This window comes from Thalassotalea euphylliae, from assembly GCF_003390335.1.
GTDB classification, from domain to species: domain Bacteria; phylum Pseudomonadota; class Gammaproteobacteria; order Enterobacterales; family Alteromonadaceae; genus Thalassotalea_F; species Thalassotalea_F euphylliae_B.
Genome location: NZ_QUOU01000001.1, coordinates 4,612,856 through 4,670,526, shown reverse-complemented (window position 1 = coordinate 4,670,526; position 57,671 = coordinate 4,612,856). Strand labels below are relative to the sequence as shown.

Genomic DNA, 57,671 nt, shown 5'->3' with positions numbered 1-57,671 from the left:
GAAGAAACGGTAATGGCATTTAACAGCATATAAAAGTGAACTGGTTTAATTGAGCCGGACACTTTAATAAAGGACAATGTTCCAATATTGAGGTGTTAAATGACAAAACGAAAAAACAAAACCTATACAACCGAATTTAAACAAGAAGCTGTAGCTTTAGTGACTGAGCAAGGCTATACGGTCTCACAAGCCGCAGCCTCTTTGGGAATTACAACTAAACTCATTTATAACTGGAAAGCTAAACTTGAACAACAACAAGCTGGCAATGCGTTAAGTGAAGGTGAACGAGCAGAGCTAAAACGACTGAGAAAAGAAGTTAAAGAACTCAAAGTGGAGAAAGAGATCTTAAAAAAGGCAAGCGCCTTCTTTGCGAAAGAAATGAAGTAAAGTACGAGTTCGTCAAAGCCAATAGTCAGGCTCATGACGTCCGCAAGATGTGTGCTGTGATGCAAGTCAGTCGCTCTGCTTACTATGCATGGCTCAAACGGCCAGCCAAGTTAATTACGGCAGAAGAGCTTCATTTATATCGGCGAGCTAAAGCGCTGTTTAAACGCAGTCGTGAAAGCTTGGGCTATCGCGAGCTACATAAAAACTTACGCAAAGAAGGCTTTGAAATTGGTAAGCACAGAACTCGAAAGCTCATGGAAGCGTTGAACCTGAAAGTAAAGCAGCGAGTTGCCTACAAGGTAACAACGAAGCGTAAGCATGCTGATGCAGTTGCAGATAATTTGCTTAATCAGAACTTTAATCCGTTGGGGCCAAATCAGATTTGGGCTGGTGATGTGACTTATTTAAAAACAGGCGAAGGTTGGATGTATCTTGCTGTTGTGATGGATTTATATTCTCGACGCATTGTTGGTTGGCATATAGATAAACGTATGACGACTGACTTAGTGATGAAAGCCATGATTAGGGCTTATAACCTGAGAAAACCAGCTAAAGGCTTAGTATTCCACTCTGACCGAGGCTCTCAATACACCAGTAAGCGTTACCGTCAGCTGCTCGAACAATTTGGTATTCGAGCGAGTATGGGTGATGTGGGAGCCTGTTGGGATAACGCAGTAGTGGAGAGGTTCTTTGGCAGTTTGAAACATGATTGGTTACTTAAAGTGGCTCAACCTACGCGTGAGCATATGAAAAATGATGTTGTCGATTATATGAAGTATTACAACTTAGAAAGACTGCATTCAGCTAATGGTGATCTGTCACCAGTAGAGTATGAAAATTCTTTTAGAAAAGTGTCCGGCTGGAGTTGACCAGAACAGATGCAAGAGCTACTCACAGGCCGCACACGTTTACCATATTAATAAACAGGATGTTTTAAATGCAAAATAATAGCAATAATCACAGTGCTGGCTCTATGGTGGCAATTGAGAACTTATTCTCTGAGTTTCAGTATGCGCTATCACAATCTAGTGACGAAAATGTCACCGATTTTATGGCGCAATTACAACAGTTGGTGCAAGGTAATAACGCACTTATATTAAAATCAATTACTGAGTTATTACCGCTTCACTTTTTTGTTGATGATTATCAGCGCGGTTATAAATGGACACCTCAGCAAGTTGAAGATTTGCTCAATGATATTGATGAATTTACTGTTACTCAAAGTGACTTCTATTGCTTGCAGCCTGTAGTTGTGAAATATCAAGCACCACAATCAAATAATGAAAAATCATGTTGGGAGCTGATTGACGGACAGCAAAGAATAACAACCAGTTATATGATTTTATCCTTCCTGCAACACAGTCAATTCACCATTGATTACCGTACACGAAAAAGTAGTGGTGAGTTTTTAGCGCATTATTTGCCGGGCACACTACAAAGTGAGTCATGGCAGAATTATATAGAAAGTTATGACTCAGAACTCAATGAGCAACAATCAAGCTCAGGACTTTCTCGCTGTGATTTAGATAATGTTGATAATTATCATTTTTATACAGCATATCGCACCATTGCTAAGTGGTTTGAAAATAAAAGCGAGCAACAAAAACAATGTTGGCTTAATAAGTTTTTAAATCATACCAAAGTTATTTGGTATGCAGCACTGGATATGGATGCAGCGCAAAATAAACAAAAGTCGATTGATATTTTTATGCGTTTAAACAGTGGCAAGATCCCGCTGACTAACGCAGAGCTTATTAAAGCACTGTTTTTGCATTACGCTAATGCCGAAGAACTTACTGAGGTGGGTAGGTTAAAACAGTCACAAATGGCGCAGCAATGGGATGCTATTGAGCATGTATTACAAAACCAAGATTTTTGGGCTTTTTTGCAACCCTACAACAAGGAAAATAAGCACGCCAACCATATTGAGTTTCTGTTTGACCTACTTACCAATAAGCCAACTCATAAAGCCAATACCCTCGAAAGCCAAGATGTATTCTTCTCGTTTAACCATTATTACCGCGAATTAAAACAGGCAGGAAATAAAGCTGAATTTATTGAGCATCAATGGCACCAACTAAGACAAGGGTTTTATCGCTTACAGGAATGGTTTGAAAATGATGAGCTTTATCATTTAACAGGATTTTTAATCACTCGCAGTATTTGTAACATTCAAACGTTATGGCAAATGTCTGAAGGGGTGACGAAATCTGAGTTTGTAAAACTACTTAAAGCACGTATTGCAAAAGAGCTTGTTAAATATTTCACTGACGAGAGTAAAAAGCAAACCTTTAGCGCGTTGCAATATGGTGGCAATCGTCAGCATATTATTTCGGTGCTAATTCTATTTAATATTGCAGCCCACAGAAAACAAGGTACAAGACTTTCTTTTAATACATATGCCAATACACAGTGGGATATAGAGCATATTCACGCACAAAACTCGCAACAACTTGATGAATCTAAAGAGCAGGATGTTTGGTACTCATCACAGCAAGCACTTATTGAAAGTGAAGATATTCCAAAGGACAGCAAAGCTCAGTTGCTCGACTCACTTACTCAATGGAATAGCCTAAGAAAAATAACTTCTGACGATGAAGAAAATATGTTAGCGCTTAAAGCGTCACTACAAGAATATACAAAGCAGCTTGGTGATGTTGTAGGAGTTCTTAAAGAAGAAGAAATGGATGGTCTTGATAACTTGTGTTTACTTTCTGCCAAAGTAAACAGAGGTATAGGTAATGCCATTTTTGCGCAAAAAAGGAAACTCATTTTACAGTATGAAAAAGGAATTAATGGTAAACAAGCGCAATGTTTTATCCCGATTGCGACAAAAAATGTATTTTCTAAATTTTATAGCGAAAATGTGTCTCATATGCACCAGTGGTCAACTGAAGACCGAAAAGCTTATCGTAAAGAGTTAATTGCATGCTTTAACTTTTATAGTGTCATGGAGGGACTAGCATGAGTATGAAAAAGACATTTTGGCAATTACTTGACGAGCATGCCATTAGCATACCGATTATTCAACGAGATTATGCGCAGGGTAGAGACGATAGCAAGGCAAACCAAATAAGAACTGAGTTTATTGCTGATCTTTTTACCATGATCAACGACCCGGAAAAAAGTCAAGATCTCGATTTTATTTATGGCTCAGTTAAAGATGACCACCTGATTTTGCTAGATGGTCAGCAACGTATTACCACGTTATTTTTGCTCCATTGGTATATTGCAATTGGCACGGGCAACCTTGCTACTGTAAAAAGTAAATTGGCTAAATTTAAATATGAAAATCGAGTCACCTCTAAAGAGTTTACCCATTCATTACTGCGTTTCAGTGATGATATTGTAATTCAAGAAATAGAGGGGAGCTTGTCTGAAATGCTTTTTGATGCGAGCTGGTTTTTCTCGGTATGGAAGGACGATCCAACGGTTAAGGCAATGCTAGTGATGCTAGATGAGATCCATCGGGTATTTAAAGCTGCACTTTCGCCTGACTTATGGAATATGTTGATTTGTAGTGAAAAGCCACCAGTTACCTTCCATTTTCTAAACATGGATAACTTTGCACTAACAGACGAACTTTATATAAAAATGAACGCCAGAGGGCAGGCTTTGACAGAGTTTGAAAACCTAAAGGCATGGTTGCAAGGTTATGTTAACCGCTCTGAAGAGATCTGTTTAGCTGAAGATTTTTGGTTGAAGCTCGATAAATCATGGACAGACGTTTTTTGGAAAATGCGGCCTAAAGGCAGTACTGAGGTTGATGATACTTACTTACGCTTTTTTAAAACCATTGCCCTAACTCAATTTGTCTCTACCATTGAAAATGCAAGTAAGAAGAATGAAAAAGAATATGAAAGTGTTGTAAGCCAATTGCGCGACAATTCTTACTTTGGTCATTCGCAGTATGAGACATTAAAGTGTTTTTCAAATACCTGCTTAAATAATGCTTACCAATTCCTTGATTTTATTCACGACATACAATTTAACTTTGACTGTGAAACTTTTATTAAAGATAAAGTGCTAAAAACCTTTAATGACGGTATCAATAAAAACGGTTATTTGGAAAAAGTTCGTTTTGCTTCGCTTTATAATTTTATTTGTATTAACCCTTGTTTTAAAAACATCAATTCGCTCTCTCATGAGGATGTGAAGAACTTAGTGTATTGGTTAGAGGTTACAGAACGACTTATAAACAACACAGCTTACGACTCTGCCGCAGATTATGTTAATGCAGTAAATTCGCTTTCTAGTTTGGCTAACAAGCTCTATTCAAATGTTTTCACTAATTTAGCTAAGCTTGAAAGCAAAGATATCCAATTCTTTAATGAGCTACAAAGAAGTGAAGAAATACTTAAAGCTCAACTTATTATCAATGATGAACAATGGCTAAAAGCATTTAAACCCTACCACGAGCACAGTTATTTTTATGGTCAAATTGGGTTCTTACTTGATTCATGCAAACATGAAAGTGAAAGTTCGTTTTGTATAGATACATTTAAACGTAATGCCAGCAAAGCAGCCGTATTATTTTCAAGTGATGTACTTGGAAGAAAAGACTACCTAGTTCATAGGTCATTATTAACTTTTGGCGACTATCTTGTTAAGCAGTGGCGAAATAAAAGTTTTTGTAGAAACGTTCAAAGCAATGCTCGTGATCGCAATGAAAACTGGCGCAGTGTATTTAATGATAAATCTCATAGACAAAAGCTCTTATTCCAACTTTTGAATGCACTGGATGAAGGGCATGAAATAATAGGAATGGAACACCTTATTGCAAATTCAAAAGTGATTGGTTGGCGTAAATGTATTATTGATGAGCCAGAGATGCTTAACGAATGTAGCAAAATGTGTGCTCGCTTTGGTTATGGTGAAAGTGGCGAAATATATTTACTGTGTGGTCAAAAAATGTCTGGCTATCATTATGGCTTATATAGCTATTATGTCTTCTTAAAATTAAAAAGGTTAGTTAAAGAAAATGCACCTGAGCTATCAAGTTTATTGAAGCTGGATTATGAGTATCATTGGGTCTATAGCGATAATGATGTACCTAGTGTGCATTTCAAAAACTGGAAAGGTCTTGATCTTTATTTTTGTTTCAACAAGACATTTACCTATGAATTATGGCAAGACGATAAGGAAGTGACTTTTGAAGATGATGCATCAACAAAAGCGCTAAGCAAGTTTGCATATGAAATTACTGGACTAAAGGAAGTGTCAGAATGAGTAATGTCGGTCAATTAGAGAGAAAAACCCAAAACCGCGTAGTTAAGTTTTTTAAAGAACAACTTGATTACGACTACCTAGGTAATTGGGAATACCGAGAAGGTAACAGCAATATTGAAAAAGACCTGCTCACTAAATGGCTAAAAGGTCGTGGAATTTCTGATGCACTGATTACCCGTACATTACGCCAACTGGATACTGCCGCAGCCCTAGGTGAAGGTAAAAAGCTTTTTGATGCAAACAAAGATGTTTATCGCCTTCTTCGCTATGGCGTAAAAGAAAAAGAAGGTGCGGGTGAACAAAACCAAACAGTTTGGCTAATAGACTGGAAAAAACCAGAAGCTAATGACTTTGCCATTGCTGAAGAAGTCACTGTAAAAGGTGAATTGAAAAAACGCCCTGATATTGTGATTTACGTTAATGGCATCGCACTTGGGGTCATTGAACTAAAACGCTCTTCAGTATCAGTCAGCGAAGGTATTCGCCAAAACTTAGATAATCAAAAGAAAGCGTTTATTCGTAATTTCTTTACCACCATGCAGCTCGTTATGGCGGGTAATGACACCCAAGGTGTTCGTTATGGCACGATTGAGACATCTGAAAAATACTACCTTGAATGGAAAGAATATAGCGGTAAAGAAAACCCCAATCCTCTTCCAGCAAAAGGCATTACAACAGAGAACTTACTCGATATTCATATCGCACAATTGTGCGATAAAAAGCGATTCATGCAACTCATTCATGACTTTATCGTGTTTGACGCTGGCGTGAAGAAAACATGCCGACACAACCAATACTTCGGCATCCAAGCGGCACAGAAACACGTTCAAATGCACGATGATGGCATTATCTGGCACACGCAAGGTTCAGGCAAAAGCTTAACGATGGTTTGGCTTGCCAAATGGATACGTGAAAATGTAACAGATTCACGGGTGCTAATTGTTACTGACCGAACCGAATTAGACGAACAAATAGAAAAAGTTTTCTCTGGTGTTGATGAAGAGATCTATCGCACTAAAAGCGGACGGGACTTGGTTGCCACGCTTAATCAACCTAACCCTTGGCTATTCTGTTCACTAGTACATAAGTTTGGTCGAAATGGCGAAGCAGTTACCGAAGAAGATGATGATGAAGCAACAAAAGACTACCTTGAAGCATTAACCAAAAACCTACCAAGTGACTTTGCAGCAAAAGGTAACTTGTTTGTGTTTGTTGATGAGTGTCACCGAACACAATCAGGCAAGTTACACGAGGCGATGAAAGCTATTTTACCTGAAGCCATGTTTATAGGTTTTACAGGTACGCCACTGATGAAAAAGGACAAGAAAAAGTCCTTGGAAGTATTCGGCCCATATATTCACACTTACAAATTTGATGAAGCCGTAAGTGATGGTGTGGTGCTAGATCTTCGTTATGAAGCAAGAGATATTGATCAGCATTTAACGTCAGAGAAAAAAGTAGACCAGTGGTTTGAAGCTAAGACTAAAGGGCTTTCTAACCTTGCTAAAATGCAGCTAAAACAAAAATGGGGCACCATGCAAAAGGTGCTCTCCAGCAAATCTCGTTTAGAGCAAATTGTTAGCGACATTTTAATGGATATGGAAATCAAACCTGCGCTGATGTCTGGTAGAGGTAACGCCATGCTTGTGTGCGCTAGCGTCCATCAAGCATGTGTTATTTATGATTTATTTAGTAAGACCGACCTTGCAGGAAAGTGTGCAGTAGTAACCAGTTATCAGCCAGTCGCAGGCGCTATAAAAGGCGAAGAATCTGGTGAAGGCTTAACTGAAAAGCTGTTTAAGTATGACACCTATCGCAAAATGTTAGCTGAGTACTTTGAGCAAAGCGAAGAAGAAGCAGCCAAGCGTGTAGAAGAGTTCGAAAAAGCCGTTAAGAAACGCTTTATCGAAGAGCCGGGGCAAATGCGTCTACTGATCGTTGTAGATAAGCTGCTCACTGGCTTCGATGCCCCTTCTGCCACTTACCTCTATATCGATAAAAAAATGGCCGATCACAACCTATTCCAAGCCATCTGCCGTGTAAACCGATTGGATGGTGAAGATAAAGACTACGGTTACATCATCGACTACAAAGACTTGTTCCGTTCACTTGATAAAGCCATTAAAGATTACACAGCCGAAGCGTTTGATGGCTACGATGCTGACGATGTTAAAGGGCTTTTAAAAGATCGCTTACAAGAATCTCGTGCTGACTTAGATAATGCGTTAGAAGCGGTACGAGCGTTATGTGAGCCAGTGAAAGCACCTAGAGATACTAAAGATTTTATCCATTATTTTTGTGGTGAGTCTGGTGTTGAATCTAAAGATGAAAATGAGCGCACTGAAAAAGAAGCACTACGTTTAACTCTATATCAATCAGTCGCTAAACTGATTCGTGCATACACTAACCTTGCAAATGAAATGGAGCAAGCTGGTTACACCTTTGAAGAAGCTGAAAATATTAAGAAAGAAGTCGCATACTTCGAAAAGGTTCGTGACGAAGTAAAACTTGCCAGTGGCGACTTACTCGAAATGAAACGTTTTGAGCCAGCCATGCGTCATCTATTGGATATGTATATTCGAGCTGATGACAGCGAATTATTGATGGACTTTGAAGAGTTGGGCTTAATTGATCTCGTGGTAAACAACAACGGTAAAGGTTTAGAGGATTTACCTGAAGGCTTGCGGGACAACGAAGACGCAATGGCAGAAGCCATTGAAAATAACGTCAGAAAAACTATTGTTGATGAAAATCCAGTAAACCCAAAATACTTTGACAGTATGGCAACCTTGCTCGATGAAATCATTAATCAGCGAAGAGAACAGGCTATTAGCTATCAAGAGTATCTAGAGCAAATTAGAGCACTAGCAAAAAAAGTGGTAAATCCAACTGAAAATAGCAATCAAAGCTACCCCACTTCTGTTGATACGCCAGCCAAACAAGCAATTTATGATAACTTCGGTAACGATGAAGTACTTACAACTAAAATTGATACTGCTGTTCGCTACACTAAAAAAGCAGATTGGCTTGGAGATAGATTTAAAGAGCGTGAGATAGCTAACGCAGTGCGAGAAGAAGCGGCAGGTTATGAGGTCAATATTGTAGATGTGATGGAGCTAATTAAAGCTCAGAAGGAATACCATTAGTGCGCCATACCAAAAGCAATGCTCACAGTGTTGAAGTAGTTCGCATTGGTGACATTGATGTTGAGCTAAATCGCAGAGCTATTAAAAACATTCACTTAAGCGTACTACCGCCAAATGGCAAAGTACGCTTGTCTATCCCCAACGATACGAGTGAACAAAAGATTAGGCTGGCGATCGTAAACAAACTTGCATGGATTAAGAAACAGCAAGCTGACTTTGCAGGACAAGAGCGTCAATCAATACGAGAAATGGTTAATGGTGAATGCCACTACCTATGGGGTAAAAAATACCGCTTAAAGCTTGTTGAGGCGCAAGGGAAATACGCGGTTACCGCAAAAGGCAACGGTAATTTAGTGTTAGCAGTTGCAGAAAATACGTCAACCGACAATAAGCTCAAACTGCTTAACCGTTTCTATCGAGATGAAATGCAGCGCTCACTTGAGAAGTTATTACCTCAATGGGAAAAAAAACTAGGTGTAAACGCTAACTCTCTCAATATCAAAAAGATGAAAACCAAATGGGGAAGCTGCAATATTCAAGCGAAGCGTATATGGCTTAACCTCGAACTTGCTAAGAAGCCACCAGAGTGTATGGAGTTCATCGTTGCCCACGAGCTAGTTCACTTGCTAGAACGCCACCATAATGAGCGATTCAGATCTTTCATGGACAAGTACATGCCTAACTGGCGTGAACGCAGAGACTTGCTTAATAGCCTGCCTCTGGCCTATGAGGATTGGAGTTATTAATAAGCTCTTAAATGAGACAAACTGATCAACAATCTCATTTTTTATTAGATTGTCTCTTTTACTATTAGAATGTCTCATTTTTTAATAGCAGAATACAATTAAACCGCCTGCCCACAAGCTACACCAGAGCTCCACGCGAATTGGAAGTTGTAGCCCCCAAGCCAACCCGTTACGTCAATCACTTCGCCAATAAAAAACAAGCCTTTGGCGTTTTTCGCCTCAAAGGTTTTTGAGCTGAGTTCATCAGTTTCGACGCCGCCTAAGGTGACTTCTGCGGTGCGGTAACCTTCGGTGCCGTTAGGTTTAATTTGCCAGTGGTGTAGGTATTGTTGCAAGTAAGTAACTTCTTCATTGCTGAGTTGGCTGATCACTTTGTCGGTCAGCTCTTTGTTGTTGACCATAGCTTCTACTAAGCGTTTGGGTAACACAGTGGTTAGCAAATTTTTCAGTGATTTTTGTGGGCTGTTTTGACGCCAATCTTTGACGAGCTCTGCAATTGGACTGTCTGGCAGTAGATCAATAGTTACTGCCTGCCCTGCTCGCCAAAATGACGAAATTTGCAGTATTGCGGGGCCGGATAAGCCGCGATGCGTAAACAAAATATTCTCACGAAATTGGGTGCCATCATCAGCGGTGACAACTGTTGGCAAACTAATGCCTGACAAACCGTCAAAACGTTGTTTGTCGTGATCGTGCAAGGTAAATGGCACCAGTGCTGCCATGGTTGGCAAAACGTCTAAATCGAATTGCTCTGCGATTTTATAGCCGATAGGTGTTGCTCCTAATTTCGGCATGGTTAAGCCACCTGAAGCGATAACCAAAGAGTGGCACTGGTAAGTTTCACCTGAGGTGACAACTTGGTAGCCTTGTTCACTTTCTTCGCTTTCTCTAGATAAGGCGGTTACTGACAGCACTTCGCTGCGTAGCGCGATATTTACCCCTGCCCAGTCACACTCGGTCATCAAAATATCAACGATATCTTGCGCGCTATCATCACAAAATAGCTGGCCTAAAGTTTTATGGTGATAAGCAAGCCCATGGCGATCTACCAACTCAATAAAGTCTTGCGCGCTGTAGCGGCTTAGTGCTGATTTAACGAAGTGTGGGTTCTGGCACAGGTAGTTTTCGGGACGCGCATTTTCGTTGGTAAAATTACAGCGGCCACCACCACTGATCAGAATTTTACGACCGGGCTTTTTCCCCATATCCACGACAGTAACAGATTTTCCGCGATAACCAGCGGTGGCGGCGCACATAAGGCCGGCGGCACCGGCGCCAATAATTAAAACGTCTGTAGTGACAACTGACATGAAAAAGGCTCTATTGAAAATAAAGCCGCTATTATAGTGAGATTACAAAAAAGGGGCTATCAAGCCCCTGTTATTTTTTGTGATGTATTTGCTTAAAGCGAGTGTGCTTAGGCGTTGGCATCCGTCATTACACTACCATTGCCGCCAGATTTAGCCATTTCCGCTAAGTCTTTATCAACAAAGAATAGTGCGTGGCCATCGTGACCAACTAGATTGATTTTATCGAGCACGCTTTTGAATAAGGTTTCTTCTTCGTGCTGCTCAGCAACGTACCATTGCAAGAAGTTAAAGGTTGAGTAATCTTGCGAGGTAAAAGCCTTATGCGCCAAGCTGTTAATTTGCTCTGTAATATGGCATTCGTGCTTGTATGTTTGTTCAAACACATCAGCTAATGAACTGAACTCGTACGGCGGCGCTTCAATAGCGCCTAAAATTGGCATAGCACCGGTTTCACTGACGTAAGTGAATAAGCGGTTCATATGATCCATTTCTTCAAGTGCATGCTTACGCATAAACTCTGCTGCACCTTCAAAGCCTTGGTCTTCACACCAAGCGCTCATTTGCAGATACATATTTGATGAGTAAAACTCTAAATTAATTTGTTGGTTAAGCTCTTTAACCATTTCCGGCTTCAACATAGGAACAACCTCACAGCGTTAATAATGGCGGCATTGTGCCAAAAAGTTTCGATGATGACAAATAAAAACCAATAAAAACAAATGGATACAAAGTGATAATGGTTATTGTTTATCTTCTGTTATGCACTCGATAATTGCTGATTACAATGCAGCAAGCACAGCTTCCGCTTTTGAAACTTCAAATTCTTTTGGTTTTTCAACGTTTAACAAGGTTACTGTGCCATTTTCAATGACCATAGCGTAACGCTGAGAACGCAACCCACCGAATGCGCCAGTCTCCATCTCAAGACCTAGGGCTTTAGCGAAGCTACCATCACCGTCGCCTAGCATGGCAATATGCTCGGCATTCTGTGCCGCGCCCCAAGCATTCATCACAAAGGCATCGTTAACTGATACACAAGCAATTAAGTCAACGCCTTTAGCGGCAAATTCATCCGCATTAACAACGTATCCCGGCAAGTGCGCGGCTGAACAGGTTGGCGTAAATGCGCCAGGTACAGCAAATAGCACCACTTTTTTGTTGGCAAATAACTCATCAGTTTGGTGAGTGATCATCTCGCCATCTTTGAGTTCTTGTAGTTGGCCGCTTGGCATCTTGTCATTAAGGGCAATGGTCATCTGTTGTGCTCTCGTCTAATGAATGATTATTTTAGTTTGATTGGCTTACACAAAAAGCCTTTGTCATGCGCACTGCGGGCGCAGTCTTTACAGATAAAACGGGGTTTATCAACAATGTGGATCAACTCGTGGATATTTTTCTCAATATCCTTTCTTTTCCACTTACAAAGTGATTTAGCCATAAAAAAACCTCTGACACTTATTCTAAAGTATTAGCGGCTTATTTGCTTGCTCAGATTGACGAAAATACCCTAAGAAACCAGCTTTAATGTATCACTAATATCAACTACTTGTGCGGCAACGTCACTTGAAATGGTTTTCGCAAGCTGCCGTGAATGTGTGACCTCACCACGCATACTTGCCATCGCTTGCTCAAATTCTGCGAAGTGCTGGCGTTGCTGGTTAATTTGCGCTAACGAGTCGGCAGCAACATGCGCAGAAGCACTGGCTTGGTGCAGTACGTTAGCCGTATTTTCATTGAGCACATCAGAAATTTCTCGCTGTCGGCTTGAAGCCGCTTCAATATCAAAAATATTGGTTTCCAGCGCTTTGCTGTCGCGGTTTAATTGTTCTAAACGATCGCTCACTTGTTTAAGGGATTCTTGTGTTTTCCCGGCCAGTTGGCGCACTTCATCGGCAACCACTGAGAAACCTCTGCCGTGTTCACCCGCGCGCGCCGCTTCAATGGCGGCATTGAGTGCCAGTAGATTCGTTTGATCTGCAATCGAGCTGATCACATCAACAATCGTTCCGACGCTCTCTACTGATTGGCCGAGCGATTCAATTGCTTCTTTACCTGCTTGTGCCGCAAGGCTAGTCTGCTCGCTGGCGGCTAGTGCCTCATCAACCTTTTGTTGACTGTCAGTGAGCGCCTGTTGGCTCGCTTGCGCATTGTCGACCACTTGTTGCGACAGTGAGTTTACATGTTCAGTCACTTGCGACAGTGCCGACATAATCTCATCTACTGCTGCTAAGTGGCTGCTGGTGCTTGACGATGAATTTAAAATAGTTTGTGCTTGCGTTTCCATGGTTTGCATGGCGGTTGATACTAAGCCTAATTGTTTGGCTTTTTGTTTGTCTTCTTCTGCTAGCTGAGTCACCATTTTGTTAAAGCTGCCAGCGATTTGCCCTAGCTCAGTTTTCGCTGGAATCCCTTCAATTAAATCAACACGCCCCTCATTTACTAAGGTAACGAAACTGTCGCGCAGGCGGCGCAGCGGGTTGAGCACCACACTGCGCGTGAGCCAGTAGTTTGCTGCAAGAAATACGACAAGAATTGACATCAACACCAGCACAACCCAAGTGATGCGATCATTAATACTTTTTTGCTGAGCAAGGATGACGGCTTCACCTTGGATAATAACCGTTTCAATGGCGGCGACATCGGCATTAAGCAAAGCTAAGCCTTGCTGGCGCTGTTGCTGTTGGGCTAGTGTGTTGTCCAATTCACTGCGGTAGCGATTAACCAGTGAGCGCAGCTCAGCCAAGGCCTCTTCGCTTAAATCGGTTGTATCTTCTTCATCGTCAAGCAATAAGTCGTCATCGTCGCTTAATTCGTCTTCGTCACTCGCCTCCATAATGCCAAGCAATGGAAAATTAGCGAGCTTGCCAGCCAGACCATTCAACTCAGATAAGGGCTGAACTATTAGCGAGGAATTAACGTTATCGCTGGCAAATACTTTAGTACGAGCATTGATGACGCTGGTTAAGGTAGTGGCAATATGATTAGTGGTGGCAAGGTAGTCTAAGCGCTGATCGCTGTTTAGCTTATTTGATTGGCGCGCATAGTTAGCAAGGCTGCTATTTAACGCAGCGATACCTTGCTCGTTGTTGCGTAAAAGCGCCATCGGATCGCCACTAAGCTTACCGAGTGGACGATATTTTTCTTCAATATGTTGTTTGAGAAGTGCTGTTTTCTCGGTAATTTCGGTGACGAGCTCGGTAATTGCTAACTGCTTTGCACCTAGTCTAATTTCGTCGAGTTGTTGCTCGGCATCCGTTAACAAGCTGACATCGCCAGATTGCAGGTAGTTGGCGGTGGTTCGGTAAAAATCGACAGTGGTGTTCGACTTTAACTGCTGGTACTCAGTAATCAGCAGGCGATTAGCTTTAAGCGTGTCAGCCACTTGAAACATCGTCAATAGAAAAATCACCGCAAAGCTGCTAATTGCAACTACTGAGGCACGGGAAAAAGTTGAAACTCGCACAGCCTATCTCTCGCCAACCAAATTGGCGCGGATAATACAGAGAGATTGTGACACTTTTGTTACGGAGATATTTCAGCACTTAGCTAAGTGTTTGTAATAAAAACGTTAATTTTTGGAGGGTTAGCTGTAAAAGTTACTCTACTCACTTTTATCAATTAATAAAAAAGTCGATAAAATGAATAAGATAGCTTGATATTACTCAACATTGGCGAGGCATTAATAGGGGGCGGCGTGTTGCTTTTTGTTTACAACACACCGAATTTTTTGAGTGAATGTTAATCACGAACCATGCGAATTATGCAGGTTTAGGAATACCCTTGTTAACGTAAATGTCGAAGCGATTTTTCTTCATTTTCACTTCTGTAGAAGGCTTTTTCTCTGCCAAGTGTTCGGCATACGTTGGCCGTTTTACCACGACGCGATATGCTGCTAGTGTCAGGGCTGGTGCGAGTAGTTGATCTGCATCGATATCGGCGCCCACCAAATGTTGGAATACGCGCATTTCTTTTTTAATTTGCGCGGACTTTTCTTTGTGTGGATACATAGGGTCTAGGTATACCACATCCACATCTGCTAGTTGTGGCATATCTTGTGTCGAAGACTGATGAATTAAGGTCATGCGCTCAGCAATGTCGCTAATGTCGGCGTTAAGGCGAGCGCGGGCTAAACCATCCGCTAACAAGGCGGCGACAACAGGGTTACGCTCGACCAGCGTTAGTCGGCAACCAAGTGCTGCCAGCACGAACGCATCGCGGCCAAGACCGGCTGTGGCGTCTAATACATGAGGATTAAAACCGTGCTTGAGCCCAATGGCTTTGGCGATATCTTGGCCACGGCCACCCCCAAATTTACGGCGATGCCCGACTGCTCCATCAACAAAATCCACTTTTATGGGGGCGAGTTTAGGTTCGTCGAGTTTAACTAATTCAAGTACTTGGTCGTTGACTTGTAAAACGAAGGTCAGTTCGTCAAAGTTAGTGGCCGCTGCGATGTCGCCGATGTAGTCAAAGTTCCATTGCTGTGCCACTTGTTTGGCATAGTCAACATCCGTTTTGTGAACGTAAGCAACGGCAACCTGCAGGTTAGTGTCTGCCATTAGCTATCATCCTCATGCACTTGAATGTAGTTATCGCCAGTGGCGTACGCCACTAGGCGGCTAAGCTGAGTTAAACTTAACCCTGATTCTTGCTGCCAACGATTAAACGCGGCTTGAATGGTGGTTAAGCTGGCTTTGGTTTGCAGGCCGCCAGAGATTAAGTCATGGGCGCGAAAGTAGGCTTCAACATCGCGCGAGAGCAAGAAAGTATCTTTGCCAAGCGCACGCAAGGCGTAAGGGCCAGTATTACCGCCCAAACGCGCACCGTGCTTTTTCAGGTGCGCCCATAAACCAATAATATTGTCACTTGGCCATTGTTGAATAAACTCCGCAAAGGAATGGCCGTTTTGCTGCTCTTCAAAAATCATTTGCGCATTGGCTTTAATGGTTTTCACCTTGTTAAAGTTGCGAATGATTTTCGGATCGGCGGCTTTTCGCTCTAGCATGTCTTCGGGCATCATCAAGATTTTCTCGATGTTAAAGCCGAAGAAGACGGCTTCAAAGTCGTGCCACTTTTGCTCAACCACGCGCCAAACAAAACCCGATTGGAACACTTTTTTAGTGAATGCCGCAAGATAGCGATCGTCCGGCAACCTGCCAAGGGCTGCTTGGTTCTCCACGGGTGGCAGTAATAGGTTTAGCTGAGCCACGCCGCCTTTGCGTTCGGCGGCGCGCTGATAGAGTTTATCGAAGGCTTCTAGTTTCATCGTTTAACGCCTAAATTCAATGCCTAAATTCAACGACTAAGCCGCCTGAATGCCGCTGTGGCGCAGCAGGGCATCAATTTCTGGTTCACGACCTCTAAAGGCTTTAAATAGCTCGCTTGGCTCTTGTGAGCCACCTTTTTCAAGAATATTTTCCAAGAAGCTACGGCCGGTTGCTTGGTTAAATACCCCCTCTTCTTCAAAGCGGGCAAACGCGTCGCTTGATAGGACTTCCGCCCATTTGTAGCTGTAGTAACCTGCGGCATAACCGCCACCAAAGATATGACCAAAGCTGTGCTGAAAGCGGTTAAATTCAGGCGCTTTAACGACAGCATATTGCGCACGGACATCGTTTAATACCATTTGAATATGCTCGGTTTTTTCTGGTGAAAATTGCGCGTGCATGGTGAAATCAAACAAACCAAACTCTAGTTGACGCAACATTTGCATCGCCGATTGGAAGTTTTTCGCGGCCAGCATTTTATCTAGCATGCTTTGCGGTAATGGCGCACCCGTTTCAAAGTGGCCTGAAATAAAGCTGAGCGCTTCTGGTTGCCAGCACCAGTTCTCTAAAAACTGGCTCGGTAATTCAACCGCATCCCAGGCAACACCGTTGATGCCGGCAACACTTGAGGCGTTAATTTGCGTCAGCATGTGGTGAATACCGTGACCGAATTCGTGGAATAAAGTGACCACTTCATCGTGGGTGAACAAAGCAGGTTTGTCCCCTACTGGGCCGTTAAAATTACAGGTTAGGTAAGCGACAGGTAGTTGTACGGTGTCGTTGGCCAGCGCACGGCGGCCAACGCAATCGTCCATCCAAGCACCACCGCGCTTCTTCTCGCGCGCGTATAAATCCAAGTAGAAGCTGCCGCGCAGTTGTTCGTTTTCGTCGTAAACATCGTAGAACTTAACGTCTTGGTGCCAGACATCAACACCTTCACGTTGTTTAATGGTTAGACCAAACAAGCGATTGACCACCTCAAACAAACCAGCAACAACGGTTTGCTCAGGGAAATACGGGCGCAATTCTTCGTCAGAAATTGCGTAGCGCTCTTGTTTCAGCTTTTCGCTGTAGTAGGGTAAATCCCATGCAGCTAATGCTTCAACTTGATGCTTTTCTTTGGCAAAGTCGTGTAATTCTGCCAGCTCTTGCTCGCCTTGCGGTTTCGATTTAGCCGCCAAGTCTTGTAAAAAGCCAATCACTTGCTCGCTGGAGTCAGCCATTTTGGTGGCCAGCGATTTGTCGGCGTAGTGGGCAAAATCAAGCAGTTGAGCAAGTTCGTGACGTAGCGCAAGAATGTCTTTCATCACCTGTGAGTTGTCGAATTCTCCGGCATTTGGGCCCAGCTCTGAGGCGCGAGTAACAAACGCTCGGTACATTTTCTCGCGTAGTTCGCGATTATCGCAGTACATCATGACAGGTAAGTAGCTTGGGAAATCTAAGGTAAACAGCCAACCGTTAAGTTCTTTTGCTTGGGCGAGCTGGGCAGCTGCTGCTTTGGCGCTTTCAGGTAAGCCGGCAAGCTCAGCTTCATCGGTGATATTAACGGTAAAGGCTTGGGTCGCATCGAGCAAGTTGTTATTAAAGTTAGAGCTTAGCTCTGATAATTTGGCCACAATTTCGCCGTAGCGCTTTTGTTTCTCCGGTGCCAGTGCAATGCCAGATAAGGTAAAATCGCGCAGCGCATTGTCGATCACTTTTTTCTGTGCTGTGTCTAACGTTTGGTAGTGATCGCTCTCGGCTAACTGCTTATAAGCCTGGTATAAGCCTTGGTGCTGACCAACAAACGTGCCGTATTCAGACAGTAACGGCAAACAGCTTTCATAGGCTTCGCGTAACTCGTCGCTGCTCAATACGGAATTTAGGTGCGATACTGGCGACCATAACTTACCCAAAACATCGTCAACTTCGTCAATGGGCATGACTAAATTTTGCCATGTGTAGGTATCATTATTTGTTAACACTTGTTCGATACTCTGCTTGCAATCAGCAATGGCTTTTTCCACCGCAGGTTTTACGTGTTCAGGTTTGATCGCTGAAAATTGAGGTAGGGCATGTGATTGCAGTAATGGGTTTGTCATAAAGTTAGCCTTAGGCATCGGTTATTATCAGCTATACATTTATAGTCAGTAGTCGCGTAATTCAAGAGGCGCACTATATTTATTGTAGGTTTACTATTATACCAAGTGAAATAACTACTTAATCATTCAGCGAGAATTAAAAGGCTTAGAGGTAAGGCTTTGATGGCAGAGAATGTTTGCTCTGCTTTTTACATGGAAAGCAAAATCAATAACGCAGCATATGAGCCTTTTAAACTCGCCCTTTGGGCTGAGGGATCCCCATTTATCATACAATGATTATCTTGTTGTAGTCGTTAATGAAATTTAACCAACTCCTTTTGATAAACCTCTTTGTTAACTGGTGAGGGCATTGTTTGACAATATTTTTGGCGAGTGACAGAAATGAAAGCACGCGCCGCTTTCTCACGGTATTTGCTTGGAACCTAAAGTGCCATTTTCTTCTTTCTGCTTCAAAGCCAATAAGCCAGAGTACCAAGCTTGCTACACAAGCGATAAGGCACAGTATGCTCATCCGTTTAATGCCCATCGTTCGACTAAACCGCCAAGAAAAACCATACTGCTCACTTTTGTCATCTCTAAAGTTTTGCTCTATTTGCATACGTTTAGCGTACAAATTGATTACTTCGCGACTTGTTAGCTCGGCATCAGATGTCGCGATGAGCCAAGGTTCATGAGCAAGGTTGCGGTACATTTTATCATCCTTAGTAAAGCGGCTTTTCCCGCGTCGGCCTCTGTGCTCACCTTGATAAAGGTGCAGGCTCGCTTGGCACCCCGTTTTGCTGTGTTGCGTTAACCTTGCGCTCCCTAAATTTTTAGGTGTACAACTGGCGTCCTTTCTTAACTGCGCTAAGGTTTGCCATTGCGTTGGCTGCTGTTTCAATTGGCACTTCATTGTACCTCGCAGTCGACCAATAAAATCCCATCCGTGGGCAAGTACTTCGGCATACCAAGGTGTTAAAAAGCCGCCGTCAGATGTGATATACACTTTCGCATGCCCCGCCAATATGTGACTTAATCGTGAGAGAAACAATTGATGAGTGGTACGGGTTTCCTTATCCTTTTCTTCAACAACCATGTTGTAGAGCGTCATTGAGCGACCATCGACCAATAAACTAGCGCGTAACAAATGATAATTTGAGCCACAGCACCCACTCCAGTCGACAGCAATGACTAGGTATGGCAATTGGCTTATAACGGGCTTGGCAAGCGCACGGTAAATGTCAATAAGCTCTCGTTGTAAGTGGTCATTGTTTAAAAATCTGTCGATTCGTTTAATTTTGTTTTTACTGAACGCTTTTCCTTCGAGGTGTCGACCTATATCAGTGAGAGTTAACCGATTCGAGTCAATTAACGCATCGGCACTGAGCATTAAGGTTTTCATGCGTGCGCGATTGAAGGAAGAGAGGGTATTTTTAAGGTAGTTGTGGCATAGTGATTTAACAGGCATAGCAGTTGTCCTTATTGTGTTTGGCGATTCAATAAGATCACAAATTGTTATGCCTGTCACTTTTTGGGGATTCCTCAGCCCTTTGGGAGCGTGTCAGCGTCGCGATAACTACGCCAAATTGATGAGATGTAGAATAACTATATCAACAAAAATTTGGCTTGTTCTCCCACCGCTGACAGCGCTCTGAATTGATCAATTAATCAATTCAATTGGTACTACAGATTTATGCCAACATTCACTGCTGGCTGTGTAAATCAATTGTAGTGAATTGTTTTACCTTGTTGTGTATGCGGACGAAAGAGGATTTTTTCGGCATAATAGCAAGTTAGCTTTGTATTTCTTTTTTAGTTTAGGGTAAGTTAGTTTGCGTCGAATAATGTGGTGTCTGCTATTGCTGAGTGTGTTAATCACTCGCTCTGTTTTTGCGATCAGCAACACCAGTTTGTCATTATCAAATATTAGTGTGGCTGATGGTCTTAATAGTGCCAGTGTTTTTGCGGTGATGCAGGACACTAATGGTTACTTGTGGCTAGGCACAGAGCATGGTGTAAATATTTACGATGGTTACACCATGCGTTCGTTAAGTGGCCCAGAAGGTGACTTTGAACGCTATGCAGTAACGCAAATAAGACAAGACGCACAAGGTATTGTATGGCTGACCATGCCTGGTAAAGGCATCTACCGATATGACTATCAAGCAGATAGTTATCAATTACTCTCCAATAGCGAAACACTTATCACGACTGCCGATGCTGCTCATAAATTCAATACGGCTGACTCGCCATGGCTTGCAATAGAGCAAAAGGTTGTGCGATACAACCAAGCGAGTAAGCAAGTTGAATTGGTGCTTGATTTAGCCGAACAATTAGAAGATGGCGAGTCTATTGAGCGGGTTTATCAAGTTGCGCAATTTTTATTGGTCGCTACACCCAGAGGCGCCTTTATTCTGGAATTATCAACTGGGCAAATTAATCACTTAGATTTAGTTGTTAATCACGTTGTTTCCAGCATTAGTTTAGACGGTTTTGAAGCCAATCGTTTGTATGACTTTGTTAGTTGGCGTGGTCACGTGTTTGTTGCCTCAGAAGCTGGCTTGATAATTTTTGAGGTTGCCGATCTCGTTCGCTATTTTAACAACTTGGCTGAATTACCCGTTGTTCACCCGAACGTCATGCACGGTGTACGTTCGTTATATGCTGAGCGGGATAAAGTGCTGGTGGGATCGCATGAAGGAGTGATGCAGGTACAGGTAGGTGAAAGCGGTGCGGATATCGAAAACAGCACCGATATTGAAAACACAGTCGTCCCCACTTCGGCAGATTTCGTTTATCAGCTGTTGTTCCGTTTTTCCGATATAAACCCGCATGTTGCACACAATGATGTGTTGAGTATTACCAAAGATAACAGTGGCATATTTTGGTTTGGTTCGCAGTCAAATGGGGTTTATCGTTGGAATCCAAACAGTGAGCTCATTTGGAATGTTGAGCATGTTAGCACCGCTAATAATAGCCCACTAACTCAAGAAGTAAGCGGGCTTGGCCAAGGCGGTGTATACGCGATGACTGCGGATAGTCAAGACTCGAAGGTTATTTGGGCAAGTACGGGGCGTGTTTTAAACCGCATCAATACTGAAACTAAAACAGTTAAACACTATGCTATTGAGCTACACAAGCACACTAGACATTTACACGCTGACATTACCAAACTAGTCGACAACGGCGATACACTATGGATTGGTACAGAGCAAGGAATTAGACCGTTTAATAAGCGGCTAGAACGAGTCGTGCCAGAACCTTTTTCTGCCACAACCCAAGCGTGGCTGTGTCAGCGCCATGGTGAGCGCTATACGTTCGCTATATTGCAGCAAAGTTTATGGTTTTTTGGCTTAGAAGGGGCTGGGCGAATTTCATTAAAAACCGGTGAAATGGAAAAGCTTGATGCGATTAATAAGGTGTTATCACCTGAGCAAATTCAGCGAGTTTTTACTGATGTGGCATTGTGGCCGGAGCAGTTGGTATTAACCACACACGACAGTATCTGGGTTTATAACCCCATGCTTGATTCGTTGCAGCTGGTTTATCAGTTTCATCATAACCATGAGTTTCGTCACGCTGAGATCAATAGCCTAGCGTTAGATGACAACAATATTTTGTGGATCGCCTATGATGGTGTTGGTTTATTTGGACTTGATGGTTTAAGCCTTGAGTCTAGAGTCTTTATTGACTCCGCTAGCTCCTCCTTAGAAGAGCACATTTATGGTGTGAAGACTGACGCTGAGGGGCATTTATGGTTTGCTAGTCAAGTGGGTCTTTATCGATTGGATAAAAACACTCGACACCTGCGTCAGTTCGATATTGGTGACGGCCTAGCAACCAATGAGTTTAATGCCGATGCATATGCGGTGATGGTCGATGGAAAAATTGCCTATGGCACAATGCTGGGGCTAAGTATTTTTGACCCGATACAGCTGCACAACCAAAATGAGGCCATTAACCAAGATTTTAGCGTTAACTTTTCTGGCGTTAGTACGTTATCACGTGACTTAACTGTCCCCACGTTTATTAATAATGGTCAGGCGTTTGCCTTTAAACACAGTGATATTGGTATTCGCGTCAACTTTGCTACTTCTTCATTTTTACATCGTGACACTATTGAATATCGTTACCAGCTTATTGGCCCTACTGAAATAAACGCGCCGTTTTCCAGTCAGCACTATGTTACTTTTCCGAGCTTGAGTCCTGGCGATTACGAGCTAATTGTACGTGCTAAGTCGCCTTACACAGGTGAGTTGTCTGCGCCTAGCTCCTTGTTGTTTAGTGTCTCTTATCCATTGTGGCGAGCACCAGTAACCCTCGTTTTTTACGGTTTTGGTGTCTTAGGGTGCTTGTTTCTTTGGCTTCGTTGGCGGGCCAACAAACAGCAAGAATTAATTGCAGCACATGAAGCGGTGAAGTTAAGAGAGCACCGCTTACAATTGGCATTAACAGGCAGTGATAGCGAAGTGTGGGATTGGGAAAGCCAATCTAACCGTATTTATGCGAAGCGTTTTACAAAAGATTTAGGCTATGCAGCTCCGGACACTTCGCTTGGTTTTGAAACTCACGTAGACTTGATCCACCCAGAAGACAAAGAACTGTTTTTGTCCAAATGGCACGCGTTTCTAATGAGCGATTCGCATGTTGACAGCTTTGAATGTAGCTATCGCTTGCAGCATAGCGACGGCCATTGGTTATGGTACAAAGATATCGGCAAAATTGTGACCCGCAATATCGATGGTGAGCCAGATCGAGTGACCGGGTCCTATTCGAACATTACTCAAACGCGTGCTGATGAAGAGCGCGCTTTAAACTTTGGTGACGCCTTTAAGCATACTCAAGATTGGGTGGTGATCATTGATGAAAATTTTGAGCGTGTCACGGTTAATCAATCGATGGGTCAAGTGTTTGGCTGGAAAAATGAAGAATTTGATTATCACCGAGGGCTATTCGGTTTAACAGACAAGCGCAGTAATTATTATCTTGAACTGTTACCAACCCTGAAAACCAAAGGCCACTATAGCGGCGAAGAGTTGATTCAAACGCCGCTAGGCCAAGAATACCACGTGTTAATGAATATCAGTGTGAGCAAAAATAAAGTGAACAATACGCATCACTACATCTTTGTGATGACCGATATTAGTGCGCAAAAGAAAGCCGAACAGGAGCTTCGCCAGCTTGCCAACTATGATCATTTAACGGGCTTACCTAATCGTTCGCTACTGCTAGAGCGCATTAAGCACGGTATCGAGCAATCACGCCGCACCAATCACACCATTGCACTCTTCTTTATCGATTTAGATCGATTCAAACAAGTGAATGACTCTTTAGGGCACGATTATGGCGATTTATTGTTGCAGGAAATCACCAATCGATTGAGCAACGCTCTGCGTGAAGACGATACCATTGCACGTATCGGCGGTGATGAATTTGTCGTGCTCGTGGAATACTTTAAATCGCACAATGATTTAAGCCGTATTGCGCAAAAAATTATTGATGTGGTTGAAGTGCCCGTGAAGCTCAACAGCACGTTAGTGAGTGTTGGCGCGAGTATTGGTATTGCCATGTACCCTGATGATTCTGCTTCGCAAGATGAGCTGTTACGCAATGCTGATGTTGCTATGTACCATGCGAAACAGCAAGGTCGCAACAACTTCCAGTTTTTCACTGAGCATATGAACTTGGAAGCTAAACAGCGCTTAACGATGGAGTCTAGCTTAAAGCAAGCGGTTAGAAACGATGAGTTCTTTAACGTTTATCAGCCGGTGATTGATGCTCACACAGGCAAAATTATTGGTGCTGAACTTTTGATGCGTTGGCAAAGCGACAACGGTTTAGTGCCGCCAGATAAGTTTATTCCACTGGCTGAAGAAATGGGGCTAATTGCTGCCATGACAGGCATCGCACTGGATAAAGCCCTCGTGTTATTAAAGTTCTGGCGATCGTTGAGGCCGGATTTTTACTTATCCATTAATGTTTCTGCAAAACATTTTGCCGATGCTAGCCTAGTGACATTTTTAGCGGAGAAATTTGAAGACTATCAAATTCCCGCTGGCGCACTAAAAATTGAAGTCACGGAAAGTGCTTTTATGAGTGAGCCAGAAAAAGCGATTCAAACGATCAATACGCTGTCAGTGATGGGCTGTCGCATGGCGCTAGACGATTTTGGTACGGGCTATTCATCGCTCTCTTACATCAAAAAATTACCATTAGATATCATTAAGATAGATCGCAGTTTTGTGTGCGGTATCGGTGAGTCGCGCGAAGATGAGGCGATTGTTGATTCAACGTTAGTACTGGCCCGCAGTTTGAATATTGCCTGTGTGGCTGAAGGTGTTGAAACTAAACAGCAGCTGCAATACTTGGTTGATCACGATTGTCACTTGATTCAGGGCTACTTTTACTACTCGCCTTTGACCATGGATGAACTCACCGAAAAACTCGCTGAGAATAAAAATGAGTTTAGTACGGTCGCTAAAGGTTAAGCAAAGGTTAGGCTTTGTGGTGCAAGCTTGTAATTTGCAACTGACTCCCCCATTAATTAACAATAACAAGGCTATTAGGTTTATAGGTACACAATTATGACTCAACATTTTGATTTCCTCGCGATTGGCGCAGGTAGTGGCGGTATTGCATCAGCTAACCGCGCAGCAAGACATGGTAAAAAAGCGGCGGTGATTGAAGCAAAAGCAATTGGCGGAACGTGTGTAAATGTCGGTTGTGTACCGAAAAAAGCCATGTGGTACGCCGGACAAATTGCCGATGCCCTGCACTATGCGCCAGATTACGGTTTCAATGCCCCGCTGCAAAACTTTGATTGGGCGACATTAGTTAACAATCGTGAAGCGTATATCGAGCGTATTCACGCCGCATATCAACGCGGCTTTACGGCCAATGACGTCACTGTCATTCAAGGTTTTGCCAAGTTCGTCAATAAGAACACGGTTGAAGTAAATGGCGAGCTTTACTCGGCTGATCATATCGTGATTGCAACGGGTGGTCGTCCAAGTATTCCATCAATTGAAGGCGCTGAATACGGTATCGACTCAGACGGTTTCTTTGCCTTAACTGAGCAACCTAAATCTGCTGCTGTGGTTGGCGCAGGTTATATCGCGGTTGAGCTAGCTGGCGTATTACATGCGCTAGGCACGGAATCACACTTGCTTGTTCGCAAAGAAAAGCCATTACGCAGTTTTGATGAAATGTTAAGTGATACCTTAGTGGAACAAATGGCTAAACATGGCCCAACGCTGCACAATCACAGCGTGCCAACTAAGGTTGAAAAGCACGATAACGGTCAGTTAACTGTTCACCTTGAAAACGGTAACACCGTTGGCCCGGTAGATACCCTTATTTGGGCGATTGGTCGTGAGCCAGCAACCGATCAAATCAATTTAGATGTCACTGGCGTAGAAACCGATGAGCGCGGCTTTATTCCAACCGACAAATACCAAAACACCAATGTTGAAGGCATTTATGCGGTGGGTGACAACACAGGTCGAGTGCAATTAACACCAGTGGCCGTTGCCGCAGGTCGCCGTTTATGTGAGCGCTTATTTAACAACAAGCCATACGAGCATTTAGACTATGAAAACGTGGCAACCGTGGTCTTTAGCCACCCAGTGATCGGTACAGTTGGCTTGAGCGAACAAGAAGCGATTGACCAGTATGGTGAAGATCAGGTCAAGGTGTATAACTCGCAATTCACGGCGCTTTATCAAGCAATTACCGAAGATTACCGCGATCCGACACGCATGAAGCTCGTCTGCGTGGGCAAAGAAGAGAAAATCATCGGTATTCACTCCATAGGTTTTGGCAGTGATGAATTATTGCAAGGCTTTGCCGTGGCAATGAAAATGGGCGCAACTAAGGCTGACTTTGATAATACGGTGGCTATTCACCCGACCTCGGCCGAAGAATTTGTAACCATGTAGGTTATGCCATCGAAAATTAGCCGTAAGCTTGTTTTCACGCGAATGACAAACAGCCCTCGCCAAGTTGACTAACTTAGCGAGGGCTTTTTGATTGCGCTATACAGACCCTGCATTTAGCCCTTTTCCTGCTATTTATTATCGCTCAATTATCAACCTGTTTTGACTTTCAAAGTGGCTTACCAGCAGCCAACTAACATTTGGATGATTTGCTAGAAAGTTTGTACGAACTGCCGCAATAGCATCGCCCAAATCTCTTATATTTCTCTTCCTAAATCCAAGTGCTTCACTCATTAATTTTCTTTGATGTATGAGGCCGTTAACTTTGCAGAAGATGAACAAACTTAATTCAAAATTTTTCGTGGCTGTCTTATTTTTTACCCTGATGTTATCTGCATTTGCGAGTCATTCGTCTGAGCGTCAATTATCGCAGGCCATTGCGGTGGACGTGTTAATTGGCTCTGATGATATTAACGGGCTTCGCTTAGCGTATCGGCCACATATTTATCACCTTAAAGATATCTTGTTTGTTGACCAGCTCGATATATATTGGGAAGTTAGTGTCAATTTCTGGGAGTACGGTGAATCAAACCAGCATGAAACAAACTATGTGCTCGCTTTTTCTCCTGTTATTGGTCAAACGTTTCATTACATCAAAGGCAAGTATCCACTTAGATGGGAGTTTGGTATTGGTGTCTCACTTGTGGAAGATACCCGATTTGCAGGTAAAGATATTGGCTCTCACTATCAGTTTGAAGATCGGCTTGGTTTGGCAATTGACTTTGGTCAAAACAATCGCCAATCCGCCGCGATTCGTTATATGCATTACAGCAATGGTGGCCTCAACAGCAAAAACCCAGGTGTTGATTTCTTAAACTTATCTTATGCCTATTCGTTTTAGCGTATGATGTTATTCTTGGTAACAAAACGTGCTTTATTTAGGGCGAAGTTGATAAGGTTATTTATTGTGTGATGGTGTATGTCATTTTTACAGCTGAGCCTTAAAAACACCCTCTTGGAGTCAAATCATTATTCAGCTGGGGAAGTGAACGACAGAAAAATCTACACATAAAACGCGTAAACATCTGCGCAATCATAAGTGCAAGCACCTACATCAACGGAATAACGGATGGTCTCGACTCTACACACAAAAAAACAGCCACATACATTGCTGATGCACGGCCATGAGCGCATCGATAATTATTATTGGTTGCGCGATGATGCAAGGCAATCACCAGAAGTACTGGCGCATCTTGAAGCTGAAAATACACATTGCCAACAAGCCCTTGCGCATACTCAAGCATTGCAAGCAACCTTGTTTGAGGAGATGGTCGGCAGGCAAGTAAAAGCCCGTCAGTCGGTGCCATTTAAGCTGGGTGATCACTACTATTGGCATGAGTATAAAGGGGATAGTGAATACCCTATTTACTGGCGCGATAATTCACCGGCAAAACACAGGCTAACGCAAATACTTGATGCCAATACTCGCGCGCAAGATCATGCGTATTACGATTTGGCGTCTATTGCTGTAAGCGAAAACGGTGTTTATGCCGTGATAGCCGAAGATACTAATGGTGATAGGCGCTATCAGGCGTGCGTGCTACATATCGAAGATGGTACCTATCTCAGTGATAGGTTACTCGATAACTCGGGAGAGGTTATCTGGTGTAATTCAGGTCGATGTTTTTACTATGTGAAAATGCATCCGCAAACCTTATTACCTTATCAAGTATATCGCCACAGACTAGGCACAGCGCAAGCTGATGATGAACTCTTGTACGAAGAAACCGATCAACGCTTTTGGACGCAAATCGTTAAAAGTAAAGACAAAGCGAGCATTATGATTTATCACAGCAGCAAGGAGGCGAGCGGCGTCTCGTTACTGGATGCTAATGACGATAAGGCGACGTTGGTGACTTTGTTACCCAAAGAAGATGATCATTTGTGTTGGCTCGAGCTGGTGGGCGATCGCGTTTTCGTTTTGAGCAATTGGCAGGCAAAGAATTTTAAGATTACAGAGACCTCGCTTGATACCTTAGCTGATAAGTCTGCATGGCGTGAGCTGGTGCCGCATGATCAAGGGTGCTTGCTTGAAGGCTTTGAGGTATTTGATCAGCATTTAGCCTATTGGCAGCGGATAAAAGGCTTACCGCAGCTGATGGTAAAAGACCTCAAGTCAGGGCAAGTGCGCCAATTAGCGTTTAATGAGTCGGCGTTTTCCGCATACTTTCAAGACAATGTTGACTTAGCCGCTAAGCAGGTGCGTGTTAATTACACCAGTATGACGACACCGGAATCGGTACTGGAATTTAATTTAGCTTCTGGCGAACTTAAAGTGTTGCAACAACATGCCGTCGCGGGCGACTTTAACGCGCAAGATTATTGTTGTGAACACATTGAAGTAGCAGCTCGCGATGGTCAGCAAGTGCCAGTGACCTTAGTGTTTCGCAAAGATAAGTTTAGCCAGGGAACAAACCCGATATTAATTGATGGTTATGGGGCTTATGGGCTTAATCTCGATGCTGACTTTTCCTATAGCCGATTGAGTTTGCTTGAGCGCGGCGTTGTTTACGCGTTTTGTCATGTGCGCGGCTCTTCTATGCTGGGTCGCCATTGGTACGAACAAGGGAAAATGCTCAATAAGCACAACACCTTTAATGACTTTATTGATGCCACTAAAGCGCTAGTAACCTTAGGTTATGGCGCTCCAGACAAGGTCTTGGCAACAGGCGAAAGCGCTGGTGGTTTGCTCATTGGTGCGGTTATCAACCAAGCGCCGCAACTTTATTTAGCTTGCTCTGCACATGTGCCTTTTGTTGATGTGCTGACTACTATGCTCGACGAACGCTTACCGCTCACTTGCGGTGAATATGACGAGTGGGGTAACCCAAATGATAAAAAGTACCACGATTACATCCTAAGCTACTCCCCGTACGATCAAATAACGCGACAGGACTACCCTCACCTGCTGGTCACCTCAGGTTTATATGACTCGCAAGTGCAGTATTTTGAGCCTGCCAAATGGGTAGCCAAGCTGCGGGAATACAAAACCGATAACAATGCTTTGCTGTTCAAATGTGATATGGACGTTGGACATGGCGGGCAGTCTGGGCGCTTTAACCAGTATCGCGAAGTGGCGCTGGAATATGCCTTTTTCTTGGATAGGCTGGCGCGCAGTTAGCTCATTTTTGCCGTTCAGGCGCAAAAACTGTGTTGCAGGCTAGCGGATTGATCTTGTTGCTTCACCTTGGCAGAAAACAGCAACAAAAGTGTAGCAGAGTGATAAAAAACTCACTTAAAGTTTGTTTGGTTATTCGCCAGCCCTTGCGCTGACTGACTTAGAAAATTTAGTTATTTTAGCCTGTCATCTATCGTTCAAAAAATTTTAATAATCTTCTGGTAATGACAAAATTATCTGGTAACCTTTTATGCCCTGTTCGAACTTTGGTTGCTTTTTGTACAAAAGCCAGAGCAGGCAAGCTAAATGTTTTATCCACAAAAATAAAAATAACAAATGTTGTGTGTAAAAAGGATTTTTTCCTCATCTTTTTTATGTATTCCAACAGCTTATGAATTATTTTCTGATTTAAGTGAAAACTTATCTCGGAGATTTCTAATGCTTGTTAACAAACTTATCCACATTTTTCGTCGCACTTATAGGTAATTTCTTACCTTGTTAACGCGTCAACTTCATACGTGCTCTAGAGACAATGGGCAGGATATGGCATGCTTAGCCAAATTTATTCTTAGTTGACGACACACTATGGCAAATTCAGCCCTTTCACCGTTAATTTTGGTTGATGGTTCCTCCTATTTATTCCGCGCATATCACGTCCCTTATTTGCAAGCGTTATCCACAGCTGATGGTCACCCAACAGGGGCGATCACTGGGGTGCTAAACATGATTAAAAGCCTGCAAAAAGATTATCCGAGCGGCAATATCGTGGTGGTGTTCGATGCTAAGGGCAAAACCTTTCGCAATGATATGTACGATCAGTACAAAGCCAATCGTCCGCCGATGCCAGATGAGCTGCGCTGCCAAATTGCGCCACTGCATGAAATGATTGCTGCTATGGGGTTGCCTTTATTGGTGATTGAAGGGGTCGAAGCCGATGATGTTATTGGTACGCTCGCGCGCCAAGCTTGTGAAAAGGGGATCGAAACCGTTATTTCAACGGGTGATAAGGATATGGCACAGCTGGTAACAGAGCACGTAACCTTACTCGACACCATGAAGGAAAAAATTACCGACATTGACGCGGTAAAAGAAAAATACGGCTTTGAACCCAAGTACATGATCGATTACTTGGCACTGATGGGAGACGCTGTTGACAATATTCCGGGTATGCCGGGCGTTGGTGACAAATCAGCAAAAGCGTTGATCGCTGGCATTGGTGGCATTAGCGAAATATACGAGCGTTTAGACGATATTGCGGACCTTGGTTTTCGCGGTAGTAAGAGCTTAAAACCGAAAATGTTAGCGCACGAAGAAATTGTTCGCCTTTCCTACGAGCTTGCCACCATTAAGTGCGATGTTGAACTTGCACAACAAGCAGACGAGTTACAGCCTATTGAGCGCGACCTAGAAAAGCTAACCGAGTTATTCACAAAATACGAACTACGCCGCCATTTAGCGGATTTGAGAAAGCCGGCAGTATCAACATCAGCAGCTGACGTTGCCGCATCACAAGCACCAGAAGCCCAAGAAGAAAGTGAGGGAGAAAGCGAAGCAATTTCCGCTGAGTACGACATTATTCTTACCCAAGAAGATTTCAATACTTGGCTGGCACAGCTAAAAGATGCTCCGTTATTTGCGTTTGATACTGAAACTACCAGTATTGACTATATGCAAGCGGAATTGGTGGGACTGTCATTCTCCCACGAAGCAGGAAAAGCGGCCTACGTGCCTGTCGCTCATGATTATCTAGATGCACCTGAACAGTTAAGTCGCGACTGGGTGTTGGCACAATTAAAGCCGTTACTGGAAAGCAGTGAACATAAAAAAGTGGGTCAAAATCTAAAATATGATGCGCACGTGCTTAGCCATTACGATATTAAGCTAGCGGGTATCGAATTCGATACTATGCTTGAGTCTTACTGTTACAACAGTGTCGCGACACGCCATAATATGGATGCACTGGCGAAAAAATACTTAAACCACGAAACCGTCCACTTTGAAGACATTGCGGGTAAAGGCGCTAAGCAGCTTACCTTCAATCAAATTGACATTGAAAAAGCGGGTCATTACGCCGCAGAAGATGCTGATATTACCTTGCGCTTGCACCAAGCACTTCATGCGAAATTAGCCCAAGACACAGGGCCGTTATCTGTATTTACGGATATCGAATTACCGCTTAGCCAAGTGCTGCAACAGATGGAAAGTCACGGCGTACTCATTGATAGTGATATTTTGGCTGAGCAAAGCCAAGCGATTGGCGCCCGACTAGCCGAGCTGGAAATCGAAGCACACAACATTGCGGGTAAGGCATTTAACTTAGCGTCACCTAAGCAACTGCGTGAAATTCTGTTTGAAGAGCTAAAAATACCAGCCATCAAGAAAACGCCAAGTGGTGTGCCATCAACCGCAGAAGAGGTGCTGCAAGAGCTGGCATTGGATTACCCACTGCCTAAGCTTATTTTGGAGCATCGCGGTCTCGCCAAGCTAAAATCTACATATACCGATAAACTGCCTATGCTCGTGCAGCCGAAAACTGGCCGAGTACATACTTCGTATCACCAAGCTGTCGCAGCGACGGGGCGTTTATCGTCAACCGATCCAAATTTACAAAATATCCCAATTCGCAGTGAAGAAGGTCGCAAAATTCGCCAAGCCTTTATTGCGCCCGAAGGCTATAAAATTGTTGCGATCGATTATTCTCAAATTGAGCTGCGCATTATGGCGCATTTGTCTGACGATCCGGGCTTAGTGAAAGCCTTCAGTGAAGGTAAAGATGTGCACAGTGCCACCGCTGCGGAAATTTTCGGGGTTGATGTCGACAGTGTGACCAGTGATATGCGCCGTAGCGCGAAAGCGATTAACTTTGGTTTGATCTACGGTATGTCGGCATTTGGTTTAGCCAAGCAGATTGGTGTTGGTCGCAACCAAGCACAAGACTACATGAACAAATATTTTGAGCGTTACCCCAACGTGATGAAGTACATGGAAGACACGCGCCAGCAAGCGAGCGAAAAAGGTTATGTCGAAACCTTGTTTGGTCGCCGTTTGTACTTGCCGGATATTAAAGCCCGTAACCAAGCCCGCAAAAAAGCAGCAGAGCGCGCGGCGATCAATGCGCCGATGCAAGGTACTGCTGCAGATATCATTAAAAAGGCAATGCTGGCGGTTGATCAGTGGATTGCGACACAGCCGAGCGATGTGGTGAAGATGACCATGCAAGTGCACGATGAATTGATTTTTGAAATCAAGGAAAGCGAGCTTGAGCAAGTGACTGCTAAGTTAGTTGAGATCATGAATGCCGCTGCCGAGTTAAACGTGCCGCTGATTGCTCAAGCTGGCAGTGGCGATAATTGGCAGCAAGCTCACTAATTCATCAAGTGTTGTAAACTAACAGCTGCTGAGCAATAAAGCCGCAAAAGCGGCTTTTTTTATTGTAACAATCATAGCTTTACGTTTTTTTACAACCAAAATGTAAAAAAATTACAGAATTAACTTTACAGGAATAGAGTGGTTACTCTATACTTCGTTCTGTTCCTCGACGTGAACGCTTGTTGTAATAATTGTATATTCTAGCTTTCCCCATAAGCTAATACGCCGGTGATATTGTTATCACCGGTTTTTTTATGTCTGTAATTTAATTTCATATACTGTGAAGCTAAGTAACACATCATTAATAGGCACTGCTTCTGCCTCACCGCCAGCTAATCCTCACCATCAATTAACTATCGCAAATAACAGTCGCAAAGATAGGCCAATCATTCGCTTGAGCTAACGTTCAAATCGCTGTGCTTGTCTTCTCTACACTTTGTAACAAACAAGTATTCGCGTTATTGGCGATTACCTCTATAATCAAAATCATACCTATCGGTACAAAATCAAAGAAAAGACAAAAATCAAGATTCATGTAAAGACTTATGTATAGAAAGTAAGGCTGCACAAATAGTGTGGTAAACCAACATAAATGACATGAGAAATAAATCAGAAATAAACGAGGAATAAGCGATGACTAAATTCACAACTCACACCATGGAAAGCGCACCAGAAGCGAGCAAGCCACTGCTAGATAATTCGATCAAAGCATTTGGCATGGTGCCTAACTTGCACGCTGTACTTGCCAGCTCGCCAGCAGCATTAAAGGTGTACCAAGTTCAACACGAAGCATTTCTAAATTCGTCGTTTGACGCTGATGAGCTAACTGTCGTTTGGCAAACGATTAATGTTGAGCACGAATGTGGCTACTGTGTGCCAGCGCACACGGCCATTGCCCACTCAATGAAGGTGAGCGAAGAGATCATTAACGCCCTGCGCAACAAAACCCCACTTCCTACCGAAAAATTGGAAGCATTACGCGATACCACGTTATCGATTTTGCGCAACCGTGGTCGTCTTGATGGTGAAGAATTGGCGCGCTTCTTTGCGGCAGGTTATGGCGAGCAACAAGTGCTGGAAATTATTCTGGGCTTGTCGCAAAAAGTGATCAGCAACTACACTAACCACATTGCTGAAACCGAATTAGACGCGCCATTTAAGCAATTCGCTTAATCAAATCTCACAACGAGCTCTGTGTCGATATACAGGCGGCTTTATCTAGAGGATAAAGCCGCCTAATTGCGGTTCGATGGCTCAAGGCGTAGAATAATAAATGTCATGGGTAAGCTAAAGAGTGAGTGGTAACAGTAAGTGGTTAGTGGTCGAAAACGAGAATTTGATGAACAAGTCGCATTAACTGCGGCGATGGAAGTTTTTTGGCAAAAAGGCTACAGCGGTACTTCACTCAGCGACTTAACGGGTCGCATGGGAATTAACAAGCCCAGCTTATACAGCGCGTTTGGCAATAAAGAGTCACTGTTTATCAAGGCGACTGAGCTTTATATCAGCACGAGAATGAAGCCCCATCTAGAAATCCTCAATAACACGTCACTACCCCTGTTTGATCGTCTAAAGCAGTACTTGATGTCGATCGTTAACCAGCAATGCTGTGCTAATTCACCGAAAGGTTGCTACCTAGTGCAATGTCAGTCTGAGATTGTCACCGGTGATTTACCTGAGCAGGCAAAGGAGCTACTTACTTCAACTGACTCTTTGCCTAAAGCCGTATTTGTCGAGTTATTCCAACATGATCAAGAAGCTATCTCACTTAATATCGTCGACCACGCAGAGCAATTTGCCTTAACCTTGTACACTGTTCTCAAAGGTACGGCGGCAATGGCGCGTTCAGGTGCGCAAGCACAAGACTTGGAAGTGGTTGTTGACACTTGTTTGCGCGGATTGGGCTTAGAGAAATAATCCAACTCGCGCTTGAACAGTTTTCTAGACCGTTAGTTTTGTCTAGTCGAGTAACGCTCTTAGCATCCACGTTGTTTTTTCGTGTATACGCATGCGATCTGAAATTAATGCGGTTGACGACTCATCATCGGCCTCTTGGGCAACTTTAAGGGCTGCGCGGCAAGTGCGAACAACGGTTTCGTGAGCGCGTGTTAAAATTTCAACCATTTCACTGGCACTTGGTACACCCTCAACTTCTTCAACGGAACTAAGCGCAGCAAAGGCTTTATAGGTGCCTGGCGCTGCAACTCCTAAAGTGCGAATGCGCTCGGCAATTTCATCAACTGCGTCAGCCAACTCTGTGTAGTGCTCCTCGAACATTAAATGCAATTCGCGAAATTGACGGCCTGTCACATTCCAGTGGAAGTTGTGTGTTTGTAAGTACAGAGTGTAAGAATCTGCTAATAAGTGTTTTAGCTGCTCTGCGACTTCAATGCGATCGGCTTCGTTAATACCTATGTTAATTGTGTTTGTACTCATGATGACCCCTAATTAAATTGTTTATCTCAAGCTCGCACAATTACTGTGCTCTTGAATTAGTTGCGTTAACTATAACGGCTAACTATGATTCATAAAATTTAAATAAAACTAAGATAACTATCTAAAAAATAGATTGTTGATGCAGAAATACAACGACAGTGATGGTTAATCGTTTATTACCTGCGTGGGAGTCAGCCTAAGGGAGGAAAATAACGTTTTTATTATCGAGATAACCAAAATACTCTTGGTTAATAGTGCGAGTGGGTTATTTGTGAGTTGTTGGGCGGGGGGAAGTTGGCTTTGAGGCAGAGCATAGCATAACTATTCTCTGCGTGAATCGAGAAAAAATTCGATAGCTGATGACATCGCAATGTTAGTGCTTAGTGGCTGTAAACGTTTGAATAAACTGCTGCCCTGCGGCAACTCCCTGACGGTAATCATCAACTAGTGCGGCTTTTGAGCTGCCAAGTACTTTTGAGCTTAACGGCGTAAAAGGCTTAACTTCTAGCACCTTAACATCAGCAGGCGGCTGCTCAATAAATTGTTGGGTTTGCTGATAAGCGGATTCGTGTTTATCCAGAATGCGGATCGGTAGAGGACATCGATTGTTGCGACACAGCAAAGGTTTTAACTTACTGATCTTATCACCAAGGCTTGTTGGTGGTGTTGCTGTGGTGCGAATTGTAACTATGGTATTACCTCCAAGCTCAAAGGCCTCTTTGACGGGTAAAGGGGCACTCACGCCGCCATCAACCAAATTCGCTGATTTGTAGAGATAAGGGATCGCGCTTGAACGTTTTAGTGAGGGTAACCAGCCTACTTGCGTGGGATCGAGCAACTTAGTGCTGAGTGATTTAGGTTTTGCTGCAGAAAATCGCACCACACGATCATGGGCATTTTGAGTTGCCGCCTTAGCATCAAACGCATAGTGGTGATGCGCGGCTTGCTCAAAGTACCAGTCGAGATCCATCACGTGCTGTTTACCAAATAGGCGCCATGGGCTGAAAAAGTCGGGTTTACGCGTCAGATCGGTAATTAAGCTATAGGCATACCCATGTTGACCACTGAGATAACTGGCAATATTTTGTGCGCCCGCAGAGGTGCCGATCAGCACCTTAAACGGGTTAAATTTGGCAACTTGCCAGCTATCGAGTACACCAGCAGTAAATATACCGCGTTGGCCGCCACCCTCAGCCACCAGTGCTAGGCCATCAATAGGTTGAGTAAATGCTGAGCATACTGACACAATGAAGCCCTAGTTTAGGTTAGCTAGCCGCTTGGGCGGTATTTAGCTGACTCGAAGGTAGTTGAGCAGCACTCGATGCTTTCGCTTTATCCCAGATTTTCTCATGGAAAAAGTAAGCCACAGTATTGATTGCTGGCTCGACAATGGCGACCAGACCGCCAAGCACAAAGTCACCCGTGATGGCGTAAATCACGCCAAATGCCACAGAAAAATGAGTTATTGCAAAGGTTGTCGTTTTAGCCATGGTTAGTTTCCTGCTGTCGATGCACTGTTTAGTTAAGAGTTGTTTGTTTACGCCTTGTGCAATCGGGGATTAACCTAACTTCACTTTGCACAGTTGATCGCCGTAGTAATTATTTTTGTAGTTACATTCGTTAGCTTTGCCTTTAACCGCTGCCGCTTTTACAGAATGATTGCGATTGAACTGGCGAATAACGGATTGAATAACATTTTTCATAATGATTAGCCTTATCTTACTTGTGCTTCTACTTGTCATAAATGCCCGTAGAGCTAAATGACAAGCGCCTGTGTTTATTTGATGAAGCTAGTATGACGGCCAAAGATTGATTATAAAAATTAATTAAAATTAATATTACAATCAGTTTTTTCGAACATTTGGTCGAGTATCGGTATAGGTGTGACGATTCAGATCAGGTTGGGGTTATATGGAAGTTTAAAAAAGACCTTGAGGCCTGCGCATGGGCAGTACGGCGTATGTTAGTGAGTCATTTACGGGATAACGATAAGCTAACGCGGCCAGTCTAAGCGATAATATTATCGCCTAGACGGTTTACCTTGGCTTTTTTGTTAAAACCATACTCAGGCTTTACGCTGGTTGTTACGTAGGCCTTGTGGTGGTTTTTATGTGGGCCTTTACGCAGGTTTAGTGCAAAGCAATTTAAGCTGCTGACGGAACAACTTCATCAACGCTTCAATATCATTGGTTTTAACGTAGTTCGGGCGAATAATAAACGCAATGCTGCGGTGTGGTCCCGGCTCGTTTAAGTGTAAAGCACGCAGTTCACTCTCATTGTGTAGCAATTGTTGCAGCGCCATTTCTGGTACTAGTGTCGTGCCTAATTTACCGGCGACCATTTGCACTATGGTGTGCAGACTGGTGGCATCGAATGTCGAGTCTTTCTCTAACCCTTTCTGCTGGCAAGCCGCTAGCGCATGGTCTTTTAGACAATGCCCTTCTTTTAGCAGCATCAGCTTGTCCATTGCCATTTCTTGGGTCGAAATCTCTTTGGTATTGGCCGGACACTCCTCGTGGTGGCACACCATGTAAAAGTCTTCTTGCCAAAATTCTAAGCTCATCAGGCCGTCGATGGCATACGGCAAGGCTAAAATGGCGGCATCTAAATCACCGTTGCGCACGCGATCGACTAGCTCATGTGATTGGGCTTCAACAATTTTTAAGCGAAAATCGGGATAGTTTTTGCGAACTTCTGGGAGCACTTTAGGCAACAAGTAAGGGCCGATAGTCGGAATAATGCCCAAGGTCATCGGCGTACTAAGCGGTGATTTATCGAGCTGTGAAAGCTGCATTAATTCGTCAAGCTCGAGCTTCACTTGCTGCGCTTTGGCGAGTACTTGCTGGCCAATATCGGTAATGAATACGTGTTTATTATTGCGCTCAAACACTTTTAAACCCAGCTGGGTTTCCATCTCGTTAATGGCGGAACTCAGTGCCGACTGCGAGACATTGCACATTTCTGCGGCTTTTTTGAAGTGTAATGTTTTACCAACCGCCAACGCATAGTTGATTTGTTTTAGCGAAATCATCTTGTTGTTCTAATAAATCGAATATAACGTTCATTTTAATCAAATTTCGCTTATTTGGGAATGTCCTATACTTTCGCTGAACAGAGTAGTTACACCTTAACTATCCTATCAGGGGGAATACATGAAATTTAATAAGATCTTATCTGCTGCGCTTGCTGCTGGTTTGATGTTCGGCACAGCATCAATGTCAGTATCTGCGTCAGTGGGTGAAGCAAAATCGAACCAATTTTGGTGGCCAGAGCAACTTAACTTAGCGCCACTTCGTCAGCACAGCCCAGACTCAAACCCTTACGGTGCTGACTTCAACTACGCAAAAGCCTTTGCCAAGCTAGATCTCGCAACCGTGAAAAAGGATATTGAAACGACGCTGACTGACTCGCAAGACTGGTGGCCAGCGGACTGGGGTCACTATGGTCCATTAATGATCCGTATGGCATGGCACAGCGCGGGTGTTTACCGTGTTGCTGATGGTCGTGGTGGTGCAGCAGGTGGTCAACACCGTTTAGCACCATTAAACAGCTGGCCTGATAACGCCAACTTAGACAAAGCGCGTCGTCTACTATGGCCGGTTAAGCAAAAATACGGTGCAAGCCTTTCATGGGCAGATTTAATGGTACTTGCAGGTAACGTTGCCCTTGAATCCATGGGTTTTAAAACCTTTGGTTTCGCCGGTGGTCGTTCAGACGATTGGGAACCAGATTTAGTTTACTGGGGACCAGAAAAAGCCATGCTAAAAGACAAGCGTCGCGACAAATTTGGCAAATTAAAAGGCCCAATGGCGGCGGTTGAAATGGGTTTAATTTACGTTAACCCAGAAGGGCCTCACGGTAACCCTGATCCATTGCTCGCGGCTAACGACATTCGCATGTCATTTGGCCGCATGGCAATGAACGATGAAGAAATCGTCGCTCTAATTGCCGGTGGCCACACGCTAGGTAAAGCACACGGTGCGAAAAAACCAAGCGACTGTATTGGCAAAGAGCCAGCGGCAGCACCAATCGAGCAACAAGGTTTAGGTTGGAAAAACAGCTGTGGCACAGGTAAAGGTGCTGACGCAACCACCAGTGGTTTAGAAGGCGCGTGGACAGTCACACCAACGCGTTGGTCAACTAACTACCTAGACAACCTAATGAACTTCAACTGGGTATTAACCAAAAGCCCAGCAGGTGCCAAGCAGTGGATCCCAGATAACCCAGCAGCGGCTAACCTAGTGCCAGATGCGCACATTAAAGGAAAGCGTAATGCCCCTATCATGTTTACAACGGACATCGCGTTAAAAGAAGATCCAGAATTCTTAAAAGTGGTTGAGCGTTTCAGAGCTGATCCAAAAGAATTTGACCTAGCCTTCGCTAAGGCATGGTTCAAATTAACGCATCGTGACATGGGCCCTCGCGCTCGTTACGTCGGTGATGAAGTACCGGCAGAAGTCTTGTTATGGCAAGACCCGTTACCAGAAGCTAAAGGTAAGCAAATCAGCAAAAAAGATGCTGACAAGCTGAAAAAGCAAATCTTAAAAGCCGGTTTAACAACTTCTGAGCTAGTGCGCACAGCATGGGCGTCAGCGGCAAGTCACCGTGTCACTGATATGCGTGGTGGTGCTAACGGTGCGCGTGTGCGTTTAGAGCCACAAGCAAGTTGGGCTGTTAACAACCCGAAAGAGTTAAGCACAGCATTAGCTAAGCTTGAAGATGTACAAAAAGCGTGGAACAAGAAATCTCGCCGTGATGTATCACTGGCTGACGTGATTGTCTTAGCAGGCGCTGCCGGTATCGAGCAAGCGGCTAAAGATGCGGGCATGAAAGTAGTGGTACCATTTGCTGCGGGCCGTGTTGACGCTTCACAAGCACAAACTGAAGTACCTTCATTTGCCCACTTAGAGCCAACAGCTGATGCGTTCCGCAACTATTTCACGGACGCTTCATACTTTGGTCCAACTGAGATGATGGTTGATAAAGCCAACATGCTTGGCCTAACGGTACCGGAAATGACAGTGCTACTAGGCGGCTTACGCAGCATTAACATCAACTACGATGGCAGCGCGCACGGTGTATTCACTGACAAGCCAGGCACATTGAACAACGACTTCTTTACCAACTTATTGGATATGCGCTACACGTGGAGCAAAACTAACCAAGCAGGTATTTACCAAGGTAAAGAGCGTAACTCTGGCAAAGCAATGTGGACAGCAACACCGGTTGACCTAATCTTTGGTTCTAACTCAGAGCTACGTGCCATTGCCGAAGTTTACGCTTCAGCTGATGCCAAGCAGAAGTTCTACGATGACTTCATTGCAGCTTGGGTTAAAGTCATGCAACTTGACCGTTTTGATTTAAAAAACTAAGCCTTTAAACTAAGTTTTTAAAAGTAATACGAAAATCCAAAGTAAAATGTGTGATCACTGATAGGTATTCACACAACTTCCTTAAAAGAGCCGCATTTGCGGCTCTTTGTGTTTATACGTGCCCGTGTTTGAAAACTTACCCCTCTATTCCTTTTTAACTTACCAACATAAACACCAACACACATCAGCGAAGCATTGTTCGAAATCGAACATTAATGTTTGATTACACCCAACCAATTCCGAACAGCTTGTTCGTTATGATTTTAACCTATTGATATTTATGATTAATAAACTTGGCGCAGATTTTTCATTGTACCTAGCATAGTGAATTAGAAATCGAGAAGGGAGCCATTGTGGAGATCCAGATACCGCGTAAAAAGTCCATGACACTCAAATATGGCGCTGGTGCATGTTTAGGCTTAGTTATTGGCCTTTTTTACTTTTTTCAATCAGATACTGTCCCCACCGTGACCAGTGATGAAGTGACTTTACTCAAAGTTGAACAAGGGCAAGTTGACTTGTTTAGCCAAGCGTTTGGTGAATTGTATTCCGCACAAGAGCGCATGTTAACGTCGCAGGCGTCAGGTAAGGTCGCCAATATTCACGTGAAACCCGGTGCGATTGTTGCGCCAGAAACCGTGATTTTGTCACTGGCGAACCCAGAGCTAAATCTCGCTTATCAGTCAGCGATGGGGGATTTAGACGCCAGCAAAGCGCAGCTAGAGTCGTTCGAGCTAGAGCAAGAAAACGAGCGCTTGGATTACCAAGGGCGCATTGTTGATATCGAGTCAGCACTGGAACGGGCTCAACTAGAGCTGAAAGTGAATAACGAGCTTGCTGAGCGCGGCGTATCTGCCAAGCTGGATATTATCAGAGCAGAGCTATCGGTGAATCAGCAAGGTAAAAAGCTCGCGTTTGAGCAGCAAAAGTACCAACACTTTCTTAAAGTGCAGGCATTTCAGTTAAAACAACGCCAAATTGCCCTTGAGCAGCAAAGCCAAGAAGTTGGCTTACTGCAACAACAATTAGATGATTTACAAGTCAAGGCGGGTATTCATGGCACCTTACAAAGTTTAGCGGTCGAAATTGGCGAATCTTTACCGCAAGGCGCCATTTTAGGGCGTGTTGGCTCGGTAGACGCTTTATTAGCAAGGCTGCGCGTGCCGCAACATCAAGCGGATCAAATTATCATTGGCGCGCCAGTTGAGTTAGCCACGCGCAAGGGAGCTATCACAGGCACAATCGCTCGTATCGAATCTTTGGTTACCAATGGCAATGTTTTGGCTGAAGTGACCCTTGCCAGCGAATTACCCGCTGACGCTAGGCCATTAGCACCTGTGACTGGGCAAATTTTTATGCACACCAAAGAAGATGCTTTGTATATCAAACAAGTTGCCGGGCTAAGACCTATGTCACAGCTAGAGCGTTTTGTGTTAACCCAAGATGGCACCACGACAGCGACCAAAAGAAGCATTCAATTGGGGGACTTATCCAAGGGCAAACTGATTATCGAGTCTGGCATTGCGGCCGACGAACAATTTATTTCACAAATGCCAGACACCTGGTCGGCATACCAAACTATCAATATCGATCAACAGGGGTAAACAATGACTAATAACACTGTCGTCAGTATGGAAAACATTCACAAAAAATACGTCGGTACTGAAATTGAAACACATGCCTTGCAAGGGATATCACTGAGTATTTATCAAGGGGAGTTTGTCGCAATTACTGGCCCTTCGGGCTGTGGTAAATCAACTCTGTTGACGATCATGGGCTTACTCGACAGCGCTAGCGATGGCAATTACCAACTCAGCGGCATTGATACCACTGCGTTAAAAGTTGATCAGCGTACTCACGTGAGAAACCAACATATTGGCTATGTATTTCAATCATTTAACCTGATTGACTCGATGTCGGTATACGACAATGTCGCACTGCCATTAGAGCACAGAGGTGAAAAACCTGAGGCAATCAAACACGCGGTGATCGCGGCGTTAACCAAAGTGGGTATGCAGCATCGTGTTAGCTATAAACCCAATCAAATATCGGGGGGCCAGCAGCAACGGGTAGCCATTGCCAGAGCCTTAGTTGGCAACCCAGATTTGATTTTAGTGGATGAGCCAACGGGTAATTTAGACACCAAAAACGGTGACGCTGTGATGAAGTTACTGATTGAGCTGAATAAACAAGGGTCAACCATTGTCATGGTCACCCATGACAGCCGCTACAGTGGCTTGGCGGATCGTCAAATTCAATTGTTAGACGGCAAAATTGTCGGTGAAAAACAGTTGCAAAGCGATAAATTGCAAACCAAGAGTGAAAAGGAAGTGGCATGAGACTATTTATCAACGCCTTTAAGCAAGGCATTGCACACACATTCACCCTGCCACGCTTGAGCTTACCGCTGATTACCACCTTAGGGTTAACGTTAGCTGCCGTGCTGACCGTGATTGCGGTGGCGAATACCTTGCTGTATCAACCGCTGGCAGACATCCAAGAGAATGACTTACATCGGGTGGAAGTTAACCTCGCGTTCAACAAAGATCTAACGGTGCCGTTTTTTAGTGAGCCCAGACGCATTGCTGCCATCAAAGCCCGTTATGGTGATGATTTAGTTTGGGGAAACATTGCGATTGATTCGCTACCGATTGAGCTGGGCGGCACTGAAATTCAAATTACTCGCTTAAACGCCACCGCGGGTTCACCGGAAGTGCTGGGCTTGTCACTACTGAACGGACAAAGCAGCGAAATTGACAATGTTGAAGCCGGGATTTGGATTTCAAAAGCCTTGTGGCAATCGGCACTTGGCAGCGCTCAAGACTTGTCTCAACAAATGCTGCGTCTTGATGGCGCTGAATATCCGATTTTTGGTGTCTTTGACAATTTAACCAGCCTGAATGCGGTTAATTTGAGTGAACAGCCAAGTGAACAAATATGGCAATTTCGCAATCTGGAGGCGACGCTGGAATCGCCTGATGCTTTGGTGATGAACCTTGGCCCGATCACCTTTGTGAGAGGGGCGAAAAGTGCATTGCCAACGCCAGCCGATTTAGAAGCATGGTTTGCGGAATATGTGAATAAAGAAATTAGTAATGATCGCGCTCGCGAGTTTCTGCTTAGCAAAGCTGTCACTGGTGAAGTGGTGAGCTATCGCGACTCGTTTCTTGGTGACAGCCGCCAGTTGGTATTTGTCTTGATGTTCGCCATGTTTAGTTTGCTGGTGATGGCGAGCCTCAACTTGCTGAATATGTTTATTGCTCACTACCAAAGCAGAAATAAAGAATTTGCCATTCAAATGTGTATGGGCTCGACGGTTGGCCGACTGCGCGGTTTGATTTTCACTGAAAATCTGCCGATGTTTTTAATGGCGACTGTCCTTGGCTTGCTCGCTGCAGCTTGGTTAATTGAGAGTTTACCGACATTAGCTGGCGATAATTTACCGCTAATGGAGCAGATCTCATTGAGTGCCGGTAGCGTGATGGTGGCGCTCGCGTTGATTGGTGTGATCAACTTTATCTTCGCCATGATTGCCCTGCTCTACGTTGACAAGCATGCGTTGACCGACAGCTTAAATTCCAGTGGTAAAGGCACGCCCGCTCAGCAAAATCAAATGGTCAGTAAAGCACTCATGATAGTGCAGTTAACGCTGGCTTGTGTGCTGTTAACCAGCGCCAGTATTTCGGTGAAAGACAGTTTTAATAGTGCCTATGCGGACTTAGGTTACAGCATGCCGAATGCGTTTGAAGTGAGCATGGTGATTGGCGATGAAACTTGGCAAACGTCGCTGGCAGAATACGAACAGTATCGCGGCAGCGAATGGCAACAACTCAGAGCTGACTTTGTTGAGCGCTTAGCTAACTTAGGCGGCGATGTGCTAGATGTGAATGCGCTGCCGTTGACGGGTAATGTGTCAATGAGTGCCTACCCTGATCCAGACACGGGTGATTCGGTGATGATACGACCGCAAATGTGGGCAGAAGGTCTATTGACCAAGTTTGATATTGAGCTTTTGGCGGGGCGAGATTTAAATCAAACGGATACTGATTTGCCGCATGTATTGATCTCGCAATCGTTTGCTATTAGCCGCGCGGGTAATGAGCCATGGCAGACCATGGTCGGTAAAGAACTTAAAATGGGCAGTGACCCAGAAGATATTTTCAAAGTGATTGGTATTGTTGAAGATACTATCCCGCTACCGGGTGGCACCTTGAACATTGACGCACCCGAAGTCTACTATAGTAACCCATCGCGTATTAGGCTAAGTCGTCTATCTGCTGTGGTGATTATGCCAGAGGCGCAAGCGTTGCCGCGAGAAGACGTTGCGCTATTACTCAAAGGTATGGACTCGCGCTTAGGTGAAGTGCAAGTGGAATCAATGCAGCAGCGTTGGAATTCGGTTACCGCTGCCACGCGTTTAAATATGTATGTCGTGATTGGCTTAGCCACTCTCACTTTAGTACTGGCGGCGATTGGCGTTTCTGGTTTAAGCCAGATGACCGCAAGCCAAAAACGCTATGAACTGGCGGTTCGTATGGCGACGGGGGCTAAGCAAAGTCGCTTGTTGCGTTTATTATTGCAAGACTCGATTTGGATGTTAGTGTTTGGCTTAGGATTAGGCGTGTTAGCCGCCGTCAGCAGTTATCAGTATTTGTTGACCTTTTTTGCCAGCGCGCCAGCGTTTGACTGGTTAGTCACATCACTGATTAACCTAGTGTTGGCGATGGTGATGATAGTATCGGTGGCATTACCGGGCTGGCTGGTTATTCGCAAAGATCCGATGCGAGTGCTAAGAGAACTTTAATGTAGGTAAAGCATTTATCAAAGTGTTTATCAATTTTGGATGCAGTAACGGCCTCGACCTTGGATGTTCGAGGCCGTTACTTTAAGGAGCATTATGCAAAAGAACAAAGGGTTGGTCGTTGTTGTTGATGACGATGAAGATATTCGACTGGCCTTATCTATGCTATTGACCAACGAAGGTTATCAGGTGATGGAAGCGGGTTCGCCTGCTGAACTGGCCAGCATCACCGCGCGTTTGACCCCTCATTTAGTCTTACTTGATATGAATTTCAGCCGTGACACGACCAGTGGTAGCGAAGGGCTGGAGGTTTTGGCGCAGTTGACACAACGAAATATTGCTACTGTGCTAATGACCGCATGGGGCAATATCGAGCTGGCAGTTAAAGGCATGCAATTAGGCGCCGCTGACTTTATTGAAAAACCTTGGGACAACCAAAAGCTGCTGGGCATTGTCGATAAACAAATAGTCGATAAGCAAATTGCAAAAATAGCTATTGCTAGTGACGCCACGGCCAAGCAAGCCGTCAATCGTAAAACTAACACTGAGACTGTTAGCTGGGTTGCCGAATCTGAAGCGATGCAACAGCTTGAAGCGGTGATCAGCCAAATCGCCGATACACAAGCCAGTGTCTTGATTTTAGGTGAAAATGGCACAGGAAAATCACTGCTTGCTCAGCGGCTACACCAATTATCTGGCCGAAATTCAGCCCCTTTTGTCTCAGTGAATATGGGCGCAATTCCAGAGAATTTATTCGAAAGCGAATTATTCGGTCATAAAAAAGGGGCTTTTACCGATGCGCGTGAAAACCGCCAAGGGCGCTTTGAGCTGGCTCAGCATGGCACCTTGTTTTTAGATGAAATTGGCACCTTGCCAGCCAGTGTTCAGCCTAAAATGCTGCGCGTGTTAGAAAGCGGCGAGTTTGAACCCGTGGGCGCTAGCCAAACACTACATGCCGACGTGCGGGTGATCAGCGCCACTAATGCTGATTTAGATCAGCTCGTTGCAGCAGGCGAATTTAGACGAGATCTTAAATTTCGTTTAAATACTTTCGTCCTCACTTTGCCACCACTTAGAGCGCGCCAAGCGGATATTCTGCCATTGGCGAACAGTTTGCTCGCCAAGTTTTCAGCCAAATACCACAAACCGGCTCTCACTTTGAGTAATGATGTGATGGCTTTACTCAAGAATTATACTTGGCCGGGCAATGTGCGTGAGCTTAGCCATGTCATTGAGCGCGCAGTTATTTTATGCCGTGATAGCGACATTTTAAGTGCGCATATTATGCTGTCAGAGCTGAATTCACCTGGCGATGTTAACGGTGAGGAGGCGAGCAGCGCTGTGCAAGCTGATGACAGCGAGCTACGCCCGCTTGATGATATTGAATTTGAAATGATCACTAAGGCGCTGAAAAAGTATCAAGGCCACATTAGTAAAGCTTCAGCGGCACTGGGGATTTCTCGCAATGCACTTTATCGCCGAATGGAAAAGTACCAGCTCGACAAAGAGGAATTTGACCTTGAGTAGTGTTTTTCGCTCAGTGGAATTTAAGATCAAATTTGCCCTTAGCTGTTTCGTACTGGCCTTTTTGACCTTGGTTGCCTTGCTGACATCTGCTTGGGGTTGGTCACTGCTTGCCACGGTCACCGCGCTCTTTGTACTGAGTTATCCCTTATGCTGGTTGGCGTGGCGTGTATGGCAGTTTTGGGCGTCTTCCATCATGCGCTTAACCACTTACACCCAAGGCTTAGCCATGGGAGAGTCAAGTGTCTCTGTTGCTCGGCAAGGCAAATCAGTGCTACTCGATGAGCTGCACCATGAAATCACACAGCTTTATAAAAACACGACAGCAAACAAAGACGCAAACGCTTCATTAGCCATGTTATTCGGTCAGCTTTTTGAAGATTTGCCGATAGCCGTCGTGATATTCGAGCAAGATTACACGCTAAGCTATGCTAATCGAGCCGCTTACGATATTACTGAAATCAGCTTATTGCAGGGGGTCAGTGCTAAGGCGCTGGGGTTTGTCGAGCAAAATAAACAGCTTAACCACAGTGCACTTGCTTCAAACTGGCGTTGCCAATCTAGCCTGATTAACTTTCAGCAGCGCCCGATCTACTTATTTACCGCGATAGATATTTCCAGTGAAATTAAGCAAAGCGAGCAGGCGGTGCAGAAAAATCTGGTGCGCGTGCTCAGTCATGAGCTCAGAAATACACTCACGCCGATGTCGTCGATGGCAGAGACGCTGTTGTCGATGGACACTTTAGACACGACGCAAACCCGTAAAGTGCTGGAGCGTGTAAAAACCCGATCTGACGACTTACTGAGCTTTGTTGAGCGTTTTGCAGAAGTGGCAAAAATACCAGAGCCTAAAAAAGAACGATTCGATTTATCGGCATTGATTGAGCAAACCAAAGTGCTATTGTCAGCGCAGGACTCTCTGACGTTTACGGGTCAGCACATTTGTTATGCTGATGCTCAGTTGCTGGCGCAGGTGCTAATGAATTTGGTGAAAAATGCAGTTGAGTCAAAAGACACTCAGCATCACCAATATCACGATGCTCAAGGCGTGGATGCTCAAGTGCAAGCTAATCAAGGCGTAGCTATCGAAGTTAACTATTACCAGCAAGATAACCAGCAATACTTGAGTGTTATTGACAACGGCACGGGTTTTTCCAATATCGACAATGCCATTACGCCGCTATTTACCACCAAACCCAAAGGGGCTGGTATTGGGCTAGCATTCGTTGAAGCTGTGTTGAACAAACACGGGGGTATTGTCAGGCTATCGAATCAAGTGAACTCTGGTGCTGAGTCAGATGCGGCAAACGGTGTGAAAATTAGTGCGCAAACAGGCGCAAAAGTCGAACTCATCTGGCCTTTGCATCACTAATTGCAACTCAAGGGCAAGGGCTAGTTGGTAGGCCTATGGCTTAACGCCCTCCTGAGTGAGTCGTCGGAATGTGTTACTCTGCGACACTCAGTGTTTATCACGCTATTTGCCGAGTTTGTAGCGGTTATACTTGTATACAAATGACTTCTGGAAACCGTATGATCAAAACAATTTTCGCGTTGTTGTTGTGCGTTGCCTGTTATATTGCCGATGCGGCGACTCCCTCTGAGTTGCTCACCACGGCGCGCAGTTATTTTTCACCGTTACCTAAACCCGCATTAACTTTAGACCAAACTGCTCTGGCGCGTATCGCCCTCGGTAAACAATTGTATTTTGAGAGCGCCTTATCGATAAATAATAGCCAATCATGCAATAGCTGCCATCGCCTCGACAATCGACTCGAAAATGGTGGTGCTGGCGTCGATAATCTAAAAACATCTGTTGGCGCGCTCGGTCAGTTGGGTGAGCGCAATGCGCCAAGCACGTGGAATTCGAGCCTGCATTTTGCCCAGTTTTGGGACGCCAGAGTGAAAACACTGGCCGAGCAAGCTACTTTGCCCATTTTCAACCCGAAAGAAATGGCAATGACATCACCAGCGCAAGTGATTAACAGGCTAAAAGATAAAGGCTACCACGAACTGTTTAGACAAGCTTTCCCGACAAGCAAAGATGGTGTTAACCGAATAACGATGGAAAATTTAGCGATAGCGTTGGCAGATTTCCAGCGAACGTTAGTGACTCAAGATCGCTTTGATACCTATTTATCGGGAGACGAAACCGCAATAACTGCACAAGAAAAGGCTGGCTTAACCTTGTTTATAGAAAAAGGCTGTGTTGCTTGCCATAACGGGCCAGTGATGGGCGGGCAACTACTCATGAAAATGGGCATAGTGGAGCCCTACCCTAATAAAGTCGACCTTGGCCGTGCGCAAGTCACTGGCAATGCCGGCGACAAGTTCTTTTTTAAAGTGCCATCGCTACGCAATGTGTTAAACACGGCGCCTTATTTCCATGATGGTGGTGCTGCAACCATTGAACAAGCCATTATTGATACGGCTAAACATCAACTGGGTATTCGCTTAACCGAGCAAGAAGCTAATGATATTAAAGCGTTTTTTGGTAGTTTGGATAATCAAGCAATCCTAACTTTAGCAACTAGTAAGTAATGAGTTTGAATATATTGAAAGAAAATTCTATTGATTAGTTTCTGCTAGCATAAGCTGCGTACTATTGGGCTTGAAATGTTGCCCTAAGCAAACACCGAATTGGTAATCTGTTATGTGTTGGCAAATTGAATTACTTAACTTAGAGACTTTTCCATTTTCAATGTCGACAAGAAAGGGAACTTCACCTTTGGCTTTGTATAAGAGGTTGTTATTGTCAATAAACCAATAGCTTACATCTTGACTCATTGAAGAGACTAGCTCATCTTCCCCTAACGCATCATAACGCCACAGACCTGGCTGATAATATTTAGTGTAATACAACTGCCCGTTACTCACCTGTATCTCATGAGCACCCAGTAAAAACTCGCTGTCTAACTCCTGACTATCAAGGTTTAATGCATCAATGCGGTAGTTGTCAGCTCCATCGTGCGTATTAAAAAGTAAATTGTTGTCATAAAACTGTGGTTTTGAGCCTTTTAACTCAAGGAAGGAGGTATCATTTACCTTGTCGTTGGCAAAACTGTATAAACTAATCAGACCGCTTGACTCAAGTGCGATGATGCCTGCAATATCATCAAAGGCGACATTTTCTATTTGTTGCGCTTTAGCAAATGTTGATATCTGCCTTTTGATTTGGGTATTAATATCTACTGACCATAGTTGTTCTATACCTGTGGCGTCTGAAACATAAATAACTTCATTTTCGTTAATAAATTGAGCAAGTTTATTGGAGGCTCTTGTACCCACAAGCAATGTTTCCACGCCATCAGGCTCTTTGATTGGTGACATTAAAACGTCTGTTCGATACATACTACCTTGTATAAATGCGACTGAACCATCGTTACCTACGAAGTTGTATAACTTACTAAACCCAGACATTTCGATGCTTTTAATGAATGCATCTTGATTAAATATATGGGCTGTCACTCCACCGCTTTCATTTGCATGAAGCAAGGCGTTACCATCCCAGCTTACTGAATGTTTCGCTTTAGGGGTTTTGATTTGCCAAATCGACTTCCAGCTATCATTTATATCAACTAAGTGGATATTTCCAGTGCTCCAATCCGCACTGGTTAGTATAGCGACTAGGTTTGAATCAGCTTTTGATTGGATGTTGTAAACGCCTACTCCACCACTTTCAAACTTTGAAATTCGAGTTGCTTTACCAGTTTGTAGATTCCCTTTATAGAGAGATGCTGGGGCAATATCGTGAGCCGCGTCAGTGAATAAAATAGTGTTTGGGCTTAGGACTGATAGCCCTTTGCCTGTGGTAAGTTCATTGCATGGAAATAATGCAATTGGCTGAGCTTCTAAGCTCGATAAATTTAGCTTTTTAATTGAACATTTGGTGTCGTTATATGCTCTAAACACTATGGTATTATCGTCTAACCAATCGGGTGTCCTTAGGTTCCAATTAGCTTCCGTTATGACCCTTCTTTTCAACGAATAAGTATTGAGCAAAACAAGCTGCCAAAATGCTTGCTCACTATCTCGAGTTGCATATATTACCTGCGTATGCGTATCGTTAACTGACAAATCTACTTTTTCATATGGGTCATCAATAAGCTGTATAGCTTTACCTAATATTGGTGGGATAGAGCTTCCTGACTTTACGATAGATTGTGATGTGATGTAGTTGACGATAAGCGCCAGAAAAACTAGGAATGTAAGGGCAGCAACAGTAATAGTGTAAGCATTATTCCGAGAATTATCAGGCGATTTCGTTTTTTCGGGTAAGGCATGTTCAACATCAGCAATTAGTGCATATCCTTTTTTAGGATAATTTTTTATCTCTACATTCTGCGAGTCTAAGTTACGCAATTTCTTTCTCAACGTAGAGATAACCCTAGTGAGAGAGTTAGGGCTTGTTGCGTTTGTTGGCCACAGGTTTAATAAGTCGTTGCCAGAAATAATATCTTTTGGGTGTTTGGCAAGCTCTTCGAGTACAAGAGATTCAAGTGGATCTAGCTTTATTTGCTGTTGGTTAAACACCAAACAACCGCTCTTGTAATAAAACTGCAGTCTATTATTTATTGTGTAATAAACGCCCGAACTAACCATGTAATCAGCAAAATGCCTAATTTATATGAAAAATATCATACCATTATAAGCTTTTTATAAAGTCTCGGAACAGTAGTTTCAATAAGTTGAATCGGTGTTTCAATTAACAGGAATATCGATAAATGAAAACCATAAAAACACTTACTTTAATTGCCATTGTAGCTATTACTTCATTGTCTGGTAGCGATATAAAAACCAGCACTAACAAATTATCTTCGCTCGTCGAAATAGAAAGTAAACCGATAGAGGTTGCAAAGTTTGGGCGTTGTTTAGACTTCCCTCTATGTCGTGAACGAATTTAAGCAGTTATTTAGGAGTTATTTTATGGCTTGTGAATGCTGCGGCGTTGAATTAAGTAGCGGAACCGTGATCCGTGTAGATGCCGAATCAGGTCATACTTATAAAGCTTGTCCACATTGCTCTGCTACTCATGGTAGCGAGCATGTGTTTCACCAATACCCATATGCCTTTGGTAAGTCACCGGCGGGAGTCACTTCCGCTAACCCTAATGGGTTTCAAAGCTACTGCAGTGGCTGCCGCTCTTTATCTCCTGAGTTACCGTCTCGTAACTACAAAAAAGGGCGTACATGCAGTAACTTACGTTAACTAGTTTCCCCAAAGTTATGAAGCAGCAGTTACGCTGCTTCATAACTTTTCAAGGTGGCTTTGCGCGTCTAGCCTGTTTGCCAAGCGTCACTGTGCTCTTGATATCAATGCTTGTTGTCAATCAGCCGTTTGTTCGCGCATCGTAATCTCTATCACTCAGCACGCTTTGCAAGACAATCTCACGTTTTTTGCATCTCACAGCCTTTATTTCAGCCGTTTTGCGCCAGTTTTTTCTGCGATATGAATATTTTTTAATTATTTTAGAGTAAGTACTTTACTTTTGTAGAGTACATGCTCTATACTTCAAATCGTTCCTTGTGAACGCCTGTTGTAATAATTTTGTATATTCTAGCTTTCCCCATAGCTAAATACCCCGGCAATGCTTGCATTGCCGGTTTTTTTTGTCCAAATTTTAGGTGGTAGCGACCCGTCAATTCATAAAGTTATGATTTTTATGGATATTGTTGATTATGGGCGGTGTAAAAATTAGCAGAGTAGCAGAGTAGCAGAGTAGCTGAGTAGCTGAGTTAAGCGAGTCGTTAGCGCAGCATGACTACGTTGATAAGAGGGAGAGCAGCTCCAGTGGAGGGCACTAGAGCTTAGTCATTGGTTATTGGGGCTAGTCTTGGTTATTTTTACTCGCCAGCTTGCGAAGCATCTTCTTGAAGGGCGATATCTTCTTGCGCAAACCAGTCGCTAATCACTTGTGTGGCTTGTGGCATCCCAGTTTTCTTTAACGATGAAAATGCCTGCACTTTAATGTTGCCGTTAAGTGCTGCTAGGGTCTTTTTCACTTTTAGCACTTCGGCTGAGGCTTTACCTTGCGACAGTTTGTCAGACTTGGTGAGTAGGCACAGCACAGGTAATTCACTGTCGACCGCCCATTCGATCAAGTTGTGATCAAGGTCTTTGAGTGGATGGCGAATATCCATTAATACCACTAAACCTTTCAAGCAATCGCGCTTTTCTAAGTATTCACCTAACGCTTTTTGCCATTTTTTCTTCATTTCCATAGGGACCTTGGCAAAGCCATAGCCCGGAAGATCGATCAGTCGTTTGTTTTCCGCAATTTCAAAGACGTTAATTAACTGTGTGCGACCGGGGGTTTTACTGGTACGGGCAAGGCTTTTTTGTCTGGTTAGCGTATTGAGCGCGCTTGATTTACCGGCATTTGAGCGGCCAGCGAAGGCAACTTCGACACCGATATCTTCTGGTAAGCGACGGATATCAGGGGCACTAATGGTAAATTTTGCTTTGTTTAAATTGATTACTTGCTCAGACACGGCAGACATTCCTCTTTTGAAGTGCCGCTATTATAGCGTTTTTTACCTTGGCGCTGACAAGTAATAACGATCTCGCTGTTTTTTGTCGATTGATGTTCGCTGCCAATGTCGGCAATAAATAGTCGCTATTGCGATATAAAACAATGGTTTAGTTGTTTGGTAGTTGATGGGTTGGCGGCTTTTTATGCATTGGTGTTGTTAAATTAATCAGATTGTTAGTGAAATTTCGTCAAATAACCTGATTTTTTATAGGTTTTTATGTCATAGGCTGTTACACAAAATGAATATTCGTGTAAAATGTCGCGACTAATTACATTGGCATTCAGTGTGCGTGTGGGCTTATCAAAAAATCACAAGCACTGAATATGAAGATCAACAAGCAGAGAGCATTCGATGAAAAAAGTTATCGTATCACTTCTATTGGGCTTGGGTGTGCTAGCGAATGCAAATGCGCAAGGCGACGCTGAAGCGGGGAAAGCGAAAGCCGCAACTTGTGCAGCATGTCATGGTGCTACTGGGCATAGTGCTGTAGACAACTATCCTAACTTAGCCGGTCAACACGCTGAATACATTGTTAAGCAATTAAAAGCATTTAAAGACGGTTCTACTCGTAACGATCCGGTAATGGCGCCAATGGCGGCAGGTTTATCTGAGCAAGATATGCAAGATTTAGGTGCTTACTTTGCAAGTCAGCCGCGTACAGCAGCATCTGCTTCTGCGGCAACTGGCGATGCGGCAGCGCCGGCACCAGCAGCGGTAGCCGCTATTGTCGGTGATGCGGCGGCAGGTAAATACTTGTACGAAAATGGTGATGAGTCACGTGCTATCGGCGCTTGTGTCGGTTGTCACGGTAAAGACGGTGAAAGCAAAGTATTAATTTACCCTAACCTTGCGAAGCAACACCCAGCATACATTGAAAAGCAATTAAACAGCTTTAAGTCTGGTGATCGCGCTAATAACTACGCAATGGGTCAATTTGCCGGTCCTCTAACTGAGCAAGAAATTGCGGATTTAGGCGCTTACTTCAAAGATCCTGCAGCGGTTGCTAACGTTGCACCTAAGAAAGTAAAAGCTGCTGTTGCGGTACTGGGTGACATAGAGCTTGGCAAAGCTAACTCAGCAACTTGTGTGGCGTGTCACGGCACAGATGGTAACGCTCAGCTAGCAATGTACCCGAAAATTGCTGGCCAGCACGAAGGTTACTTGTTAAAGCAACTGCAAGAATTCAAATCTGGTACACGTAATAACGGTATCATGGCGGGTATGGTTGCAGCACTTTCAGACGAAGACATGAAGAACTTAGCCGCTTACTTTGCGAGCCAAACGACGTCTAAAGTTGTTAAGCCAGAAACGGTTAATGAAGCAGGTCGCAAGCTTTACTTTGGTGGTGACGCAGCGCGCGGTATTACCGCTTGTGCAGCATGTCACAGCCCAAGTGGTGAAGGTATGCAACACGCTAAATTCCCTGCGTTACTTAACCAACACGGTGATTACGTGAAAGCACAATTAGAGCAATTCCGCTCAGGTGCGCGTGGTAACGATGCTAATGCTATGATGCGTAACATCGCAGTTAAATTAACTGACGAAGATATTGCCAATATCACAGCGTTTATCCAGTCGCTATAAGCACTGTATAATGTCTGAAAAGCAGCCCAAGGGCTGCTTTTTTTGTGCCTGCTGTTTTTGGCGAAATGGCGTTTGCGCAGGTACTTTTCTGGTGGCGCGTATTGGCTAGGCTAGGATAATCACTTAAACTTGCTATTAAAAGCTCCCTTTTCAGTAGGTTATCTTGGTGAAGCCAGCCACATCGCTTAACAATGTTGTGATTTGTCGTCGCTGTGATGCGGCCTTGTCTAAGCCCAATATTCAGCCCGGTCACAAGGCCATTTGCCCTGGCTGTGGCGCGCTGCTATTTGAACTCAAGAAAAACCCAATGGAGCGGACAATGGCAGTGTCATTGGCTGGTTTATTATTGTTTTTCCCCGCCATTTTGTTACCGATGATCGGCGTTAGCGCTGCGGGTGCACATAATGAAGCGTCGTTAATTGATTGTATTGTCATTCTGCTTAACAGCGGATATCACATTGTTGCGCTGATCGTATTCTTGTTTACGATTGCCATTCCGATTGTGCACTTACTCGCGGCTTTTTATATTGCTGTGGCGGTGCATTTCAACAAAATTAGCCAGTCGTTATTGGTGTTTTTCCGCAGCTATCATGTCCTTGATAGCTGGACTATGCTGCACGTGTTTTTTCTTGGTGTGATTGTCTCCATCTATAAAATTGTTGATCTTGCCGAGCTGACAGTCGGTGGTGGCTTGATTAGTTTTGTTTTGCTATTGATCTGTTCAACACTGGTGTCAGTGACGTTAGATCATTACTACGTGTGGGAAAAAATGGAGCAAGCGCTTGAAGACTAATGCCAAAGCGATGGGGCTGGGCTGTTGTCCATGTTGCCATAAGGTAGTGCAGATGGAAGCAGAAAATCAGCAATGCCCAAGGTGCCACCGCACGTTTAGTACCCGTAAAATCAATAGCTTGTCGCACACTTTTGCGTGGACCATTGCCGCGCTAGTGATGCTAGTGCCGGCCAATTTGTATCCTATGATGATCTATTACACTCTTGGGAAACCAGAGGCATCCACTATTTTAGAGGGGATAGCCACCTTTGTGCAGTTTGGTATGTACCCTGTCGCGATTGTGATTTTTATCGCTAGCTTTGTGGTGCCGTTGGCAAAAATTATCGGTTTGTTTATCCTGATGTATCACGCCAAACGCGCGAGTAAGCTAACGGTTAAGCAGCAAGGGCAACTGTATCATATCGTCGAGTTTTTGGGGCCTTGGTCGATGCTAGACGTTTTTGTCGTCGCTATTATGGCGGCAGTGGTTAATTTGGGTTTTCTAAGTTCTATCGAAGCGGCAAAGGGGATCACTTACTTTGGTTTAATGGTGGTTTTTACCATGCTTGCTGCCGAGAGTTTTGATGCCCGATTGTTATGGGATGTGCAAAAAGACGATGTGCAAAAAGACGATGTGCAAAAAGAGAATAGTCAAAACGAAAACACTTGCAAGCATCCCCCTCAACCACCAAGCGATGTTGGCTTAAATCAGGCCAGTCAACACGATTCACCTTAATATTTTTACGAATCGAGCCATTTATTTAAAAGAGAATTATGATGAGCACAGAATCACATCCAGAGCCGATTGTTACAGCCAAAACTGGCATTTCAGCGATTTGGCTAGTGCCAATTGTGGCACTGATTTTCGGCGCTTGGCTAGTTGTTAAAGCAGTTGGTGATCGCGGCGTGTTTATCACTATCGAGTTTGACAACGCAACGGGCATTGTCGCGGGTAAAACTGAGATCCGCTATAAAGGCTTAACGGTCGGTGTAGTGCGCGATATCGAAACGTCTAGCGATTTACAAAGTGTCATTGTTGAAGCGGAAGTGATCAGCGATGCGAAAGATACGCTCACCGATGAAACCTTATTTTGGTACGTTACTGCCGATGTATCGTTAAGTGGTGTTAAAGGGTTAGATACCTTGCTCTCCGGCAGTTACATTAATGTTCGACCTGATATTGACGCCAGTGGTAAGTCACAGCGTCATTTTGTTGGTTTAAAAGAAGAGCCTGAGGTCGACGAATCGGCACCGGGGCTGCATATCGTGCTGACATCGGATACCTTAGGCTCAATTGTAAAAGACTCCCCCGTGACCTTTAAACAAATTATGGTGGGGCATGTGGCGAGTTATCGCTACGACGATCAACGCAACGAAGTTGATATTAATCTCTATATCAAACCTGAGTTTGCCCACCTAGTAAAACAACATTCGCGCTTTTGGAATGCCAGTGGATTAACGGTTTCCGGCTCGTTAACGACTGGCTTGCATGTCGATACCGACTCGCTTGCCTCGATACTCTCTGGTGGCATTGCGTTTGATACGCCAGACATTGAGGGTGACAGTGTCGCGAGCAAAAATGGTGATCGCTACAAGCTTCATCAGCACTTTCAAGACGCAGAAATGGGTTATGCCATTAACTTAAAACTCGACTGGAATAGTGAGCTTGATGCGGGGGCTGCAATTGTGTATCAAGGAATTACGCTAGGTCGCTTAGAGAGCTTTACCAATATTAACCCGCTAACGCGCGAGATCACGGCGCTGGCTAAAGTTAACCCGCGCATTGCCCCTTATCTTAACTCGTCAACACAATTTTATTTAATGGCGCCTGAGTTAGATTTAGGGGGCGTCACGAATTTGCACAATATTATCACTGGCGCGCAAATTGGTATGCGCCCGTCATTAGATGGCGATGTTACTGATACCTTTCGCGTTTACAGCCAGAAACCGGCTTACCATTATTCAGAGCCGGGCTTGCATTTAATACTCACCACTAATGATGTCAATTCACTGAAAGTCGGCACCC

The 57,671-nt window shown here is 44.0% G+C and carries 43 protein-coding genes and 1 pseudogene (2 of these 44 running past the window's edge); 26 read left to right on the top strand and 18 right to left on the bottom strand.

Annotated elements, in window-relative coordinates; translation table 11 throughout:
* Positions 1 to 29: the 5' end (the start) of a hypothetical protein gene (locus DXX93_RS20195; protein ID WP_258872779.1), read on the bottom strand. It extends 316 nt beyond the left edge of the window; only the first 29 of its 345 coding nucleotides appear in the window; the start codon lies at positions 27 to 29; its stop codon lies beyond the left edge, outside the window.
* 70 nt (positions 30 to 99) lie between these two features.
* On the opposite strand from DXX93_RS20195, the gene DXX93_RS20190 reads away from it, so the two are divergent.
* The 5 genes from DXX93_RS20190 (at position 100) to DXX93_RS20170 (ending at position 9,508) form a co-directional block, all read left to right on the top strand.
* Positions 100 to 1,256 (top strand): IS3 family transposase gene (locus DXX93_RS20190; RefSeq protein WP_116007661.1). Its coding sequence is split into 2 segments (ribosomal slippage): positions 100 to 343 and positions 343 to 1,256, totalling 1,158 coding nucleotides; the frame shifts between segments, so codons are not numbered across the junction.
* A gap of 68 nt (positions 1,257 to 1,324) precedes the next feature.
* Positions 1,325 to 3,355, top strand: coding sequence for a DUF262 domain-containing protein (locus DXX93_RS20185; protein ID WP_116009686.1), 2,031 nt, complete (start codon positions 1,325 to 1,327; stop codon positions 3,353 to 3,355).
* Complete coding sequence (locus DXX93_RS20180) at positions 3,352 to 5,616, top strand: DUF262 domain-containing protein (protein WP_116009685.1); 2,265 nt, start codon at positions 3,352 to 3,354, stop codon at positions 5,614 to 5,616. Before DXX93_RS20185 ends, DXX93_RS20180 begins: the two co-directional genes overlap by 4 nt.
* Positions 5,613 to 8,762, top strand: a complete 3,150-nt coding sequence (locus tag DXX93_RS20175; protein ID WP_116009684.1) for a type I restriction endonuclease subunit R — start codon at positions 5,613 to 5,615, stop codon at positions 8,760 to 8,762. The genes DXX93_RS20180 and DXX93_RS20175 overlap by 4 nt, the downstream gene beginning before the upstream one ends.
* Complete coding sequence (locus DXX93_RS20170; protein ID WP_116009683.1) at positions 8,762 to 9,508, top strand: M48 family metallopeptidase; 747 nt, start codon at positions 8,762 to 8,764, stop codon at positions 9,506 to 9,508. Before DXX93_RS20175 ends, DXX93_RS20170 begins: the two co-directional genes overlap by 1 nt.
* A gap of 98 nt (positions 9,509 to 9,606) precedes the next feature.
* Here the strand turns inward: DXX93_RS20170 and DXX93_RS20165 are convergent, their stop codons facing one another.
* The 9 genes from DXX93_RS20165 to DXX93_RS20130 form a co-directional block, all read right to left on the bottom strand.
* Positions 9,607 to 10,818 carry an NAD(P)/FAD-dependent oxidoreductase gene (locus DXX93_RS20165; protein ID WP_116009682.1) on the bottom strand — a complete coding sequence of 404 codons (1,212 nt, stop codon included), beginning with the start codon at positions 10,816 to 10,818 and terminating at the stop codon, positions 9,607 to 9,609.
* Positions 10,819 to 10,925: 107 nt separating this feature from the next.
* Entirely contained in the window at positions 10,926 to 11,456 is a 531-nt protein-coding gene (gene ftnA / locus DXX93_RS20160) for a non-heme ferritin (RefSeq protein WP_116009681.1), read from the bottom strand.
* Between the two features lie 141 nt (positions 11,457 to 11,597).
* Positions 11,598 to 12,074, bottom strand: coding sequence for a peroxiredoxin (locus DXX93_RS20155; RefSeq protein ID WP_220347588.1), 477 nt, complete (start codon positions 12,072 to 12,074; stop codon positions 11,598 to 11,600).
* 26 nt (positions 12,075 to 12,100) lie between these two features.
* Entirely contained in the window at positions 12,101 to 12,256 is a 156-nt protein-coding gene (locus DXX93_RS20855) for a hypothetical protein (protein WP_181902286.1), read from the bottom strand.
* A 69-nt stretch (positions 12,257 to 12,325) separates the two neighbouring features.
* Positions 12,326 to 14,281, bottom strand: coding sequence for a methyl-accepting chemotaxis protein (locus DXX93_RS20150; protein WP_147302734.1), 1,956 nt, complete (start codon positions 14,279 to 14,281; stop codon positions 12,326 to 12,328).
* Between the two features lie 295 nt (positions 14,282 to 14,576).
* The gene (locus DXX93_RS20145) at positions 14,577 to 15,377 is read right to left on the bottom strand and encodes a class I SAM-dependent methyltransferase (RefSeq protein ID WP_116009679.1); all 801 of its coding nucleotides are present in this window, start codon (positions 15,375 to 15,377) and stop codon (positions 14,577 to 14,579) included.
* Positions 15,377 to 16,084 (bottom strand): DNA-3-methyladenine glycosylase I, encoded by a 708-nt coding sequence (locus tag DXX93_RS20140; protein ID WP_116009678.1) that lies wholly within the window; start codon positions 16,082 to 16,084, stop codon positions 15,377 to 15,379. Before DXX93_RS20140 ends, DXX93_RS20145 begins: the two co-directional genes overlap by 1 nt.
* A gap of 36 nt (positions 16,085 to 16,120) precedes the next feature.
* Positions 16,121 to 18,166, bottom strand: coding sequence for an oligopeptidase A (gene prlC / locus DXX93_RS20135; RefSeq protein WP_116009677.1), 2,046 nt, complete (start codon positions 18,164 to 18,166; stop codon positions 16,121 to 16,123).
* 265 nt (positions 18,167 to 18,431) lie between these two features.
* On the bottom strand, positions 18,432 to 19,613 hold the full coding sequence (locus DXX93_RS20130; RefSeq protein WP_116006317.1) for an IS4 family transposase: 1,182 nt from the start codon (positions 19,611 to 19,613) through the stop codon (positions 18,432 to 18,434).
* 400 nt (positions 19,614 to 20,013) lie between these two features.
* On the opposite strand from DXX93_RS20130, the gene DXX93_RS20125 reads away from it, so the two are divergent.
* A complete protein-coding gene (locus DXX93_RS20125; protein ID WP_258872778.1) occupies positions 20,014 to 24,633 on the top strand; it encodes an EAL domain-containing protein in 4,620 nt (1,539 codons plus the stop codon).
* 96 nt (positions 24,634 to 24,729) lie between these two features.
* Positions 24,730 to 26,082: a glutathione-disulfide reductase gene (gene gorA, locus DXX93_RS20120; protein WP_116009675.1), complete on the top strand. Its 1,353-nt coding sequence runs from the start codon at positions 24,730 to 24,732 to the stop codon at positions 26,080 to 26,082.
* A 135-nt stretch (positions 26,083 to 26,217) separates the two neighbouring features.
* On the opposite strand, the gene DXX93_RS20850 is transcribed toward gorA, so the two are convergent.
* Complete coding sequence (locus DXX93_RS20850; protein WP_181902284.1) at positions 26,218 to 26,373, bottom strand: hypothetical protein; 156 nt, start codon at positions 26,371 to 26,373, stop codon at positions 26,218 to 26,220.
* A 91-nt stretch (positions 26,374 to 26,464) separates the two neighbouring features.
* On the opposite strand from DXX93_RS20850, the gene DXX93_RS20115 reads away from it, so the two are divergent.
* The 5 genes from DXX93_RS20115 (at position 26,465) to DXX93_RS20095 (ending at position 34,543) form a co-directional block, all read left to right on the top strand.
* Positions 26,465 to 26,980, top strand: coding sequence for an acyloxyacyl hydrolase (locus DXX93_RS20115; RefSeq protein ID WP_116010073.1), 516 nt, complete (start codon positions 26,465 to 26,467; stop codon positions 26,978 to 26,980).
* A gap of 228 nt (positions 26,981 to 27,208) precedes the next feature.
* Positions 27,209 to 29,260, top strand: coding sequence for a S9 family peptidase (locus DXX93_RS20110; RefSeq protein ID WP_116009674.1), 2,052 nt, complete (start codon positions 27,209 to 27,211; stop codon positions 29,258 to 29,260).
* Between the two features lie 582 nt (positions 29,261 to 29,842).
* Positions 29,843 to 32,626 (top strand): DNA polymerase I, encoded by a 2,784-nt coding sequence (gene polA / locus DXX93_RS20105; protein ID WP_116009673.1) that lies wholly within the window; start codon positions 29,843 to 29,845, stop codon positions 32,624 to 32,626.
* Positions 32,627 to 33,259: 633 nt separating this feature from the next.
* A complete protein-coding gene (locus DXX93_RS20100; protein ID WP_116009672.1) occupies positions 33,260 to 33,799 on the top strand; it encodes a carboxymuconolactone decarboxylase family protein in 540 nt (179 codons plus the stop codon).
* A 138-nt stretch (positions 33,800 to 33,937) separates the two neighbouring features.
* Complete coding sequence (locus tag DXX93_RS20095) at positions 33,938 to 34,543, top strand: TetR/AcrR family transcriptional regulator (RefSeq protein WP_116009671.1); 606 nt, start codon at positions 33,938 to 33,940, stop codon at positions 34,541 to 34,543.
* 42 nt (positions 34,544 to 34,585) lie between these two features.
* On the opposite strand, the gene DXX93_RS20090 is transcribed toward DXX93_RS20095, so the two are convergent.
* The 5 genes from DXX93_RS20090 to DXX93_RS20075 form a co-directional block, all read right to left on the bottom strand.
* Positions 34,586 to 35,062 carry a Dps family protein gene (locus DXX93_RS20090; RefSeq protein WP_116009670.1) on the bottom strand — a complete coding sequence of 159 codons (477 nt, stop codon included), beginning with the start codon at positions 35,060 to 35,062 and terminating at the stop codon, positions 34,586 to 34,588.
* Between the two features lie 373 nt (positions 35,063 to 35,435).
* Positions 35,436 to 36,308 (bottom strand): patatin-like phospholipase family protein, encoded by an 873-nt coding sequence (locus DXX93_RS20085; RefSeq protein ID WP_181902283.1) that lies wholly within the window; start codon positions 36,306 to 36,308, stop codon positions 35,436 to 35,438.
* Positions 36,309 to 36,327: 19 nt separating this feature from the next.
* The gene (locus tag DXX93_RS20080) at positions 36,328 to 36,552 is read right to left on the bottom strand and encodes a DUF2061 domain-containing protein (RefSeq protein ID WP_116009668.1); all 225 of its coding nucleotides are present in this window, start codon (positions 36,550 to 36,552) and stop codon (positions 36,328 to 36,330) included.
* A gap of 69 nt (positions 36,553 to 36,621) precedes the next feature.
* Positions 36,622 to 36,765, bottom strand: coding sequence for a hypothetical protein (locus DXX93_RS20845; protein WP_181902282.1), 144 nt, complete (start codon positions 36,763 to 36,765; stop codon positions 36,622 to 36,624).
* Positions 36,766 to 37,181: 416 nt separating this feature from the next.
* Positions 37,182 to 38,093, bottom strand: coding sequence for a hydrogen peroxide-inducible genes activator (locus DXX93_RS20075; RefSeq protein WP_116009667.1), 912 nt, complete (start codon positions 38,091 to 38,093; stop codon positions 37,182 to 37,184).
* Positions 38,094 to 38,214: 121 nt separating this feature from the next.
* Here DXX93_RS20075 and katG point away from each other — a divergent pair, with 121 nt between their 5' ends.
* The 7 genes from katG to DXX93_RS20040 all read left to right on the top strand — a co-directional run bounded on the left by katG (position 38,215) and on the right by DXX93_RS20040 (position 49,297).
* Positions 38,215 to 40,434: a catalase/peroxidase HPI gene (gene katG, locus DXX93_RS20070; RefSeq protein ID WP_116009666.1), complete on the top strand. Its 2,220-nt coding sequence runs from the start codon at positions 38,215 to 38,217 to the stop codon at positions 40,432 to 40,434.
* Between the two features lie 353 nt (positions 40,435 to 40,787).
* The gene (locus DXX93_RS20065; RefSeq protein ID WP_147302732.1) at positions 40,788 to 42,038 is read left to right on the top strand and encodes an efflux RND transporter periplasmic adaptor subunit; all 1,251 of its coding nucleotides are present in this window, start codon (positions 40,788 to 40,790) and stop codon (positions 42,036 to 42,038) included.
* Positions 42,039 to 42,041: 3 nt separating this feature from the next.
* Positions 42,042 to 42,773: an ABC transporter ATP-binding protein gene (locus tag DXX93_RS20060; protein ID WP_116009664.1), complete on the top strand. Its 732-nt coding sequence runs from the start codon at positions 42,042 to 42,044 to the stop codon at positions 42,771 to 42,773.
* Complete coding sequence (locus DXX93_RS20055; protein ID WP_116009663.1) at positions 42,770 to 45,238, top strand: FtsX-like permease family protein; 2,469 nt, start codon at positions 42,770 to 42,772, stop codon at positions 45,236 to 45,238. Before DXX93_RS20060 ends, DXX93_RS20055 begins: the two co-directional genes overlap by 4 nt.
* A 93-nt stretch (positions 45,239 to 45,331) precedes the next feature.
* Positions 45,332 to 46,762, top strand: coding sequence for a sigma-54-dependent transcriptional regulator (locus DXX93_RS20050; protein ID WP_116009662.1), 1,431 nt, complete (start codon positions 45,332 to 45,334; stop codon positions 46,760 to 46,762).
* Positions 46,755 to 48,131: a sensor histidine kinase gene (locus DXX93_RS20045; protein WP_181902281.1), complete on the top strand. Its 1,377-nt coding sequence runs from the start codon at positions 46,755 to 46,757 to the stop codon at positions 48,129 to 48,131. Before DXX93_RS20050 ends, DXX93_RS20045 begins: the two co-directional genes overlap by 8 nt.
* Before the next feature lie 158 nt (positions 48,132 to 48,289).
* A complete protein-coding gene (locus DXX93_RS20040) occupies positions 48,290 to 49,297 on the top strand; it encodes a cytochrome-c peroxidase (protein WP_116009660.1) in 1,008 nt (335 codons plus the stop codon).
* A 27-nt stretch (positions 49,298 to 49,324) separates the two neighbouring features.
* Here DXX93_RS20040 and DXX93_RS20035 read toward each other — a convergent pair whose 3' ends face one another.
* Positions 49,325 to 51,289, bottom strand: coding sequence for a winged helix-turn-helix domain-containing protein (locus tag DXX93_RS20035; protein WP_181902280.1), 1,965 nt, complete (start codon positions 51,287 to 51,289; stop codon positions 49,325 to 49,327).
* 191 nt (positions 51,290 to 51,480) lie between these two features.
* Here DXX93_RS20035 and DXX93_RS20840 point away from each other — a divergent pair, with 191 nt between their 5' ends.
* A complete protein-coding gene (locus DXX93_RS20840; protein WP_181902279.1) occupies positions 51,481 to 51,660 on the top strand; it encodes a hypothetical protein in 180 nt (59 codons plus the stop codon).
* Positions 51,661 to 51,682: 22 nt separating this feature from the next.
* Positions 51,683 to 51,964 (top strand): hypothetical protein, encoded by a 282-nt coding sequence (locus DXX93_RS20030; protein ID WP_116009658.1) that lies wholly within the window; start codon positions 51,683 to 51,685, stop codon positions 51,962 to 51,964.
* Positions 51,965 to 52,599: 635 nt separating this feature from the next.
* On the opposite strand, the gene yihA is transcribed toward DXX93_RS20030, so the two are convergent.
* Positions 52,600 to 53,247: a ribosome biogenesis GTP-binding protein YihA/YsxC gene (yihA, locus tag DXX93_RS20025; protein ID WP_258872730.1), complete on the bottom strand. Its 648-nt coding sequence runs from the start codon at positions 53,245 to 53,247 to the stop codon at positions 52,600 to 52,602.
* A 393-nt stretch (positions 53,248 to 53,640) separates the two neighbouring features.
* Here yihA and DXX93_RS21245 point away from each other — a divergent pair.
* From DXX93_RS21245 to DXX93_RS20005, 5 genes and pseudogenes are all read left to right on the top strand, one after another.
* Positions 53,641 to 54,261: pseudogene (locus tag DXX93_RS21245) on the top strand (c-type cytochrome); the annotation flags it as partial.
* Between the two features lie 72 nt (positions 54,262 to 54,333).
* Positions 54,334 to 54,873 carry a c-type cytochrome gene (locus DXX93_RS21240; RefSeq protein WP_374188955.1) on the top strand — a complete coding sequence of 180 codons (540 nt, stop codon included), beginning with the start codon at positions 54,334 to 54,336 and terminating at the stop codon, positions 54,871 to 54,873.
* A 166-nt stretch (positions 54,874 to 55,039) separates the two neighbouring features.
* Positions 55,040 to 55,666, top strand: coding sequence for a paraquat-inducible protein A (locus DXX93_RS20015; protein ID WP_116009656.1), 627 nt, complete (start codon positions 55,040 to 55,042; stop codon positions 55,664 to 55,666).
* 52 nt (positions 55,667 to 55,718) lie between these two features.
* Positions 55,719 to 56,381, top strand: coding sequence for a paraquat-inducible protein A (locus DXX93_RS20010; protein ID WP_181902278.1), 663 nt, complete (start codon positions 55,719 to 55,721; stop codon positions 56,379 to 56,381).
* Positions 56,382 to 56,422: 41 nt separating this feature from the next.
* Positions 56,423 to 57,671 carry the beginning of a PqiB family protein gene (locus tag DXX93_RS20005; protein ID WP_181902277.1) on the top strand. It continues 1,832 nt past the right edge of the window, so only the first 1,249 of its 3,081 coding nucleotides appear in the window; its start codon is at positions 56,423 to 56,425; its stop codon lies beyond the right edge, outside the window.

Bases quoted from the DNA above. Each gene is read 5' to 3' on its own strand.
- DXX93_RS20115 (WP_116010073.1), top strand. From the start codon at position 26,465: ATGTTATCTGCATTTGCGAGTCATTCGTCTGAGCGTCAATTATCGCAG.
- DXX93_RS20140 (WP_116009678.1), bottom strand. From the start codon at position 16,084: ATGAAACTAGAAGCCTTCGATAAACTCTATCAGCGCGCCGCCGAACGC.
- DXX93_RS20180 (WP_116009685.1), top strand. From the start codon at position 3,352: ATGAGTATGAAAAAGACATTTTGGCAATTACTTGACGAGCATGCCATT.
- DXX93_RS20840 (WP_181902279.1), top strand. From the start codon at position 51,481: ATGAAAACCATAAAAACACTTACTTTAATTGCCATTGTAGCTATTACT.
- DXX93_RS20090 (WP_116009670.1), bottom strand. From the start codon at position 35,062: ATGAGTACAAACACAATTAACATAGGTATTAACGAAGCCGATCGCATT.
- ftnA (WP_116009681.1), bottom strand. From the start codon at position 11,456: ATGTTGAAGCCGGAAATGGTTAAAGAGCTTAACCAACAAATTAATTTA.
- DXX93_RS20030 (WP_116009658.1), top strand. From the start codon at position 51,683: ATGGCTTGTGAATGCTGCGGCGTTGAATTAAGTAGCGGAACCGTGATC.
- DXX93_RS20110 (WP_116009674.1), top strand. From the start codon at position 27,209: ATGGTCTCGACTCTACACACAAAAAAACAGCCACATACATTGCTGATG.
- DXX93_RS20175 (WP_116009684.1), top strand. From the start codon at position 5,613: ATGAGTAATGTCGGTCAATTAGAGAGAAAAACCCAAAACCGCGTAGTT.
- prlC (WP_116009677.1), bottom strand. From the start codon at position 18,166: ATGACAAACCCATTACTGCAATCACATGCCCTACCTCAATTTTCAGCG.
- DXX93_RS20855 (WP_181902286.1), bottom strand. From the start codon at position 12,256: ATGGCTAAATCACTTTGTAAGTGGAAAAGAAAGGATATTGAGAAAAAT.
- DXX93_RS20155 (WP_220347588.1), bottom strand. From the start codon at position 12,074: ATGACCATTGCCCTTAATGACAAGATGCCAAGCGGCCAACTACAAGAA.
- DXX93_RS20130 (WP_116006317.1), bottom strand. From the start codon at position 19,613: ATGCCTGTTAAATCACTATGCCACAACTACCTTAAAAATACCCTCTCT.
- DXX93_RS20040 (WP_116009660.1), top strand. From the start codon at position 48,290: ATGATCAAAACAATTTTCGCGTTGTTGTTGTGCGTTGCCTGTTATATT.
- DXX93_RS20850 (WP_181902284.1), bottom strand. From the start codon at position 26,373: ATGAGTGAAGCACTTGGATTTAGGAAGAGAAATATAAGAGATTTGGGC.
- DXX93_RS20050 (WP_116009662.1), top strand. From the start codon at position 45,332: ATGCAAAAGAACAAAGGGTTGGTCGTTGTTGTTGATGACGATGAAGAT.
- DXX93_RS20145 (WP_116009679.1), bottom strand. From the start codon at position 15,377: ATGGCAGACACTAACCTGCAGGTTGCCGTTGCTTACGTTCACAAAACG.
- DXX93_RS20075 (WP_116009667.1), bottom strand. From the start codon at position 38,093: ATGATTTCGCTAAAACAAATCAACTATGCGTTGGCGGTTGGTAAAACA.
- DXX93_RS20060 (WP_116009664.1), top strand. From the start codon at position 42,042: ATGACTAATAACACTGTCGTCAGTATGGAAAACATTCACAAAAAATAC.
- DXX93_RS20165 (WP_116009682.1), bottom strand. From the start codon at position 10,818: ATGTCAGTTGTCACTACAGACGTTTTAATTATTGGCGCCGGTGCCGCC.
- katG (WP_116009666.1), top strand. From the start codon at position 38,215: ATGAAATTTAATAAGATCTTATCTGCTGCGCTTGCTGCTGGTTTGATG.
- DXX93_RS20010 (WP_181902278.1), top strand. From the start codon at position 55,719: ATGGAAGCAGAAAATCAGCAATGCCCAAGGTGCCACCGCACGTTTAGT.
- DXX93_RS20100 (WP_116009672.1), top strand. From the start codon at position 33,260: ATGACTAAATTCACAACTCACACCATGGAAAGCGCACCAGAAGCGAGC.
- gorA (WP_116009675.1), top strand. From the start codon at position 24,730: ATGACTCAACATTTTGATTTCCTCGCGATTGGCGCAGGTAGTGGCGGT.
- DXX93_RS20080 (WP_116009668.1), bottom strand. From the start codon at position 36,552: ATGGCTAAAACGACAACCTTTGCAATAACTCATTTTTCTGTGGCATTT.
- DXX93_RS20845 (WP_181902282.1), bottom strand. From the start codon at position 36,765: ATGAAAAATGTTATTCAATCCGTTATTCGCCAGTTCAATCGCAATCAT.
- DXX93_RS20055 (WP_116009663.1), top strand. From the start codon at position 42,770: ATGAGACTATTTATCAACGCCTTTAAGCAAGGCATTGCACACACATTC.
- polA (WP_116009673.1), top strand. From the start codon at position 29,843: ATGGCAAATTCAGCCCTTTCACCGTTAATTTTGGTTGATGGTTCCTCC.
- DXX93_RS20185 (WP_116009686.1), top strand. From the start codon at position 1,325: ATGCAAAATAATAGCAATAATCACAGTGCTGGCTCTATGGTGGCAATT.